Raw genomic sequence first — 57,671 nt, 5'->3', positions numbered from 1 at the left:
CGCTGCGCAATCTTGAGCCGGTCGACCGTGTGCACCCAGGCGAAGCTGGCGGCGATGGGCCGCGTCTTGTTGCTCTGGATCGGGCCGATGAAATGCCACTCGACGGCCGCATCTGGTTGCGCCTGCGCGACGCTTGCGATCTTGTCGAGCGCTTCCTGCAAATAGTTTTCGCCGAACGCCAGCTGGCCGGCGGCCATCGCATCCAATACCGTCTGCGCAGGGAAGGTCTTCGATACGGCCAGCAACTGGACGTCGCTTCTGGTGCGTTCCGATGCCTTTACAGCATCGGTGATTGTCGCTTCGACAGCTTGCAAGTTCCCGGCGATTATGGACATAATGATTTTCTATAGGAAATATTTTTGAGGCCGTTTGCGGCACTGGGATTATAAATGGACATATCGGAATTACTCGCTTTCTCGGTCAAGAACAAGGCCTCGGACCTGCACCTGTCGGCCGGCCTGCCGCCGATGATCCGGGTCCATGGCGACGTGCGCCGGATTAACCTGCCGCCGCTGGAGCACAAGGACGTGCACGGCATGATCTATGACATCATGAACGACGGCCAGCGCAAGCAGTACGAAGAAGTGCTCGAGTGCGACTTTTCGTTCGCGATTCCGGGGCTGGCGCGTTTTCGCGTCAATGCGTTCAATCAGGAACGGGGCGCCGCCGCCGTGCTGCGCACGATTCCATCCAAGATACTGTCGCTCGAGGACCTGAACGCGCCGAAGATCTTCGGCGAACTGGCGCTGAAACCGCGCGGCCTGGTGCTGGTCACGGGCCCGACCGGCTCGGGCAAGTCGACCACGCTGGCGGCGATGGTGAATCACCTCAACGAGCAGGAATATGGCCACATCCTGACGATCGAAGACCCGATCGAATTCGTGCACGACTCCAAGAAATGCCTGATCAACCAGCGCGAAGTCGGCCCGCACACGCTCTCGTTCAGCAACGCGCTGCGCTCGGCGCTGCGCGAAGATCCGGACGCGATCCTGGTCGGCGAGTTGCGCGACCTGGAAACGATCCGCCTGGCGCTGTCGGCCGCCGAGACGGGCCACCTCGTGTTCGGCACGCTGCACACGTCGTCCGCAGCCAAGACGATCGACCGTATCGTCGACGTGTTCCCGGCCGAAGAAAAAGAGATGGTGCGCGCGATGCTGTCGGAATCGCTGCAGGCCGTGATTTCGCAAACGCTGCTCAAGACCAAGGACGGCTCGGGCCGCGTGGCCGCGCACGAAATCATGATCGGCACACCGGCCATCCGTAACCTGATCCGCGAAGCGAAGATCGCCCAGATGTACTCGGCGATCCAGACCGGCAGCAACGTGGGCATGCAGACGCTCGACCAGAACCTGACCGACCTCGTACGCCGCAACATGATCTCGTCGGTGGTCGCGCGCAGCGCCGCCAAGATCCCCGAAAACTTCCTCGGTTAAGGACCATTGATGGAACGCGACCAGGCTACCAAATTCATGTTCGACCTGCTGCGCCTGATGGTGACGAAGGGCGGCTCGGACCTGTTCATCACGGCGGGCTTTCCGCCGGCGATCAAGATCGACGGGCGCATGACGCCCGTCTCGAGCCAGCCGCTCACCAGCGGCCACACGGGCGACCTGGCGCGCGCCATCATGAACGACAAGCAGGGGGCCGGCTTCGAGCTCACGCGCGAAGCCAATTTCGCGATCACGCCGGGCGACCTGGGTCGCTTCCGTGTCTCGGCCTTCATGCAGATGGGCTGCGTGGGCATGGTGCTGCGCGTGATCACCACGGCGATCCCGAAGTTCGAGGAACTGAGCCTGCCCGACACGCTCAAGGACGTCGTGATGACCAAGCGCGGGCTGGTGATCATGGTCGGCGCGACGGGGTCGGGCAAATCGACGACGCTGGCGGCGATGGTCGGCTACCGTAACGAGAACAGCTACGGCCACATCATCACGGTCGAAGATCCCGTTGAATTCGTCCACCCGCACCGGAACTGCGTGATCACGCAGCGCGAAGTGGGCGTCGACACCGACAGCTTTGAAGCGGCCCTGAAAAACTCGCTGCGCCAGGCACCGGACGTGATCCAGATCGGCGAGATCCGCGACCGCGAGACAATGGAACATGCCATCGCGTTCGCCGAAACGGGCCACCTGTGCCTGGCCACGCTGCACGCCAACAGCGCCAACCAGGCGCTGGACCGGATCATCAACTTCTTCCCCGAAGAGCGGCGCCAGCAACTGCTGATGGATTTGTCGCTGAACCTGAAAGGCCTGGTGTCGCAGCGCCTGATTCCGAAGAAGGAATCGAAGGGGCGCGTGGTGGCGATCGAGATCCTGCTGAATTCACCCTTGATTTCGGACCTGATCTTCAAGGGCGAAGTCCATGAGATCAAGGAAATCATGAAGAAGTCGCGCGAGCTGGGGATGCAGACGTTCGACCAGGCGCTGTTCGACCTGTACGAGGCCGACAAGATCACTTACGAAGATGCGCTGCGCAATGCGGACTCGGTCAATGACCTGCGGTTGAACATCAAGCTCAATAGCAAGCATGCGAAGAACCGTGATTTTTCGAGCGGGACGGAGGCGTTGGGGTTGGTGTGATGAGTTGGTGTGATGGGCCGCATCGGCCCACCGCCGGCTTTTAAAACCGCGACTCCAGCGTCACACGCGCCACCGCCTGCCCATCCGAAAACGTCGTCCTGCGCTGCACGCCGTTGTCATCCACATAGCGTGACTCGGACACCGTATCCTGTGCCAGCAAATTGGTTGCCGCCAGCCGTAGCTGGTAGGTCGGATTGAGCTTCCACAGCGCATACACGTCGAGCTCACGCCGCACGCTCTGGTAGCGTGACTGCTCCACGTTTACGCGCACGTTGCCGCCGTTCTTGAAGGCGAAGCTTGCGCCTGTCGTGAGCTTGCCGCCGGGCGTCTTGTAGTCCACACCCAGCGTGCCCGACACGGGCACCTGCTGGTCGAGCCGGTTGTCCGGCCCCGGCACCGTATCGACGCGCGACCAGTTGCGCGCCAGGCTCGCGCGCAGGTCGATGTCCGGCACGTCCTGCAGTACGGCTGACAGCGGAAACTTCGCCTCCAGCTCCAGGCTGCGCGTGAGCGCGTCGCCATCGTTGACCGGCGTCTGGATCCAGCGGCCGTCTTCAAAAAGCAGGCCCTGGCGCGTGTAGTCGCTGATGCGCCGTACCGACAGGCTGGCGCTCAGCAGCGCCTTCTCGGCCCAGTAATGTTCGTACGATGCGTCGATGCCGGTCGCCAGTTCGGGCTTCAGATCGGGATTGCCGCGATAGTCAGGGTCTGTCTGGCTGTTGTTCGGGGTCGTGAAGCGTCGCGGGATCAGGCTGCTGGCCGCCGGCGCCTTGAACGTGCGCGTCAGCGCCAGGCGCACCTGGTCGCGGCTGTCGGGCAGCTTGTAGAGCGTCTGGGCGAGCGGGCTCCAGACGCTGGCGCGATTGGTGCTGGTGTCGAACGTGTTGCCGCTGCTGCGCGTCTCCAGCCCTTCCCAGCGCAGGCCCGCGTACATCGACCATTGCTTGGTGACGTTCCACTCGTCCTGCACGAACAGCGCCAGGCGCTTGAGGGTGGCGTCGTAATCTTCATCGCGGCGCAGCGTGCTGCCCGCGAGCGGGAACAGTTCCACCTCGCCGCGTGCATCGTCGCGCAAGGTATGGCCGGCGTCCCAGCCCATCGACAGCGCGTGGTCCTTTTTCCATGGCCGCGAATACTTGCCCACCGCGGTGACGCCAACTTCGTCAGTGGCACTGAGCACGGTGGAGTCGCGCGCCAGACGATCAACACTGTCCAGCGTGCGAAAGTCGTCTTCATGCCAGTTGCCGCGGCTGCGCGACCCGTTCACGCCCAGTTTCAGCTCGAACTTGGCGCCTTCTTCCAGATTATGCATCCAGGTCAGGTCCGAACGCAGCGTCGTGTTGGTGCCCTTGCTGCGCACGTCGCGCTCGTCGTACAGGGGGCGCAGGCCAAGAATGGTCTCGGTCGAGGTGCTACCCTGGTAATTGTTGCGCTGGTGCGCGACGAGCGATTGCCAGCTGACCGTATCCCCGTTTTCCAGGCTCCAGTTCAGCCGTAGTGTGAGGTTGATGCCTTGCGGGCTGCCACGATCGGTCTGTTCGCTGCGCCGCACGAAGATGGGGCGCCCGGCCGCATCGATTTGCGACTCCTCAAATGGCGACGGGCGATCGAACCCGTAGCGCCAGGCGCTCGCGGCGAGCGAATACGACATCTTGCCGACGCGGTCCGACATGGTGAGGCTGGCCGAAGGATTGCTCACCTCCCCGCTTTTGCCATACCCGACGCGCAGTTCGCGCTGCGCCTTTTTCACCGCGCGCTTGAGGACGATGTTGATGGTGCCGGCGATCGACTGGGTCGAGAACTCGGCGCTGGCGGCGCGCAGGATTTCAATGCGCTCGATCGAATCGGGCGAGAGCTGATCGATATCGAAGCCGGCCGGTGCGCGCTCGCCATTCAGCAGGATCTGCGTGTAGCCGCTGCCCAGGCCCCGCATGCGGATCTCGCCACCGCCACGCCCGGCGCCGCCGCTGACCGTGATCCCCGGCAGGCGCTTGAACACGTCGAGCACCGAGGTGTCGCCGTAGCGCCGGATTTCTTCGGTCGACACGACGATCTTGCTGGCGGTATCGTCGCGGCGCGGATCATAGCCGTTGGCGTCGGCCTTGACTTCGACCTTCTGGACAGTGTCCGTGGAAAGTGCCGGTGCCGCGGTGTTCTGAGCGTAAACCGGCAAGGCAGACAGGGAAAGCGCGACAAGCGTGGGGCGAAGCATCTAGGGGGCAGTCATGGCAGATTCAAAGGTGCCGTATTCTGTCATGCCCCTGCTACGTAGAACAGCACATCCTCAAATTACCCTGCCCGCATGTGGACCGATCGATCAGAGTCCTGGCCCCATGCCGCCGCCCGGTGGCCCGAACCCCGGTGGACCGCCAGGCCCGCCCCGCGGTCCATCCGGCCGCCGCCCGCCCGCACCGCCAAAGCTGCCGAAGCGGTAGGACAACCCGACATACACGAGGCGCCCTTCCTGGCGGCGGATGCTGTATTCGCGCAGGCGGTCGGTCTCGGTGATCGATTCGGTCTTTTGCGAGTCGAAGATGTCGTTGACATTCACGACGAGGCTCATGGCCTGGCTCAGGTTGCGGCGATAGCTCAGGTCAGCGCTGCGCGTCGGCTGGCGATAGCCTTCGCCGAACAGCGTCTTGCCCTGCGCATTGAGCACCAGTTGCAGGCTGTTGGTCGGATTGATCTGGTAGCTCACGCGCGCGCGGCCGCTGAGCGAGGTGGCGCTGCGCTTGTCGTCCTGGCTGTTGCCGAGCACCGACTGTTCGGAGTATCCCAGGTTGCCGCTCGCGTTGAGCGTCAAGCTGGGCGTGACGCGGCCGCTGAACGTGAATTCGAGGCCGCCCGAGTTGCTGCTGCCGGCGTTCTCACGGGTGGTGAGCAACACGGTGTCGGAGATGAAGGTGCGCCGTTCCTGGATCAGGTCCGAGTCGCGCCGTGCGTACAGACGCACATTGGTCTCGACTTTGCCCAGTTTGGTCTCCAGCCCCAGTTCGATCGAGTCGGTCTTGGTGGGCATCAGGTCGGGGTTGCCCGACGAGACATTGGTTTCGTCGCGGTAGACGACGAACGGATTGAGGTCGCCCGCGCCCGGCCGGCGGATGCGGTGCGCGTAGCTCAGGCGCAGCGCCGTGTCGTCCGACAGGTCGTAGGTGAGGAATGCGCTCGGGATCGCGTCGAAGTAATGGTTGTTGGCCTTGACGTTCGTGGTGACCTGGTTCAGATCGAGGTCGGTGTACTCGGTGCGCAGACCACCCAGCAAGCCCCATTTTTCGGCCAGGCGCAGCTGGTAAGTACCATACAAAGCGACTGTCGTTTCATCGAGCTCGAAGCGGTTGGTGCGCTGGTTGCTGAGGCTTTCAGCCAGCGTCGCCTCATCGACATTGAAAAATCGCGTGTCGAACACATTACTGTTCTGCGCGACCTTGTAGCCCGCCTTGAACACACCTTTCTCGCCCGGCAGTTCATAGTCGCCCGTGAAGTCGATCACGCGCGTTTCGGTCAGGTTGTTCTGGTGCGTGCGCGGCGCGGTCGAATTGGCGGGGCGCACCGTGTAATCGCTGGCAAAGCGCGTATCGGCCTCGCCCTTGTTGCCCGACAGGCGCAGGTCGACCTTGAAGATTTCGCCGGGCCGCGCGCCCTTGTGATCCAGGCCGCCACTCAGGCTGTAGCTGCGGTTATCGTTGTCACGCACGCTCGAACGCAGGTAGTCGCCGTCGATGCTGCCGTCGGCGTTCAGGCCGCGATAGCGCTCCTGCGACTGCCCGTCGCTGCCGTTGGCCGAGAAGCTGGCCTTGGCCGACAGCACGTCCTTGTCGCCCAGGTTGTAGGTCAGCGAGCTGTTCATGCCCACGGCCTCGGTGTCGGTCTCGCTGTTAGAGCGTTGCGTGCTGCTGGCCACGGCGCCGGTAAGCGGGTCGATCCGGTCGCGGTTTGTTTCGCCGTCGGAGCCACGTGTGTCGCGCCGGACGTACACGCCGCCCTGCACGCTCATGCGCCCGGTCGTGTAGCTGCCGAAGCTCGACGCATTGGCGCGCCCTTCCGGCCCGACGTTCGCATTGACGGCACCGAAGCCGCCCGGCGTGCGCTCGCGCCGCATCACGAGATTGATGATCGGGCCGCCCCCGCCTTCGTTGCCGAACTGCGCGCCGGGGTTGTTGATCACTTCCACCGAATCCAGATCGGCTGCGGGAATCGCGCCCAGCGCTGCGGCGCGGTTCTCGCCCTGCATCATCGCCGACGGCTTGCCATCGACGAGGATCTGCACATTGCTGCGCCCGCGCAGCGTCACGTTGCCGTCCGCGTCCACGGCCACCGACGGCACCTTGTTGAGCGTGTCGGCCACCGTGTCGTTGGTCGACGCGGCGTCACTCTTGACGTCATATGCCTGGCGGTCGATCCGGTTCGACGAACGCGCGGCCGTCACGGCGACGGTGGAGGCGACGGGGACGTCGGCCGCCTGCAGCGCCGGGGCGGTCGGCGTCACGGCGCCGGTGACGGGATCCGCAGGACGTACGGCGGTTTCCTGGGCCAATGCGCAGACAGGCGCGAGCAGCGCGAACAACAGTGCGGAAGAACGGTGACGTGACATGAATACCTGGGTAACGGGACGTTTGAACGAGCGTGATTGTCGCATGCGTCGAGCCCGGAATTTGTTAAGAAATGCTAAGACGGTTCAAATGCCACAGCATCGATCGGCCAACCGATGACGCCGGGGCCAGCGCTCTGCCGTGCGCCCCCCTGCAGTAGCGTAAACTGCATCGTTTACAACAAGGAGACCTCAATGAATGCCTACGATTTCAACGCCACTGCCCTCGACGGTCAGCCGGTCGACCTGCAGCGCTACCGCGGCAAGGCGCTCCTGATCGTCAATACGGCCAGCGCCTGCGGCTTCACGCCGCAATACCAGGGGCTCGAAGCGCTGCAGCGCCGCTATGCCGACGAGGGCCTCGTGGTGCTGGGCTTTCCGTGCAACCAGTTCGGACACCAGGAACCAGGCGACGAGGCAGCGATCGGCGCCTTCTGCGAAAAGAACTATGGCGTGACGTTCCCGATGTTCGCCAAGGTCGACGTCAACGGCGACGACGCGCATCCGCTGTTTCGCTTTCTGAAGGGCGAAGCGCCCGGCGTGCTGGGCACCGAAGCGGTCAAATGGAACTTCACCAAGTTCCTCGTCAACCGCGAAGGCGCGGTCGTTACGCGCTATGCGCCCACCACCAAGCCGGAAGACCTGGGCGGCGATATCGAGAAGGTGCTGGCGAACGAGGTCTGATTGCGGCAGCGCTCAAGGCGCAATGGCAATCACTTCGTCACCCGGCTGCGGCTCGCAGCTTGCGCCCAGCGGCGTCCAGCCGCGCCGCACAACGATGCGGCGTTCGTCGTGGCAGATTTCCACGCGCTGCGTCTCGGGCGCGCGGCGCTGTACGAACGCTTCGATCGAGGCTGGCACGCTGACCTGCAGCGACAGCGCGTGCAGGTCCTCCACCGGGTGGTCATCCACGTGCACGAGCGGCACGAACTGCCCGGCGAACATCGTGAAGTGCGATGGCACCCTGACCGGACCGGGGACGTAATCGTTGGCGCGCAACCAGGCCTGCGCTTTTTTCCGCGCGTTACCCTCACCTGCCGCGCCGCCCCAGGCGCTGGCCATCAGCTCGGCCACCCACTGGTTGCAGTTCTGGTATTTGGTGCCGTACGCATAGGCGTTGGCACTGTATTGACCGGCCAGCAGCGCCAGCGCCAGTGCCTTGTCGCGGGCGGCGCGTTCGAGCGATGCGCTGTCATCATCCGGCAGGAACAACAAGGCAATATGGCCCTTGCCCGGTGCGTCGGCGCCCAGCGCAAAGCCGGCGATGCCCTGGTCGAAGATGTACGGACGCGCCTCGTCGCACTCGTAGTACAGCTGGCGCACGGCCCACGGGCTGTCCGGCGTGTCGCGCAGTGCGACGCCGGCGTGTGAATACACCAGATCGAAGCGGCTCAGGTCCGTGCCGGCGCGCGCGATCAGGGCGACCTTGCCGTTCGAGCGCGCCAGCTCCTGCTTGACCACGCCGGCAAAGCGCAGCACGCGGTCCTGCTCGGTCGCGCTGAGGTCGCGCGAGCGTTCGCAAAAGGTGGGAAAGCCGGCCCAGGCACTGCCGCTCGCACACAACAGCAGCGCCAGCGCGGCCTGGCGCACGAGCATCAGATCGTGACTTTGCGCGAGCCCAGTTCGCGGTACCACTCGTCCTGCAGCGCCAGGAAGAACGGCCGCTGGGTGTCGGCGTAGGCGAATTCATAGCCGTAAGCGCGCTCATTGACCTGGACCACGTCGCCCGCGATCACGGTGCGCGTCGCGAGGGCGCGGTTGGGGACGTCGAGCTCGAACGAACGCGCCTGGCCGGCAGCAGTCGCGCGCAGGGTCAGGCGGGTGGTGTCGGGCTTGTTCGGGGCGTGCGCGATGTTGATCACGCGGTACTGGCCGGCAGCGACCTTGTCGTTGTCGCTCGAGCTGTTGCTGGAACCGCTGACCGAATCGGAAATGCTGGCCGACGACGCCGAGCCGGCGCTGGACGCGGACGACGCGAAGCTGTCAGCCTGCGCAGGCGCATTGCAGGCCGCAGCGAACAGGGTCAGGCACAGCGTGCGGGAAAGGATAGGCAAGGTCATAAAACTCTTTCATTTGGCGAGCAGAACGCTCCTATGGTACAAGCCCTTGCCCCGAATGACCATAGGGCAATCTTATCGCGTCTGAATGCGGGCCGCGCCGTGGGTGATGCAGGCGCGGGTGACGTTATCCAGAAAGCGGATCGCCACATCCATCGACAGGCCGGGCGGCAGCAGGCTGGCAAGCCCGGGGTCGTCGTTCAGGCGATCGACGCCGTACGCCAGCCGGCGCGACACGTCGCGCGCCAACTGGCCATCGCTGTTGTAGAGCGCGTCGTAGACACCGGCGGCCTCCCATACCGGCACGAGGCCCGGGGTGCTGCTGTCTTCGAAGACGATGGCGCGCGGACTGTCTTCGTCCTCGCGCACGAGTTGAAAGGTAAAGCTCAAGATCGTTCCTGCTGGTGTTCGTTGCTGGGGTCGGGGCGATGCTACCACGGCCCCTGTCAGTCTGCTGTACAGATCCGATCCAGCAGCTCGATCCAGTGCGTCACGGGCGTCCCGGTCCCCGCCTGCAAATGCGCGATGCACCCGATATTGGCCGACACGATGTGGTCAGCCCCCGTCGCGGCCAGGCTGGCCAGCTTGCGCTCGCGCAGCGCGAGCGAGATGGCCGGCTGCAGCACCGAATAGGTGCCGGCCGAGCCGCAGCACAGGTGGTTGTCGGCGCACAGCACCACGTCCACGCCGGCCGCCTGCAGCACGCCCTCGACCTTGCCACGGATCTGCTGGCCATGCTGCAGCGTGCACGGCGGGTGGTACGCCACGGGCGGGCCGCCCTTCCCTTTTGACAGTGCGGCGATCCGGTCCTGAAATAGGGCCAGGACTTCCGACAGGTCGCGCGTCATTGCGCTGATTTGTTCGGCCTTGGCGGCATACGCCGGATCATGTGCCAGCAGGTGGCCGTATTCCTTGACGGTGACGCCGCAGCCCGAGGCGGTCATGACGATCGCCTCGACCGCGCCGTTTTCAACGCTGGGCCACCAGGCGTCGATATTGCGGCGCATGTCATCCAGCCCGCCGTCCTGGTCGTTCATGTGATAGCGCAACGCGCCGCAGCAGCCGGCCTTGGACGCCACGGTCAGCTGCACGCCCAACGCATCGAGCACGCGCGCGGCGGCGGCATTGATGTTCGGCGCCATCCCGGGCTGCACGCAGCCATCGAGCACCAGCATCTTGCGCGGATGGATGCGTGTCGGCCAGCGGCCGGCGGCGCGCACGGACGGCAACTTGGCTTGCAGCTTCTCCGGCAACAGGGGCCGCAGCAGGCGGCCTGCCCTGAATGCGGGCGTGGCCAGGCCCGCGCGCGGCAGGCAGGCCTTGAGCGTCGTGCGCGTGAGCCGCTCGCCCAGGGGCCGCGCGACGCGCTCGTCGACCAGCTTGCGGCCGATGTCGAGCAGGCGCCCGTATTTGACGCCCGACGGGCACGTGGTTTCGCAATTCAGGCACGTCAGGCAGCGGTCCAGGTGCAACTGGGTCTTGCGGGTCGGCTCGGCGCCTTCGAGCACGTTCTTGATCAGGTAGATGCGCCCGCGCGGGCCATCGAGTTCGTCGCCCAGCAACTGGTACGTCGGGCAGGTGGCGGTGCAAAAGCCGCAGTGCACGCAGGATCGCAGGATCGCCTCGGCCTCGCTGCCCTCGCGCGTGCCCTTGATGAAATCGGCCAGAGTGGTTTGCATGTCTTATGCGCCTTATGGGTACATGCGACCGGGGTTGAAGATATGCGCGGGATCGAACGCGTCTTTCATGCGCGCATGGATGCGCGCCAGCGCTGGCGCCAGTGGCTGGAACACGCCGGCCGACTTGTCGCCGCCGCGGAACAGCGTCGCATGGCCGCCACAGGCCTGCGCGGTGCGCCGGATCGTCTGCGCGGTAATCGCATCACCATCGGCGCGCAACCAGCGCTGGGCGCCGCCCCATTCGATCATCTGCGCGCCGCCCAGCACCAGCGCGCCCGTGGTGGATGGCACCGACAGGCGCCACAGCGCACCGTAGCCGTCAAAAAACGCCGTGCGTTGTTCGCGCACGGCGTGCCAGAACGCATCGGGCTCCGGCATCACCTCGCCACCGAGGCCCCGCACGGCGGCATCGACCGCTGCCTCGGCGCCCGACAAACGCAGCGCCAGCTCGCCGTCGACCCAGGCACTGGCCGAGATCGGCAAGGGCTGGCCGCCCCACGTGTTCAGGGATCGCAGCGCGTCGATCTCGTTCAGTGCAAACCGCAGCGTCGTTTCGGCAAACGGCCGTGGCAGCACCTTGACCGAGACTTCCAGCAGCACGCCCAGCGTGCCGAGCGAACCGGCCAGCATGCGCGAGACATCGTAGCCGGCCACGTTCTTCATGACGCGCCCGCCGAAGGCCAGTACGTCGCCGCGGCCATCAAGCAGCGTGGCGCCCAGCACGAAGTCACGCGCGGCGCCACTGGTCGCGCGGCGCGGGCCGCACAAGCCGCTGGCAATCACGCCGCCCAGCGTGGCGTGCGGGCCGAAGTGCGGTGGCTCGAACGCCAGCATCTGGTTGCGTTCGGCCAGCGCGGCTTCGATCTCGGCCAGCGGCGTGCCGCAGCGCGCCGTGATCACCAGTTCGGTCGGCTCGTAGTCGACGATGCCCGCATGGGCGCGCGTGTCGAGGATGGCGCCAGACGGCGCGCCGCCATACCAGTCCTTGGTGCCGCCGCCACGGATGCGCAGCGGCTGCCCGCTGGCGGCGGCCGCCCTGACCTGCTGCTGGAAGTGTTCAATGGTATTCATCAGAAGCGCGGCAGGTCGGGAAACGGCACCTGCCCGTGGTGCACGTGCAGCTTGCCGAATTCGGCGCAGCGGTGCGGCGTGGGAATGGCCTTGTCGGGATTGAGCAGCGCGCACGGATCGAACGCGTGCTTGACGGCGAAGAAGGCGTCGAGCTCCTTGCGCCCGAACTGCACGCACATCGACCCGATCTTTTCCATACCCACGCCATGCTCGCCCGTGATGGTGCCGCCCACCTCGACGCACAGCGCCAGGATCGCCGCGCCGAACGCTTCGGCGCGATCGAATTCGCCCGGCACGCTGGCGTCGAACAGGATCAGCGGATGCATATTGCCGTCGCCGGCGTGGAACACGTTCGAGCAGCGCAGGCCGTACGTGACTTCCATCGCCGCGATCCCGGCCAGCACGCGCGCGAGCTGCTTGCGCGGGATCGTGCCGTCCATGCAGTAGTAATCGGGCGAGATGCGCCCCGCCGCCGGAAACGCATTCTTGCGGCCCGACCAGAAGCGCCCGCGCTCCGCTTCGCTCTGCGAGACGGTAATGGCCGTGGCGCCGGCGCGCGCCAGCACCGCGCTCATGCGGCTGATTTCTTCGGCCACTTCGAGCGCGGTGCCATCGGCTTCGCACAGCAGGATCGCGGCGGCGTCCAGGTCGTAGCCGGCCTTGACGAACGGTTCGACCATGCGCACCGAGGTACGGTCCATCATCTCGAGGCCCGCCGGGATGATGCCGGCCGCGATGACGTCGGCCACCGCATTGCCGGCAGTGACCACGTCGGCAAACGAGGCCATGATGACCTGCGCCAGCGCCGGCTTGGGCACCAGTTTTACCGTCACTTCGACGACGATGCCGAGCATGCCTTCGGAGCCGATGAACACGGCCAGCAAATCCAGGCCCGGGGCATCGAGCGCGCCCCCACCCAGTTCGACGATGTCGCCCTCGATCGTGGCCACACGCACGCGCAGCACGTTGTGGATCGTCAGGCCGTATTTGAGGCAATGCACGCCGCCCGCGTTTTCGGCCACGTTGCCGCCGATCGTGCAGGCGATCTGCGATGACGGGTCGGGCGCGTAATACAGGCCGTGGCTGGCGGCGGCTTCGGAAATGGCCAGGTTGCGCACGCCCGGCTGCACGACGGCGGTACGCGCCAAATGATCGACCCGTTGAATGGCGTTCATGCGCGCGGTCGAGAGCACGACGCCATCGTGGATCGGCAGCGCACCGCCCGACAGACCGGTACCGGCACCGCGCGGAACCACCGGCACGTTCAGCGCGCGGCACACGGCCAGGATCGCCAGCACCTGTTCTTCGTCGGTCGGCAGCGTCACGATCATCGGCAACTGGCGATACGCGGCCAGACCATCGCATTCGTAGGGCCGCGTGTCTTCGGGTGCAAACAGGACGCACGCCGCAGGCACGCGCGCCAGCAGCGCGGCGACAACCTGTGCGCGCCGGTCATGCAGGTCTGGATTCGGGGATGGCATGGGTCGATTGTAAGCAAATCGACAGGTTTTGTCGTATCCTCGTGCCATCGTATTTTCACCCTACTGCATAAGAGAACATCATGGGCAACCGCCTCTCAAAAATAGCAACCCGCACCGGCGACGATGGCAGCACGGGCCTCGGCGACGGCAGCCGCACCGGCAAGGACAGCGCGCGCATCCACGCGCTGGGCGAAGTCGACGAACTCAATTCCTTTGTCGGCCTGCTGCTGTGCGAAGACATGCCACCGGATCTGCGCGACGAGCTCGTGGGCATCCAGCACGACCTGTTCGACCTGGGCGGCGAGTTGTGCATTCCGGGCTACCAGATGATCAAGGAAGAACATGTACTGCGCCTCGACGCCATGCTCGAAAAATACAACGCCGACCTGCCGGTGCTGAAGGAATTCATCCTGCCGGCCGGTTCACGCGCGGCGTCCACGGCGCACCTGTGCCGCACGGTGTGCCGGCGCGCCGAACGCGCGATCGTCGCGCTGTCGAAGGCAGAAGAGATTCACGCGCACCCGCGCCAGTACGTCAATCGCCTGTCCGACCTGATGTTCGTGCTGGCGCGCGTACTGAACCGCTTCGCGGGTGGCAGTGACGTGCTGTGGAATCACGAGCGCAAGGCCAGATAAGTCATGGACGACTTCATTGGCGTCTACGACGACGCGCTCACCCCGCAGCAGTGTGAAGCGCTCATCAAGCGCTTCGACGCCAGCGACAAGGTGGTGCGCGGCCAAACGGGCAACGGCGTCGATGTCGTCAAGAAGGACAGCTACGACATCACGATCAACCAGCATCCCGAGTGGGCCGACGCCACGGGCCTCCTGGTGGACACGATGGCGCGCCACCTGGCTGCCTACGCCGAGCGCTACCGGATGCTGCTGATGGGGTCACTCTCGCCCACGCTCGAACATCCGGTGACGGGCGTGCCAACCGTGCTGTCGATGGCCAACTTCGACGAACTGGGGCGGCCCAACATTGATGAGTTGCTGCGCGTGCTGTACCGGCCCGGCACGATCAACCTGCAAAAATACCTGCGCAGCAGCGGCGGCTATCATCACTGGCATTCCGAGATCTATCCGCAGAACGCAAGCTGCGAATCGCTCCATCGGGTGCTGCTGTGGATGGTCTACCTGAACGATGTGGCCGAGGGCGGCGAGACCGAGTTTTTGTATCAGGGCCGCAAGATCGCACCCAAACAAGGGCGGCTGGTCATCGCACCGGCGGGCTTCACGCACACGCACCGGGGCAATGTGCCCGTCAGCGGTGACAAGTACATCGCCACCTCGTGGATCCTGTACCAGCGCGCCGAGGCGCTGTTCGGCAGTGCTGAATGATCCTTCCAGTACCACGGTGATATTTACCATTTAGCGGTTTTTCGTTATTTCCTGTCATCTTTGCCATGGGGAGCCGGGGCAAATGAATAACATTCTGTTATTTAATGTGAGATTTATCCCACATGATATTCAGATATTTACGCCTTTTGCTGGTTTGGCGATTAAGATAATGATCAGCGGCAACATTCCGTACCGCCCATTACTTCTCTGAGATCATGAGCACGCAAACCACCTTTGCCTCCACCGTCAACTCGTTCTACCTGGCTTTCTATGGTCGCCCAGCCGATCCTGCAGGCCTGGCGTTCTGGACCAAGCAACTTGCCGATAACGATGGCAACCTGTCTTCCATCACGCAGGCATTCGCCACGTCGGAAGAAGCCCAGGTCCGCTACGGCAGCGATAGCGTCAATGAACGGATCAGCGAAATCTACCAGGCCCTGTTCAACCGCGCGCCGGATTCGGTTGGCCTGGCATACTGGTCGAATGTGGTGGGACAAGGTCATGCATCGTTGGCTGACGTGGCCGTCGCCATCATGGGCGGTGCCCAGGGCATCGACAAGGCACTGACCGCGCTGCGCCAAACGGCAGTCGACGCTTTCACCGCCCAGGTGGAAGCATCGGGCAGTCAGTACAGTGGTTACGCGTCCGTCGAAGCGGCCCGCATCCTGGTGCGCGCCGTGACCGTCGACACGGCCACCGGCGACATCGACACGCTGGTCAAGGCTGCCGTATCGTTCGCCGACACCGCTACCAAGACCCCGCAAGTGGTGAACGCGATCGCCACCGGCACCACCCTGCTCGCCCTGTTCGACACGACGCGCGGCAAGGGCGACCCGGTCGCACTGGCCCAGACGCTGGCCGACACCGCCAAGGCAGCAGCCGGCAACCCGGTCACGCTCGATTCGCTGCTGCGTGGCGGTGGCATGGACCAGGTGCTCAAGGTCATGCCGGCCAATGCATCGCTGAAGGACGTTGTCGACGCTCTGGCCAAAGGTGGCCTGCCGGCAGCGATCGAAGTCGTGTATCCGCCGACGCCAGTCGTGACTGCCCCGGTGCCGACGTTCAATCTGAAACTGGCATTCGAACACGTCACCCAGGACGAACTCGACCAGACGGACGACAACGTCACCAACCAGAGCGCCGCCGACGTTACCTTCAGCTACACGGGCCGCGACCTGCGCACCGGCCAGCACTTTGAATACTCGCTCGACGGCAAGCACTGGATCGATACCAACATCGACGTCGATGCGAACACCAACACGGTGACCCTCAAGCATGTGCAGCTGGGTTACCAGTTAGCAACCCTGACCATGCTCGGCAACGACAACGCGATGTCCATCATGGCACCGCCGCCTGAACAGGTCACCACCATTGCGCTGCGCGCCGTCGATGCCAGCGGCACGACCACCACGCCCGTCACACAGACCATCGTTTTTGACGGCTACACGCTGCGGCCCCATGTCACGCTCGCCACGGACAGCCATTACGGCAAATTCGGCTCCGATGACGATCTGGTGACGAACGATGGCAGGCTCAATCTCGAGTTCGTCGAAGCAGGCGCCACGGTCGAGTACCTGATGCAGCAGCACAGTATCGGCAATCACAACCCCGCGTCGGTGACCACCGAGGTCTGGACCGCTACCCCGATGCTGCACGAAGGCGTGAATGTCGTCGAGATGCGCGTTACCGACGTAGCCGGGAACCGCAATTACCAGCAATTCACCTTCACGCTCGATACCGAAGCACCGCAAACCCCGGCCATCGCGCTGCACAATGGGCCGAGCAATGGATCGACCACGTCCGGCGTGATCGACATCACCGGTCTCGAGCAGAATACCGGCACTGCCTGGGAATACAGCACCGACAAGGGCAAGACCTGGACCTATGGCGACACCAACGACGGCAGTGGTGCGGACACGCTCGAACTGAGCGGGGTTGGCGAGCAACTGGTGCAAGTGCGCCAGTACGATATGGCCGGTAATATTAGCAAGGCAACGGCCGCACTCAGTGTCACGCTCGACGCTGGTCCGACGCTGGAAGTGTCGTTCACCGAAACAGGCATCTCGCTTACGAGCAGCATTGATGGCGATATTTTCATGGTCACGAATGGAAGCGGCCCTGGCGTTCGGTCGACCGAATCAGACGGCAGGGCAATTGCTGGCACGGTTCAGGTCGGCGCACAATTCTATATGTCCAGCGGCACGTTCCTTGTCGACGGCATGAAAGGCCAGGCACTCGATAAAGACAACGGTGTCTATACCCTCGGCACGAATGGAAACAACCTCATTCAAGATGCCCACAGGGCGTGGGGCTTCGACGGCGAAGATAGTCTGACCGGCACCAACGGCGACGACATGCTGTATGGTGGCGCGGGCGTGGACAGCCTGGAGGGCGGCGATGGCAGCGACATGCTTTACGGCGGCGCCGACAACGACATCGTCGTTGGTGGCCTGAGCGGTGACCAGATCATTGTATCGGAAGGCACGGACCGGCTGATATACAGCAGTGCCGCCGAGTCAAACCTGTCGAAGCTCATTGCAGGCAGCCAGTCAGCGTCCTCCATCGATGTCGTCTACATCGAAACCAAGGCGGCGGTACTGTTCGACTTCGTCCAAGATGTGGAGCATGTCATTAATTCGACAGAGTACATTGGTAGTTCGGCTGACCTTGCGAGCCAGTATGACAAGCTCACCCTGGCCTACAACGCTGCTGCAATCGAGCCCACCGATGCAGTCATTTTCAACATCGATCACTTCAAGCTGCTGGTGGTAAACAACGGTGATGACGTGATCAACAGCGAAGATTTCGCCATCGCCATCATCGGCTCTGGCGAGGCTAGCCTCGACGGCCTGGGCAACGTCTACTTCGGTAACCTCGTGTAAGCTGCCTGGCGCACGCCGGCAAAGCAAGCAACCGCAAGCCCGCTCTCTTACGACAGCGGGCTTGTGTCGTCATGGCAGCCGCACGATCCGATTCTCACGACAGACCGCCAGCACCCTGGCTGCCGACATGCCGACCGGCGTGAGCGCAGCGATAACAGGCGCCGTGTATCTGTGCACATGCACCGCCAAATCCTGAAAAAGCTGCACGCTGCCCTGCGACTGTCAGTTAGCATGCAGCGTGCCCCATTCGACAATCGTGACGACGCCATGAACCTTTTCGGCGTGGCGGGGTATCTACCGTAGAAGAACGAGAGGATGTGGGTGGAACGAGGATTTGACGCCAGGCCGGCCGTGGCGCGCACGGAGCAGGATGAAGCGGGACTCGTCGAGCGTATCGCAGCCGGCGACCGGCGCGCCTTCGAAACGCTGTACCGGGCCTACCACCCGCGGCTGGTGCGCTTCCTGCAGCGCATGACGCGCAGCACGCCACTGATCGAGGAAATCGTCAACGACACGCTGCTGGTGGTCTGGCGCAAGGCGGCGACGTTCAATGGCAGCAGCAAGGTCTCGACGTGGATTTTTGCCATTGCCTACCGGCGTGCCTGCAAAAGCCTGCAGGCGCTGGACGAGCCGGTCGATGCCGGCATCGATGAACGCGAAGGCATCGAGGCCGACCGGCCCGACTGGCAACTGACGCAACTGCAGCTGACCGGTGCCGTGCATGCGGCGCTGGCCCAATTGCCGCTGGCGCAGCGTACTGCGTTCCAGCTGACTTTTTATCATGACATGAGTTACACAGAGATTGCCGAGATCATGGAGTGCCCAGTGAACACCATCAAAACCCGCCTGTTCCATGCCCGCAAGCGCCTGGCCGTGCTGCTGGAAGGCCAGATCGGGGTGCGGTCATGACCCACCTGCCTGATCGCGCGGGGGCGCACCGCGAGGCGCAGGACCTGCTGCCCTGGCTGGCCAACGGTCGCCTCGACGGTGCGGAGCTGCGGCGCGTCCAGGCGCACCTCGATACCTGCGTCACATGCCGCGCCGATTTTGATGCGCTTTACACACTGCAGGATGTCGCCGACCTGCCGCCGCCAGACCTGGACGTGGACAAGGCGTTCGCGCGCCTGCTGCCGCAGCTCGATGCGGTGGCGCCGGCGGATGCGGCGCCCGTCATCCCCGGCTGGCGCACGCGCCTTGCCGCGAATGACGGGCGCTGGCTGCGCGCCGCCGTGGGCCTGCAGTTCTGCGCCATTGTCGTGCTGGGCGCGCTGCTGCTGCGCCCGTCCGGCGACACGCAGATGGCGGCGCAGGTGGCGGTGCAGGACGACGCCTACCGCGTGCTCGGCGCCGAGGCCGGCGCCGACAGCATCGTCGCGGTGACCTTCAAACCGGACACGCCGGAACATGAACTGCGCCGCATCGTGACGGCCAGCGGCGCGCGCATCGTCGGCGGCCCGACGGTCACGGGCGCGTGGATGCTGGGCAGCGCGCAAGCACCGGCCGACGTCGCGGCGCGCCTGCGCACCGAATCGGCCGTCACGCTGGCCGAGCCGCTCGGCGTTCAGGCCGGCCCATGAACCGCCTGCTCGCATGGGCGGCGCTGCTTGCCGCCCTGCTCGGCCTGGCGGGCACGCCGGCGCACGCACAGGACCATGCGGACCCGCTGTTGCAAGCCGCGCGGCGCCAGGTGCTCGTGATGCTGCGCCTGCCGGCCCAGCACTTTCGCCCCGATGCGTCGTACGGCGGCGGTTACCTGAAGGATGGCGGCAGCGCCGCGCGCCGCCGCGTGGCGAATGACATCGCCGCTGCCCATGGTCTGCGCCTGCTCGACAGCTGGCCGATGCCGGCCATCGGCGTCGACTGCTTCGTGATGGAAGAATCCGATGACGCCCCGATCGAGCGCGTGGTGGCCGCGCTGTCGCACGATGCACGCGTGGCATGGGCCCAGCCGCTGGCCGATTTCCAGGCACAGGACGGCGGCGATCCGCTCTACCCGCTGCAGCCGGCGGGCCACGACTGGCACCTGACCGACCTGCACCGCGTCAGCACGGGGCGCAACGTGAGCGTCGCCGTGATCGACAGCGGTGTCGATGCCGACCACCCCGACCTGGCCGGACGCATCAGGGTGCGCCGCAACTTCGTCGACGACACCGGCGATGTCGCCGAGGTCCATGGCACGGCAGTCGCTGGCATCATCGGCGCACTGGCTGGCAATGGCGCGGGCATCGCCGGCGTGGCGCCGGGAGTCAAACTGATGGCCCTGCGCGCCTGCTGGGAAACCGGTGCGCGACCCGCGCGCTGCAACAGCCTCACGCTCGGCAAGGCAATCAACTATGCGCTTGAAAACGGCGCCCGGATCATCAACCTGAGCCTGGCCGGGCCAGCCGACCGCCTGCTGCAAGCGTTGCTGCAGGCGGCGCTCGCGCGCGGCGTGATCGTGGTGGCGGCGGCCGACCCGCGCCTGCCCGATGGCGGCTTCCCGGCTGCGCTGCCAGGCGTGATCGGGGTCGCGCGGCCGGGCGACCAGCACCTGGCGTCATCAACGCTGGTGTACGCACCCGGCACCGACATCCCGACCTGCGCGCCGGGCCGTCGCTGGCACATGGTGTCCGGTTCGTCGTACGCGGCGGCGCACGTGGCTGGCCTCGCGGCGCTGCTGGCCGAGCGCCAGCCGGGCACGGTCGCACAGACGCTGCGGCGCCAGGCGGACGGCGCCATGACAGCGCGGACGGGTGGTAACATTGACGCATGTGCCGCCCTGTCACGGGCAGCTGACACCTGCGTCTGCCTATGTACTTCGACCGTCGCCACGGCACCATCCTCCTTGCGCTTGCGCTGACCCTGCCGCCGTACAAGGACGCATGGGCCCAGACCAGTGGCGACCTGACGCTGGTCTCTGAGTATGCCGGCCGCGGCGTCGCGTTGTACACGCGCCCTGCGCTGCAATTGCGGCTCGAGCACGACACCGCCGCAGGCTGGTACGGCGGCGCCTTCGCGGCGCCCGTCACGCTGGACAATCGCACGCAGGGCCAGCTGACTGCCTATGCCGGCAGGGCCCGCAGGCTGACGTCGACGCTGTCATGGGATGCGGGCATCACGCGCAACACCTATCTGCGCGATGGCCGCCGCAATTACCACGAGTTCTATGCCGGCGTAGCGCTGCAGCGCGCCAGCGTGCGCCTGTTCTACTCGCCCGCCTACTATGGCGAGGGGCGCAGCGTCTACCTCGACCTGAGCGGCGCCTATCCCCTTTCCGACACAGTGCGCCTGGCCGCCCACGTCGGTGTGCTGCATCCGTTCGCCTATGACGGCGTCGCGGCCAGGGACAGCGCCGACGTGCGCATTGCGCTCGTAACCGACGTTGGCGATGTCACGCTGCAGGCCGGCTGGCAGGCACGCTGGCGGACTTACCTGCCTGACTTCCCGAAGCCACGTGCATTCACGGCCAGCGCCAGCTACCATTTCTGACACGTCCCCGCTTATCCGCATCGCCTGAAAAAAATTTGTTGATCTTCATTGAACCCTGGCCGCGCGCCAGGGTATTAACGGTTCAGAACACCAGCGCATCGGGCGCCACGTTCCGACAATGGAGAACAGCATGAAAAATTGGATGGTGGCTTGCAGCATGGGCCTGTTGATGACTGCGCACGCTGCGTACGCAGCAGATTCGGCCGGCTGCGAGAGCGGCGGCTTCACGGTACTGGGCAAACGCGGCGCGCAAACGGTGTCGGTCGCGCCGGGCGCCGTGACATCGGTGTTTCGGGTACAGGGCCGCTACGTCCAGTTCGATGTCGATGCCGCCTCGTTCGGCATCCTCAATTACACGCTGACCGGCGCTGCCAACAAGGAAGACATCACGGGTGGCAAGGCAACGCCCGTCTTCGACAGCAAGATGCCCGACCACCGGGGCCTGGTCCTGAACGGCGCCGTCAGCGTCGAATTGAGCAGTTCGGCCGATATCGTGCTGACCCGCAGCGGGCCGGGCGTCACGATGAAGATCCAGGCCAAGGATTGCGCCACCGGCGGCCTGTTCCAGATGGAAGTCGAGCGCAGCGACGAAACCAAGACGGTGTTTACGCACAAGCTGGCGCAAAGCGCCTTCTACTTCGACAACCGCAATTTCCGTAACCGCGAAGGCGATACCGTGCCCTTCAAGGACACCACGCTGACCGTCACGCCGCGCATCAATTTTGGCAACGACTATGCGGCGAAATTCGTCGGCCGCGACAGCCCGCAGTTCGCCGACCGCATCGCCGAACCGCTGTGCACGAACAATATCGTCACCCGCACGGGCGGCGTGGCCAGGGTCCAGCATTGCGGCGGCGTGTCGCAGTGGTCCGTCGCCAGCGGCGGACGCATGGGTCAGGTGATGGGCGAGGATGCCGTCGAAGTGGCGCCACCAGCCACCACCTGCACGCACAAGTGCCAGGCACGGAACCGCACCCGCGGCGGCGCCGTTGTCCTGGGCGCGCCGTTCCCGGTCGCCGAAGCCGACCGCCTCAAGCCGCGCCAGGCGCAATAACCGTCAGACAGACGGGATAAAAAAAGGGCTGGCGTCGATCGCCAGCCCTTTTTTGCGTCAAGCCGCGCAGAAACTGCGTCAGCCGTTGTTGACCACCAGGCGCGGTTCACCGGATGCCGACAGGCGCGCGCGGATCGATGCCGCGATGCCCTTGGCGTCCAGGCCCACCGACGACAGCAGCGCCACCGGATCGCCCTGGTCGATGAAGGTGTCCGGCAAGCCCAGATTGAGCACCGGCTTGGCGATGCCGGCGGCGGCCATCGCTTCCATCACGGCAGCGCCCGCGCCACCCATGATGCAGCCCTCTTCCACCGTCACGATCAGGTCGTGGTCCTGCGCCAGGCGCTTGACCAGGTCGACGTCCAGCGGTTTCACGAAACGCATGTTCGCGACCGTCGCATCGAGTTCGTCGCCGGCCAGGATGCTGTGCGAGACCATCGAACCGAACGCCAGGATCGCGATGTTCTTGCCGCTGCGGCGCACTTCGCCCTTGCCGATCTCGATCGAGTTCAAGGCCTCGACGATTGGCGTGCCGACACCGGCACCGCGCGGATAGCGCACGGCCGCCGGGCCCGGATAGTGGTAAGCCGTGGTGAGCATCTGGCGGCATTCGTTTTCGTCCGACGCGGCCATGACGACCATGTTCGGGATGCAGCGCAGGTAGGCCAGATCGTAGTTGCCGGCGTGGGTCGCGCCATCGGCGCCAACCAGGCCCGCGCGGTCCAGCGCGAAGGTCACGTCGAGGTTCTGCAGCGCCACGTCGTGGATCAGCTGATCGTAACCGCGCTGCAGGAACGTCGAGTAGATCGCCAGCACGGGCTTGACGCCTTCTGTGGCCATGCCGGCCGCGAAGGTCACCGAATGCTGCTCGGCGATGCCGACGTCGAAGTAGCGCTGCGGGTATTCCTGGTGGAAGCGGACCATGCCCGAGCCTTCGCGCATTGCCGGCGTGATGCCGACCAGGCGCTGGTCGGCCGCTGCCATGTCGCACAGCCAGTTGCCAAAGACTTCGGTGTAGGTGATCTTGCCCGGCGCGGTGGCCGGCTTGATGCCTTCGAGGTGATTGAACTTGCCGGTGCCGTGGTACAGGATCGGCTCGGCCTCGGCCAGCTTGTAGCCCTGGCCCTTCTTGGTCACCACGTGCAGGAACTGCGGGCCCTTGAGCTTCTTGATGTTTTCCAGCGTCGGGATCAGGGATTCGAGGTCATGACCGTCGATCGGGCCGATGTAATTGAAGCCGAATTCCTCGAACATCGTGGCCGGAACCACCATGCCCTTCGCATGTTCTTCGAGCTTGCGCGCCAGGTCGAGCACGGGGGCCGGCAGCACGCTCTTGCCGACGTTCTTGGCAGCGGCGTAGAACTGGCCCGACAGCAGGCGCGCCAGGTAGCGATTGAGCGCGCCGACCGGCGGCGAGATCGACATGTCGTTGTCGTTCAGGATGACCAGCAGGTTCACGTCGTCTTCGACGCCTGCATTGTTCAGCGCCTCGAACGCCATGCCGGCGGTCATGGAGCCGTCGCCAATGACGGCGATGGCGTGGCGGTCTTCACCCTTGATCTTGGCGGCTGCGGCCATGCCGAGCGCGGCCGAGATCGAGGTCGACGAGTGGGCGGTACCGAACGTGTCGTACTCGCTTTCGTCGCGCTTCGGGAAGCCCGACAGGCCGTTTAACTGGCGCAGCGACGGCATGCGGCCGCGACGACCCGTGAGGATCTTGTGGGAATAGGTCTGGTGGCCGACGTCCCAGACGATGCGGTCGCGCGGCGTGTCGTACACGTAGTGCAGCGCGATGGTCAGTTCGACCGTGCCCAGGTTGGACGACAGGTGGCCGCCTGTTTTCGAAACCGACTCGAGCAGGAACTGGCGCAGCTCCTTGGCCAGTGGCGTGAGCTGGGTGCGCGGCAGCTTGCGCAGGTCGGACGGGTCGTTGATATTGTCTAGCAGGTTCATTTAGGCCTTCCGCTGCACGATCAGGTCTGCCAGTTCACGCAGCCGCTGTGCTTGTTCTCCGAATGGCGCCAGCGCGTCATGCGCGTCACGCCGCAATTGCTCTGCCAGGTCGCGCGAAGGCGCCAGGCCGAGGATCGACACATAGGTCGGCTTGTTGTCGGCCGCATCCTTGCCGGCGGTCTTGCCCAGCGTGGCCGAATCGGCGGTCGCATCAAGTACATCGTCGACCACCTGGAACGCCAGGCCAACTGCGGCCGAATAGGCGTTCAGGGCCTCGACTTCGAGTGGCGTCAGGTCGCGGCCCGCGAGCGCGCCAAGCAGCACCGACACGCGCAGCATGGCGCCCGTTTTCAACTGGTGCATGCGTTCGAGTTCGTCGCGCGTCAGGGCCAGGCCCACGCTGTCGAGATCGATTGCCTGGCCGCCGCACATGCCGTTCGAGCCGGCAGCCTGGGCCAGCAGGCGCACCATCGTCAACAGGCGCGCCGGCGGCACGGTGGCGCATTCGGCCAGCACCGTGAAGGCCTGCGCCTGCAGCGTGTCGCCCACCAGCAGCGCGGTCGCTTCGTCGTAGGCCACGTGCACCGTCGGCTTGCCACGGCGCAGCGCGTCGTCGTCCATGCACGGCATGTCGTCGTGCACGAGCGAATACACGTGGATCATTTCGACGGCGCTGGCCACCCGCGCGAGCGCGGCCGGGTCGGCGTCGAACAGCGCGCCGGCGGCGTACGCCAGCAGCGGGCGTACGCGCTTGCCGCCGCCCAGCGTCGTGTAGCGCATTGCTTCGTGCAGCTTGTGCGGCACCTGGGTGGCCGCTGGCAGGAACGCGTCGAGCGCACCCTCGACGTCGTGCTGGACCTGGCGGGTCCAGTCGGCGAACGCCAGCGCGCTCATTGCACGCCCTCGTCGTCGCCCGAGAACGGCTTGAGCATGTCGCCTTCAAGTACCTTGACCTGCGACTCGACTTTCTCGAGCTGCCCTGCGCAGTACTTGACGAGTTCGGAGCCGCGCGCATACGCCGCGACCGAGGCGTCCAGCGGCAAGGCGCCGGACTCCATCTGTGTCACGAGCTGGGCCAGTTCGGCCATCGCCCCTTCGAAGGATTCGGGTGGCGCCGCCCCTGCTGCTGCGCTGCCCGCTGTCATATTCTTTGCCATAGGTCGGTATCGTAAGGGCGTCCAGTTGTGCGCCGTGGGTCAATCCAATCGCGTATTTTAGATCAATCCCACACCACGGGGGGCGCACATTGCACCATTCGCAACATGCAGCCCCGTCCATCGATTGGGCCACGCCCTCCCTCATCATGAAAATCATGCCACGAAGGCAATTTCCCCACCAGCGCGCACAACAGCCGCGCGCCGGACCGAGACGGTAGAGCTCGTTCCGAAGTATAATCGCCGGTTCTGTCCGAAATACCGTATTCCTTTACTTAAATACTGGTCTTTGGATTCTTTCTCTTCTTTGGATGCTTATTTAAGGGGGGTTGGGATGTCCGATCTGGCTACCCACGCCAAGCTGGCGCGATCCAACGCGCAGCTTCCGGTAACTGTGTATTTTGACGAGGCGCTGCTCAAACAAGAGATGCAGCAGCTGTTCGTGAATGGCCCGCGCTACGTCGGCCATGAATTGATGGTGCCCGAAACGGGCGACTTCGCCACGCTCGCTGCCGAGCACGAAGGCCGTATGCTGGTGCGTAACGCCAATGGCATCGAGGTGTTGTCCAACGTCTGCCGTCATCGCCAGGCGCTCATGTTCAATGGGCGCGGCAATGCGACGAACATCGTCTGCCCGCTGCACCGCTGGACCTATGACCTGAAGGGTGAACTGATCGGCGCGCCGCATTTTGCCGATACCCCGTGCCTGAACCTGTCGAAGACGCCGCTCCAGAACTGGAACGGGCTGCTGTTCGAGCAGAACGGCTACAACGTGATGGACAAGCTCGGCCAGCTGTCGGTGACCAAAGACCTCGATTTTTCGGGCTACATGCTCGACCACGTCGAAGTGCACCAGTGCGACTACAACTGGAAGACCTTCATCGAGGTCTACCTCGAGGATTACCACGTCGAACCGTTCCACCCGGGCCTGGGCAACTTCGTCTCGTGCGATGACCTGAAATGGGAGTTCGGCCAGGATTACAGCGTGCAGACCGTGGGCGTGAACCGCGCACTGCAAAAGGCCGGTTCGCCTGCCTATAAACGCTGGCAGGAGCAGATCCTCAAGTTCAACAACGGCGCGCCGCCGAAATACGGCGCGATCTGGCTCACGCTCTACCCGAACATCATGGTCGAGTGGTATCCGCACGTGCTGGTGGTGTCGACGCTGTGGCCCGATGGCCCGGACAAGACGCGCAACGTGGTCGAGTTCTACTACCCCGAAGAGATCGTGCTGTTCGAGCGCGAGTTCGTCGAGGCAGAACGCGCCGCGTACATGGAAACGGCGGTCGAGGACGATGAAATCGGCCTGCGCATGGACGCCGGCCGCAAGATCCTGGTGGCGCGCGGCGTCAACGAGGTCGGTCCCTACCAGTCGCCCATGGAAGACGGCATGCAGCACTTCCATGAGTGGTATCGCAGCAAGATGGCGCTCTAGCCGTGTCGTGACACGCAGCGCTGCGGAGGGTGTGGCCAGTCGGCTGCCCCTCCTTTTTTTATTGGGAATACCATGGCTTCACTCTGGATGCTGTTCGCCAGCTTCGCGTTCGCCGCGATGGGCGCGGGCGTCAAGCTCGCCTCCGAGTTCTACTCCACGTCCGAACTGCTGATGTACCGGGGCCTGATCGGCACCGTCATCCTGCTGGCGATGGTGCGCCACCGTGGCGGCACGTTCAGGACGCCGTTCGCCAAATCGCACCTGATCCGCAGCTTCGTCGGCGTGACCGCCCTGTGGATGTGGTTCTTCGCCATCGGCCGCCTGCCGCTGGCCACGGCCATGACGCTGAACTACATGGCCCCGATCTGGATCGCGGCCTGGATGTTCGCGCTGGGCTGGTGGACCCGCACCAAGCACGCCGAATGGCCGCTGGTCATCGCCATCGGCATGAGCTTCTTTGGCGTGACGATGGTGCTGCAGCCGGCGATCGAAAGCCGGCAGTGGCTCGGCGCACTGGCTGGCGTATGTTCATCGGTGGTGTCGGCGGCAGCGTATATGCAGGTGCGCAAACTGGGTCTGCTGGGCGAACCCGAATACCGCGTCGTGTTCTTCTTTTCGCTCACCACCGCGGTCGTGGGCCTGCTGGCCACGCTGGCCGGCGACGGACCACAGGGCGCCGTGTTCCACGCGCATACGCCATACAGCCTGCTGCTGCTGGCCGGGATCGGCGGCGCAGCGCTGATGGCGCAGATGGCGATGACCCGCGCCTACCGCGTCGGTAAGGTGCTGGTGGTGGCCAACCTGCAGTACACCGGCATCGTGTTCTCGTGCCTGTGGGGTCTGCTGCTGTGGGGCGACACGTTCGACTGGCATGTCTGGCTGGGCGTGGGCGTGATCCTGGTGTCGGGCGTGGCCGCAACGTTCTACAATACCCGCAAGACGGCGCGCGGCGCCGTCGTCAAGGACACCGATCCGATCGCCAGCGAAACGTAAAGGAACCGTCATGCACCAGACCCTGATTTCTGCCGCCGACCTGGCCGCGCACATCGACGACCCGGCCTGGGTCGTCGTCGATTGCCGCCACGACCTGATGAACCTGGCCGCCGGCCGTGGCGCTTACGCGAGCGGCCACCTGCCAGGCGCGGTGTTTGCCGATATCGAGACGGTGCTGTCGGGTGCAAAGAACGGCGCCGACGGCGTGTTCCTGGGCCGGCATCCGCTGCCCGACCGGGAAGTGCTGGCCGAAGCCCTGCGCGACTTCGGCATCGACGACACCACGCAGGTGGTGGCGTATGACGCACACGGCGGCATGTTCGCGGCGCGCCTGTGGTGGCTGCTGCGCTGGCTGGGGCACGAGGCGGTGGCGGTACTCGATGGCGGGCTGGCCGCGTGGGAGGCTGCCGGGCAGCCGTTGACGACCGAGGTGCGCACCAGGCCGCGCGGTTCGTTCAGCGTGAGGACGCCGTTCGTGCCGACCGTGACGGTGCGTGAGGTGCTGGACAATCTGGAAAGCGGCAAACGGATCGTGATCGATGCACGCGCGGCCGACCGCTATCGGGGCGAAAACGAGACCATCGATCCGGTGGGCGGCCATATTCCGGGCGCGAAGAACCGCTTCTTCAAGGACAACCTGGGGCCTGACGGGCGTTTCAAGGATGCCGCGCAGCTGCGCGAGGAATTCAGTGTGCTGATTGACGACCCTGCCGCAGCCATCATGCAGTGCGGCTCCGGCGTAACCGCCTGCCACAATCTGCTGGCACTGGAAGTGGCAGGCTTGCCGGGCGCGGCGTTGTATCCGGGGTCGTGGAGCGAGTGGGTCGGCGATCCCGCGCGGCCGGTGGCCAAAGGCGCGGCATAATTCTCAACCGTCGACGCGTGGACGGCAGAGCCGTCCACCCTACGCCATGCGCATCATGCTGACATCAGAACGCGTGCAACGCGAAGACGATCGCCACGCCCAGCCCGATCAGCACCACCTGCGGGATCGACTCGCGCAACGTCGAGCGCCGCTGCATCTGCGGCATCAGGTCGCTGACCGCAATATAGATGAACCCTGACGACGCAAACACCAGCACGTACGGAATCAGGCCGCTGGCCCGGTCCAGCGTGTAATACCCCAGCAAGCCCCCCGCCACCGCCATCAGACTGCACAGCAGGTTGAACACATAGGCGCGCAGTCGCGAGAAACCGGCATTGAGCAGCACGATGAAGTCGCCGATCTCCTGCGGGATTTCATGGGCGACGATCGCCAGCGCGGTGACGATTCCCAGCTCCGGATTGGCCAGGAAGGCTGCCGCGATCAGGATGCCGTCGGTGAAATTGTGCATGCCGTCGCCGAGCAGGATCATCCAGCCGGCCTTGCCCGCTTCACGCGCATCGTGCCCGTGCGCGTGGTGGTGGCCGTCGCCTTCGTGGTGGTGCGAGTGGCGCAGCAGGGCCACCTTCTCCAGCAGGAAGAACGCCAGCAGGCCGCCCAGCAGCGTGGCGAACAGGCTGCGGGTATCGGCGCCCGAATCGAATGCTTCAGGCAGCGCGTGCAGCAGCGATGTGGCCAGCATGATGCCGACCGACAGGCTGACCATCTTTTCCACCACTTTCGACAGCAGGGCAAACGAGAAAATGGCAGCCCCGGAGATGCTGACGACGCCGGCGACGAGCGTCGCGAGCAGGATCGAGCGCAGGGTCGGGTCGATGAATGGGGCTGAAAACGGGTCGATTTGAAGGCCTCTTGTTCTGTACGTGCGACGAGCCGCAAACCGGGCATTGTACCGCTCCCGGCCTGCCCTCGTCCAAGGCGGCGCTTGCTACATCAGGCGACGCCGTATTTGGCAAACCACGCCAGCGCGCGGTTCCAGCCATCCTGCGCGTCCGCCGCGTTGTACATCGGGCGGTAGTCGGCATGGAAGGCGTGGCCCGACTCCGGATAGACGTGGATCGTCGAGCGGCTGTTGCCCTTGTCGAGCGCAGCCTGCATGCGCTGGACCGATTCGACCGGGATACCGGTGTCCTTCGCGCCATACAGGCCCAGTACCGGCACTTTCAGGTTCTGAGCAAAATCGATCGGGTGCTTGGGCGACGTGGCGGTCGCTTCGCCCACCAGGCGGCCGTACCAGGCGACGCCCGCCTTGACCTTGAGGTTATGCGCTGCGTACAGCCACGTGATGCGCCCGCCCCAGCAAAAACCGGTGATGCCCAGTTTCTCGGTATCGCCGCCGCGCTGCTTGGCCCATGCGACCACGCGGTCGAGGTCCGACATCACCTGAGCATCGGGAGTTTTTGAGACGATGTTCTTCATCAGCTCGGCCGTGCTCGGGGCCTTGGTCGCGTCGCCCTGGCGCACGAACAGGTCGGGCGCGATCGCCATATAGCCCTGCTTGGCGAAGCGGCGCACCACGTCCTTGATGTATTCGTGCACACCGAAGATCTCGGAGATCACCAGGATCACCGGCACGCCCGTCTTGCCCTTGGGCTGGGCGCGATAGACCGGCACGTCCTGGCCGTCGATGACGAGGATGGTGTCGCCGGCGTCAAGGCCGTCGGTATCGGTCTGGATCTGGGTCTGCGCCATGACTGGCAGCGCGCTGGCGGCAAAACCGGTGCCGATGGCGGCCCGGATGAAGTCGCGGCGGCCGACGCCATCGGTGTATGCGCTCGCGCCGAGCAGACTGCCGGCGTCGTTGACGAGGTCTTTCATGGTCATCCCTTCGATCAGTGGTGGACAGGCTTGCGAGTTTAGCATCGCCTGCACCGGGCGCGCACGGTGCTACGTGTGCGCAGGCACCACTTCATCGAGGATTGCGTACAGCTTATGCATGTCGACCGGCTTGACCAGATGGTGGTTGAAGCCGGCGGCCGCAGTGCGCGCGCGATCCTGCTCCTGGCCGTAGCCGGTGATCGCCACCAGCACCGCGCGCTGCGCATTGGCGCGGGCGCGCAGGCGCCGTGCCAGTTCGATGCCATCGAGGTCGGGCAGGCCGATATCGAGCAGGTACACATGCGGCGCCGCGTGCTCGGCCGCGGCCAGCGCCGGCAACGCGGCATGCTCGACGCGCACCTCGTGCCCGTTCGATTCGAGCAGCAGCGCAAGCATCGTCGCCGCGTCCACGTTGTCGTCCACCACCATGATGCGAAGATGGTCCGACGGTGCCGGCGCGCTCACCGGGCCGGCGGCCGGAGTGCCTGCGGCCGCGACCTCACTGTCCAGGCGCGGCAGGCACACCGTAAAGGTGCTGCCCTTGCCCTGCCCCGCGCTCTCACAGGCGACGCTGCCATGATGCAGGCCGACCAGGCTTTTCACCAGCGCCAGGCCCAGCCCCAGCCCGCCCAGCGACCGGTCGGACGAGCGCTCGGCCTGCGAAAACAGCTCGAACGCCCGCGCGACCAGTTCGGGCGCCATGCCGATGCCGTCGTCGGCTACCCGCAGCAGCACGTGCGTGGCGCGCACTTCGGTGCTCAAGGTGATGTGGCCACCTTCGGGCGTGTACTTTGCCGCATTGCTGAGCAGGTTGGCCAGCACCTGCACCAGGCGTTTGTGATCGCCTTCGACCAGCGGCGCTTGCGGCGGCAATTCGAGCGCCAGGTGATGGCGGCGGGCGTGGATCAGGGGCGTGACCTGCTCGATCGCGTCGTTCACGATATGCCGGATGTCCAGGCGCTCGGTGTGCAGCGCCACCAGGCCGCGCGTGACGCGCGAGACGTCGAGCAGATCGTCGACGAGGCTCGTCATGTGGCGCACCTGGCGCCCGATGACCTGGCTGGTCTTGCGCACCTGCGCTTCATCGAGCCGCGCCCGTTGCAGCAGGTCGGCGGCCGCGCCGATGGGTGCGAGCGGATTGCGCAGCTCGTGCGCCAGCATCGCCAGGAATTCATCCTTGCGCCGGTCGGCGGCAGTGAGCTGCTCTTGCGCTTCACGGCGCTCGGTGACATCGCGGAAGAAGAACGCGATGCCGCCATCGAGCGATCGGTGGGTGCGGGTTTCGATCCATGCCTGGCGCCCGTCCGGCATGCGGTGGGCCAGCTCGAGAATCCCCGGGGCGCCGGTGCTCATCACGCGCTGGAACACCGCGTCGGCCGGGGTAGCGCGCAGTTCGGGCCAGACTTCCCAGTGGTTATGGCCGATGACATCTTCGGCGCGGCGCTGGGTCAGGCGCAGGCCTTCGGCGTTCATGCGCAGGATGTTCCAGTTTTTGTCCAGCACCGCGAAGCCCTCGCCCATGCTGTCGAAGATGCTCTGGCTCTGGTCGCGTTCACGGCGCAGCGCGGCGTGCGCGCGCGCCGCTTCGACCGCCGACCAGGTGCGCTCGGCGGTCTCCTGCGCCATCCGTATCTCTGCCTCGCGCCAGCGGCGCGCCGTGGCATTCTGCACCGTCAGCACGACCCGCATCTTGCCGGCCTTGATGTACGGGACCAGCAGGTCGGCGCCGACGCCGATCTGCGCATAGATGCCGGTATTGCCCGCAGTGCGGCTGTCCTGCGCGACATCATGGTTGACGACGATCTGGCCGGCGCGCAGCGCGGCGATCATCGGCGGGCCGAAATCGTCCATGACCATGACCTTGCCGGCCAGGCTCGCCACGCCCTGGGCGGTCCAGTCGCGCACGATCGCAACGGTGCCGGCGGCGTTGTCGATCTGCGCATACAGCACGCGCGACGCCTGCAGGGCGCGGCCCAGCAGCTCGCAGGCTGCCTCGGTCACATCATCGGGGTCGGCGAGCTGACGGATGCGGTCGGCCAGGGCAAGCTGGAAGGTCTGGTTCTCACGGACCTCTTCGAGCTGCTGGACTTTTTCGAACAGCGCCTGCGCCGCATGATAGGCCTCGGTGACATCGCTGCCCTGGGCAAAGATGCCCGTCACGTGCCCGTCGTGGCCGAAGATCGGCTGGCACAGCAGATCGACGTAGCGGTGTTCCAGCCGGCTGTCGGGCCGGCGCTGCAGCGAGATCAATGAATCGCGCAGCACGACCGGCTTGCCGCTGGCGAAGACGCCATCGAATACGCGGCGCACGCCCTGCGCCGCCAGCTCGGGCAGCGCGTCGAGCAAGGGTTTGCCGATCAGCTCCCGGCGCCCCACCAGCTGGTAATACGCTTCGTTGGCCATCTCGAAGACATGATCTGGGCCGGTAAGCACCGCGATGAAGCTCGGCGCCTGGTTGAATATCGTCTGCAACTGGCTGCGCTCCAGGTTCAGGATGCGCGTCATCGCCTCGTGCATCTGCGGCCGGTTCATCTGCGGCATGTCGGGCACCGCATGCGCGCCCTGCCTGAGATTGTACGCACCGGTGGCGGCATCGAAGCGGTACAGATCCGTGACATCGATGGCGTTTTGCGCCACGAACGCGACTTCGCCGGCGGCATCGAACACCGGCGTGTGAATCGCGCTCCAGCAACGCTCGCCGAACACGTGCCCGCCGGGCGTCTCGCGCGGTACCGCATACCGCAGCAGCGCGCTGGTGTGCGGCTGCTTCGTCGCAAAAGCTTGTTCGATCGATCGGCGTACCTCGTCGACATTGGTCGATGCGGGGTCGTTCGGATCGGCCGGAAACGCCTCGAAGATATGCTGGCCGACGATCTGCTGCGCCGTGCGACCGGTCGATTCCAGATACGCGGGATTTGCACCGATGATGGTGAAATCCCGGTTGATGAGCAGGTAAGGATACGGCGAGGCCGCGAACAGTGCCGCGTAGTCAGGTTGCGTAAACATCACTTATTCTCACATATAAATTGCGAGAAAAATACGCGTTCTGTAACGGATTTTGTGGGTCAACGCGTGGACAGCGTAGCCGTCCACCCCACGGTTCAGTGTGCCTTTTCCCAGTTTTCGCCGACGCCCGTTTCGGCCACCAGCGGCACCTTCAGCGTTGCCACGCCGGCCATCAGTTCGGGCAGCTTCACGCGCACCAGTTCCAGTTCAGCCTGCGGCACCTCGAGCACCAGTTCATCGTGCACCTGCATGATCATGCGCGTGGCCAGCTGTTCGGTTTCGAGCCAGCCCTGCACGGCGATCATCGCCAGCTTGATCAGGTCGGCTGCCGTGCCCTGCATCGGCGCATTGATCGCCGCACGTTCGGCGCCGGCGCGGCGCGGGCCGTTCGGCGAATTAATCTCGGGCAGCCACAGGCGGCGGCCAAACACCGTTTCGACATAGCCGCGTGCCTTGGCCTGCAGGCGCGTCTCGTCCATGTACTGCTTTACGCCCGAGAAGCGCGCGAAATAGCGTTCAATATAATTGGCGGCAGCGCCCCGTTCGATATTCAGGTTGGCCGCCAGGCCAAAGGCGCTCATGCCGTAGATCAGGCCAAAGTTGATGACCTTGGCATAGCGGCGCTGCTCGCTCTGCACGTCCGCGGGCGGAATGCCGAAGATCTCGGCGGCCGTCGCGCGGTGGATGTCTTCGCCATCGGCAAAGGCCTTGAGCATTGCCGCGTCGCCCGAGATATGCGCCATGATGCGCAGTTCGATCTGCGAATAGTCGGCCGAGACGATCACGCTGCCCGGCGGCGCGATGAAGGCTTCGCGGATACGGCGCCCTTCGGCGTTGCGCACCGGGATGTTCTGCAGGTTCGGCTCATTGGACGACAGGCGCCCCGTAATTGCCACCGCCTGCGAGTAATTGGTGTGCACACGCCCCGTGCTGGCGTTGACCATCTTCGGCAGCTTGTCGGTATAGGTCGACTTCAGCTTGGACATGCCGCGGTGCTCGAGCAGGATCTTCGGCAGCGGATAATCCTCGGCCAGCTTTTGCAGCACTTCTTCGTCGGTCGACGCCGCCCCGGTGGCGGTCTTCTTGATCACCGGCAGGCCGAGTTTGACGAAGAAGATCTCGCCAATTTGCTTTGGCGAACCCAGGTTGAACGGGCCGCCGGCCAGCTCGTACGCCTGCTGCTCGAGTTCGAGCATGCGCTTGCCCAGTTCGTTCGATTGCACGCCCAGCAGGTCGCTGTCGATCAGCACGCCGTTGCGCTCGATCTTGTGCAGCACTTCCATCGTCGGCATCTCGATGTCGCGGTAGATGTACGTCAGGCCCTTGTCGGCTTCGACGTGCGGCAGCATCGACCCGTGCAGGCGCAGCGTGATGTCGGAATCCTCGGCCGCGTACTCGGTGGCGCGGCCCAGTTCGACCTGGTCGAAGCAGATCTGGTTGACGCCCTTGCCGCACACATCCACGAACGGAATCGTCGTGTAGCCCAGGTGGCGCATGGCCATCGTGTCCATGTCGTGCGGCTTGTGCGACTCGAACACATACGACTGCAGCAGCGTGTCGTGCACGATGCCCTTCAGGTCGATGCCATGGTTGGCGAAGATGTGCATGTCGTACTTGAGGTTCTGGCCGAGCTTGGGCTTGGCCGGATTTTCCAGCCAGGCGCGCATCTTTTCCAGCACGTGTTCGCGCTCGAGCTGGTCAGGCGCGCCGGCGTAGCGGTGCGCCAGCGGGATGTAGGCGCCCTTGCCCGGTTCGACCGACAGCGAAATGCCGACCATCTGCGCCGTCATCGGATCGAGCGATGTGGTTTCGGTGTCGACCGACGTCAAGGTGGCCGCGTCGATCAGCGCCAGCCACGTGTCGAGCTGCGCGTCAGTCAGAATCGTTTCGTACTCGCCCTTGATGACCGGCATGCCATCGAGCGTCGCCTGCGCGCCTTCCGGCGAATTGAGCGGACCGCCGCCCGGCGCGCTGCCAGCGGCAGGGCGCACACTGCCGTCGCCGGCTTTGGCACCGCCCAGGTCGCGCAGCATCGTCTTGAAGCCGTAGCGGCTGAAGAATTCGCGCAGCGCGTCGGCATTTTCGGGCCGGCCCACCAGCGTTTCTTCGAACGACACCACGTGCTTGACCAGGTCGCAGTCGGTTTTCACGGTGATGAGTTCGCGGCCTTTCGGCAGCCAGTCGAGCGCCGCGCGCAGGTTATCGCCCACGGCGCCGCCGATACTGCCGGCGTTTTCCATCACGCCATCGAGCGAGCCGTGCAGCGTGAGCCACTTGACCGCTGTTTTCGGACCGCACTTGGGCACGCCTGGCACGTTGTCGACGGTGTCGCCGACGAGCGTCAGGTAATCGATGATGCGGTTCGGTGGCACGCCGAACTTGGCCAGCACGCCGGCGTCGTCCAGGCGCTCGTTGCTCATCGTGTTGATCAGCATGACCTTGTCGTTGACGAGCTGGGCCAGATCCTTGTCACCGGTGGAGACGACCGTCTTCATGCCGCGCGCGGTGGCCTGCACGGCCAGCGTGCCGATCACGTCATCGGCCTCGACACCCTCGACCATCAGGATCGGCCAGCCCATGAGCCGCACCACTTCGTGGATCGGCTCGATCTGCTTGCCCAGGTCTTCCGGCATCGACGCGCGCGTGGCCTTGTACTCGGGATACAGGTCGTCGCGGAAGGTCTTGCCCTTGGCATCGAACACGCAGGCAATGTAGGCGGCCGGGAAATCGGCACGCAGGCGGCGCAGCATATTGACCATGCCGTGCATGGCGCCGGTCGGGAAGCCGTCCGGGCTCCTCAGGTCGGGCAATGCATGGAAGGCGCGGTAGAGATAGCTGGAACCGTCGACGAGCAGAAGGGTATTGTCCATAGGGGGCGAAAATCAGGTAAGCATGCGGCGTCAGGGTGGCGCCAGGGTCGCTGCCATTATCGCAGAATCCGCATGATGAGCAGCGCCCGCTCCAGCGCCTCAATTCCTCGCAGCAATCATGGGATGTGGCACACGTTTCACAGGGAGGCGGTACTGTTTGCTACAATGGACTAAACGACATTAGGTGACCATCATGCTGCGCTCGACACCCCGCTTTGCCCTCCTGACGCTGTGCCTGTTCGCCCACGCGGGCCTGGCATCGGCGCAGCCGACCACACCACCGCAAACGCAGACCCAGCCGGCGCCACGCGCCACGACGCCAGCCCAGCCAGCGCAGCAGCAGCGTCCAAGCGACGCGCCGCCGCAGCTCGAGCGCATCGAGCCGGGCAGCGACGTACCGGCCACGACGATCCCGCCGCGCAAAGGCACGGTCATTACCGAGAAACGCGGCAATGACGGCAAGATCAACGAAGTCGAAGTGCAGGCCGGCCCAAGCCGCTACACCATGAAGCCCAACGTTGCACCGGGAAATGCCCAACCAGGCGATATCTCGGGCAGCAGCATCCGCGCCCCACAATGGCAAGTGATGGAATTTGATTTTGGCAATCCCAAGAAGCAGAACACCGACGAGCAGCCAGCTGCCGCAGCGCCAGCCCGTGCTGGTGCCGCCGGGACCGTCCCGGCGCGCGCCGATGTGCCGCCGCCACCTGCGCTCGAGCCGACCACCAAACAATGATCCCGCCTGCCGCGTTCGCGCGGCAGTCTCCGGCCATCGTCCACTTCTCTTTCTTGCTAGCTCATGGCAGTTTTCACCGCGGTCTCACTGGATGACCTTCACCAGTGGATCAAGCAGTTCCCCCTCGGCCAGGCCGTCGGGCTTGAAGGCATTTCCTCCGGCATCGACAACAGCAATTTCTTCTTGAATACTCAGCACGGTACGCAGTCCGGTCCGCAGTCCGGTCACTACGTGCTGACGATTTTCGAGAACCTGCGCTTCGATCAGCTCCCCTTCTATGTCAACCTGATGCGCCACCTGGCCGGGCGCGGCATTCCCGTGCCGGCGCCGGTGCCCAACAACGATGGCGAGCTGATCGTGAGCCTGCACGGCAAGCCGGCGATCATTGTCAGCCGCCTGAATGGCAGCTCGCAGCTTGCTCCCCAGCCCGTGCACTGCGCCGAAGTGGGCCGCATGCTGGCGCGGATGCATCTGGCGGCGCAGGACTTTGCTCTGCAGCAGCCTAACCTGCGCGGTATTGACTGGTGGACGGCGACCGCACCCGAGGTGGCGCCGCTCCTGAGCGAGACCGAAGCCACGCTGCTGCGGGACGAGGTCGCGTACCAGGCCACATTCGCCGCAAGCGCCACCTATGCCAACCTGACCCGCGGCCCGGTGCACGCCGACCTGTTTCGCAATAACGTGATGTTCGAGGGCGAGCGCCTGAGCGGCTGCTTCGACTTTTACTTTGCCGGCATCGACACCTGGCTGTACGACGTGGCCGTCACCGTCAACGACTGGTGCGTCGACCTGGCCACGGGCGAGCTGGACGAAGCACGCGTGCGCGCCCTGCTCGACGCTTACCACGCGGTGCGCCCGTTCACCGACGACGAGCGCGATGCCTGGCAACCGCTGTTGCGCGCGGGCGCACTACGCTTCTGGCTGTCACGCCTGTATGATCTGCACCTTCCCCGCGCGGCCGAACTGTTGACGCCGCACGACCCTACCCATTTCGAACGTATTCTGCGCGAGCGCATTGCGCACCCCGCGCCGGGCTTGCCCACCACTGTCATTACATGAACAAACTACCTGCATCTACCGGCTGGACCTGGCTCAAAAATGGCGCCCTGCTGTTTCGTCAACAACCGGCCGCGCTGACCACGCTGCTGTTCGCCAATATCCTGGTCAGTATTCTGATCAGCGCCGTGCCGGTGCTGGGCGCGATGGTGGCGGTGGTGCTGATTCCCTCGTTCTCGATGGCGTTCATGATGGCGTGCTCGATGATCGAAAACGGCCAGCGCGTCACGCCGGCCGTGGCGCTGACAGGTTTTCGCAAGCCGGTGCTGCGTGAGCTGTGCAAGGTCGGCATCGTCTATCTGGGCGTGTCGCTGATCCTGACGCTGATCACGCGCTTTGCCGTGCAGCCGGATTTCTGGGAACAGGTGCAGGCCCAGAGCACGGAAGGCACCCCGGCCGTGCTGGCAGGCCAGGACGTGCTGGCGATGTTCCTGATTTTTGCGCTCGACGCGGTGGCGCTGATTTCGCTGTGCTTTGCTGCGCCGCTGACCTATTGGCAGAAAATGCCGCCGTTCAAGGCCGTGTTCTACAGCTTTTTTGCCGTCAAGCGCAGCGCCGGCATTTTCATCGTGATGCTGCTGGCGTGGTTCGGCATCTTCTTTACCGTGTGCATGGTGATCGCCGTCATCCTGGGCGGCAGCAGCATCGCGCGCGTGGTGATCATGTGGGTGATCTTCCTGTTCATCCTGCTGCTGCAGTGCGCGCTGTATGTGGGCTATCGCGAGATCTTCGGCAAGCCACCGGCAGAGCCCGGCAACAAGGTCAGCCTCGACAAGCAGCAGTAATCAACGTTCTACCGACGTTGGCGGCAGCGCCGCCAACGTGCCCCACTTAGCGGCCCACCCGCTCCAGCTTCGCGATCGACAGATCCAGCACCTTCACCCCCGCCGAACCGAAGTTGATCTGGGCCCGCGCCGCACCGGCGCCGCCCTCGATGTTGACGATCACGCCTTCGCCGAACTTGGCGTGAACCACGCTCTCGCCCACCCGCCAGCCAGTACCATTGCCGGCCTTTTGCGTGATCTGCTGCGCGATCTTGTTGTCGCTGCCGCCTTCGCGGAACTTGGCGTCGTCCCATGCCGTCGTCGACTTGCGCCCGCCAAACCAGTTGCCCTGGACGCGCGGCGACAGCCACTTGATCGATTCATCGGGCAGTTCGTCGAAGAAGCGCGATTTCATGTTGAAGCGCGTTTGACCATGCAGCATGCGCTGCTGCGTAAAGCTCATGTACAGACGGCGGCGCGCGCGCGTGATCGCCACGTACATCAGGCGCCGTTCTTCGTCGACACCGTCGGCCTCGCGCGCGCTGCTCTCGTGCGGGAACAGGCCTTCTTCGAGGCCCGTGATGAACACGGCGTCGAATTCAAGGCCCTTGGCCGAGTGCACCGTCATCAGTTGCAGCGCCTCTTGCCCGGCCTGCGCCTGAGCGTCGCCCGCTTCGAGCGACGCGTGCGACAGGAAGGCCGACAGCGGCGACATCACGGTGGGCAGCGGCGCACCGCCATCGAGGATCTCGATGCCATCCTGATACACGACCGATTCACCGGCCTGCGCCTGCGCCGGTGGGCCGAGGTGGGCCGGCGCCTGGGTGCCGAAGCCCTCTTCTTGCACGAACTGGGTCGCGGCGCTGACCATCTGCTCCAGGTTTTCGATGCGGTCGGCGCCTTCTTTTTCATTGCCGTAGTGCGTCAGCAGCGTACTGCGCTCGAGCACCACGCGCACCAGCTCGGGCAGCGGCAATTGCTGCGTCTCGAAGCGCGCGCCTTCGATCAGCTTGACGAAGTTGCCCAGCACGGTGCCTGCCTTGCCCGTCATGTACGGCACGGCCGCGTACAGCGAAATGCCGTAGCTGTCGGCTGCCATCTGCAACTGCTCGATCGAGCGCGCGCCGATGCCGCGCGTGGGGAAGTTCACCACGCGCATGAAGGCCGAATCGTTGTGCGGATTGTCCATCAGCTGCAGATAGGCGATCGCGTGCTTGACCTCGGCGCGCTGGAAGTAGCGCAGGCCGCCATACACGGTGTACGGAATACCGGCCGCAAACAGCGCATGCTCGATCACGCGGCTCTGCGCGTTGCTGCGGTACAGGATCGCGATTTCATTGCGGCCCATGCCCTCGTTCATGAGGCTCTTGGATTCTTCGATGATCCACTGCGCTTCTTCGAGATCCGACGAGGCCTCATACACGCGCACCTGTTCGCCCTGGCCCGCATCCGTACGCAGGTTCTTGCCCAGGCGCTTGGCGTTGTTGGCGATCAGAAAGTTGGCGCTGTCGAGGATGTGGCCATGCGAGCGGTAATTTTGCTCGAGCTTGATCAGGTTCTTGACCTGGTAGTCGCGTTCGAACGCCGACATGTTGCCGACGTTGGCGCCGCGGAAGGCATAGATGCTCTGGTCATCGTCGCCGACGGCAAAGATGGCGCCGCCGCCCGACTCGCCCTGCCCCGCCAGCAGCTTGAGCAGATTGTATTGGAGGTCGTTGGTATCCTGGAACTCGTCGACCAGGATGTGACGGAAGCGCATCTGGTAGTGGTGGCGCAGCGGCGTGTTGCGCGACAACAGCTCATACGAGCGCAGCAGCAGTTCGGCGAAATCGACGACGCCTTCGCGCTGGCACTGCTGGTCGTACAGTTCATACAGCTCGACCATGCGGCGCTCGATCGGGTCGTAGGCCTCGACCTGAGATGCGCGCAAGCCCTGGTCCTTGGCGTTGTTGATGAAGTACATCAGCGCCTTGGCCGGGTACTTTTCATCGTCAACGTTGTGCGCCTTGAGCATGCGCTTGATCAGCGAAAGCTGGTCTTGCGAATCGAGAATCTGGAACGTCTGCGGCAGCGCGGCGTCGCGGTAGTGCGTGCGCAGCAGCCGGTTGCACAGGCCGTGGAAGGTGCCGATCCACATGCCGCGCGTATTGATCGGCAGCATCGACGACAGGCGCGTGAGCATTTCTTTCGCGGCCTTGTTCGTGAACGTCACCGCCATGATCCCAGCGGGCGAGACCTGGTTGGTCTGGATGAGCCAGGCAATCCGCGTAGTCAGAACGCGCGTCTTGCCCGAGCCGGCGCCGGCCAGGATCAGGGCGCTTTGCGCCGGCAAGGTGACGGCGGCAAATTGTTCAGGATTCAGGGTGTCGAGTTTCAGCATCCGGCCATTATACCGCCGCGATATACTGTATGCCCATCCAGTTTCGTGGCGTACGCGTGACGAATGCTGACCAATACGCTGTTGAACGGTGCGCCATTGGTATCAATCCGGACTGCACGGCAGAAGCGCCCACCGACTAACGTTGCCACCCTTCCCGCCGTTATCTTCGGACATTTCACCGAAGAAATAGGATTAACTTCGCGCAATTTTCACAATTCAAGCTTCGCAAGCGCGCGCCGTGGGACGAGTGTTTCGCTTATGTTAACACCAGCTTTGCGACAAGCTCGTGAAAATCTTAACAAGGAGAATGATCATGCTAGGACGCGTAGTGACCATGGCCGCACTGGCCGTTGGCGGTGTCATGCTGTCAAAAAAACTCAAGGGAAACAATGGCTTTGGCGCCAGCTCGGGGATTGTCGAAACCATCGAGATCAATGTACCCGTAAGCACTGCCTATAACCAGTTCACGCAATTCGAAGACTTCCCGCAATTCATGAAAAGCGTGAAGGAAATCCGCCAGCTCGACGACAAGCACCTGCACTGGCGCGCCAACGTCGCCGGTGAAGAAAAAGAGTGGGATGCCGAGATCACCGAGCAGATCCCGGATGACCGCATTGCATGGCGCAGCGTCACCGGCGTGAAAAATGGCGGTGTCGTCACTTTCCACAAGATCTCGGATACCGTCACGCGCATCGCGCTGCAGATGGATTACGAGCCCGAAGGCGCGCTGGAAACGCTGGGCGATGCCCTGGGCGCCGTGCGCATGGAAGCGCGCGCCAACCTGGCCAACCTGAAGGAACTGCTCGAGCAGCGTGGCAGTGAAACCGGCGCATGGCGCGGCAAGGTCGACCAGCATTGATCGACACGCGGGCCGGCACAGGCACGCCGGCTACGGCCGGCGGCTGTTGACCGGCTTGATCGACGCCGGCAGCGCCACGCGCTCGACCGGCGTCGTCTGTGCGGCAATAAAACCTTCGAGCGCCAGCGACAGATCGGCCACGACCTGCGCGCCGTAGGCCGCTTCGATCAGTTTGTACTGGCGCTCGATGAGCGGCGCGATATCGTCGATCAGGCGGTCGCCCTTCGGGGCGAGGCGCACCCAGATGCGGCGCTGGTCGGCCGCCACGCGCTGGCGCTCGATCAGCCCCAGCTCTTCCATCCGCGACAGCACGCCCGTCATGCTCGGGCTCAGGATCTGGCACAGTTCGCACATCTCCCGTGGCTCGAGTTGCTCATGCTCGTCCAGCACGCGCAGGATGCGCCATTGCTGTTCGGTCACGCCGAAATGGTTGAGGATGGGACGGAAGTGCAGCAACAACGATTCTCGCGCCTTCAGAAAAAGCTGGGGAAGATTGCGGTGGGTGATCCGGCGGGCCAAGGAATGCTCCGTAATAGGTAATTCTGTCTCTGGTTCTGCATCGGCCGCTGCGCAGGAAGCGCGGCAGTCGTGCCTGGCTGACTAATATACTTGCCAGCCCGGTGGATTTCGCTTCACGCAGGCGATTCCATGCGAATTTTTTGTGAACAGATATTACCGTAACCATTCAGAAGCACAAAAGGGCGGCTCGATGGCCGCCCTCTTCACATCAACGGGCGCGCATCAACCCGCAACCGGCGCCGGCCGCGCCAGACCCTTCGCCCGTGCATCGCGGATCAATGCGCGCACCGTCTTGTCGGCGACTTTGCTTTCGCGCTCCATCTCCTTGCCCAGCATGCCCATTTGCTCGCCCAGCACATGCATCGGTTTGCCGGCCTCTTCCATTTGGCGGCCGATCGCCTCCATCGCCGCGTGCGACTTGCGTATCTGCGGCGAGTCGTAGGCCTGGCCGATCTGCCGCCCCGCGGCATTCATGCGCGCGCCGGTTGCGGCCATCTCGCGGCTCAGGCGCTCGCGCTCGGCCTGGTCACGCGCTGTTTCCATCTGGCTGCTCAGACGCTCCATGTGCTGGCCCAGCGCCTGCATGCCACCATCGATTTCACGCATGTCGCGCTCACTGGGCAGGTTGTCCTTGCCGACGGCAACCCGGTCCATCTGGCGCCCCAGCGCATCCATTTTCTTGCTGTGCACATCCATCTCCTTGCTGTGCACGTCCATGCGGGCACTCAGCCGATCCAGCGGCGCCCAGGCCGTGCGCACCTTGGCCATCACCGCGGCATCCTGGATCACGTAGTCGCGTCCATCTTCACGGAACCAGATGAACTCGCCGGGAATGACGCGCTGGGCCGCTTTCACCGCCGGCCAGTCATCGCTGCTGCCACTGATATTGAAGCTGCCTTCCTTGCCGCGCACCAGCGCGTACGGCTCGCCCTGCGTCACGCGCACCGCCCGCTTGGCTTCCTGCGCGCCAGCCTGCAGGGGCACGGTCAATGCCAGCGACGCAGCGCACAGCGCCAGACCGATGAAGGGAAGCGCCAGTCGGCGCGTGAGCGGTGCAGGATGCGGCATGATGTTCTCCTTGGGCCAGGGACAATGACAACGGGCCGGACGCAGCCGGCGATGACATCACTCTAGCCGCCGCTCCCGTCACGAACCAGCGCGCTGCGACAGGCTGTCGAAATCGCGGCGCAGACCGTCAATCGGGGCCCAGAACGACAACGCGGCCCGAAGGCCGCGTTGAATTCAGACAGAGAGCGCAGACTGCGAGGCCTGCCCTGACTTAATACACGACCACCGAGCGGATCGACTCGCCCGACTTCATCAGGTCGAAACCTTCGTTGATACGGTCGAGCGGCAGGTGGTGGGTGATCAGGTCGTCGATATTGATCTTGTTTTCCATGTACCAGTCGACGATCTTCGGCACGTCGGTGCGCCCACGGGCACCGCCGAAGGCCGAGCCCTTCCATTCGCGGCCCGTCACCAGCTGGAACGGACGGGTGGCAATTTCCTGGCCGGCAGCGGCCACGCCGATGATGATCGACTTGCCCCAGCCCTTGTGGCAGCACTCGAGCGCCTGGCGCATCGTGTTCACGTTGCCGATGCACTCGAAGCTGTAGTCGGCGCCGCCATCGGTCAATTGAACAATGGCGTCGACCACGTTCTCGACCTGGGTCGGATTGATGAAATGGGTCATGCCGAACTTGCGCGCCATCGCTTCGCGTTCCGGGTTCAGGTCGACACCGATGATCTTGTCGGCGCCCACCATGCGGGCTGCCTGGATCACGTTCAGGCCGATGCCACCCAGGCCGAACACGACCACATTCGCGCCCGCCTCGACCTTGGCGGTGAAAATCACGGCGCCGATGCCGGTGGTCACGCCGCAACCGATATAGCAGATCTTGTCGAACGGCGCGTCGTTGCGCACCTTCGCCAGGGCGATCTCGGGCACCACGATGTAATTCGAGAAGGTCGACGTGCCCATGTAGTGATAGATCGGCTGGCCGTCGATCGAGAAGCGCGACGTCGCATCCGGCATCAGACCGCGGCCCTGCGTCGAGCGGATCGCCTGGCACAGATTGGTCTTTTGCGACAGGCAGAATTTGCACTGGCGGCATTCCGGCGTGTACAGCGGAATCACGTGGTCGTCCTTGCGCAGGCTGGTCACGCCCGGGCCGACATCCACCACCACGCCGGCACCTTCATGGCCCAGGATCGACGGGAAGATACCTTCCGGATCGGCGCCCGACAGCGTGTAGTAGTCGGTGTGGCAAATGCCGGTGGCCTTGATCTCGACCAGCACTTCACCGGCCTTCGGGCCTTCGAGTTCCACTTCTTCGATCGTCAGCGGCTGACCCGCCTTCCACGCGATTGCTGCCTTGGTTTTCATGTCGTTTTCCCGTTGCTTGAATGGACCCGCGCGCGCAGGCGCGCTGCAAAACATCATGATAACAAGCTTGCGGCAACATGGCCGCGCGCTGCGGATGCGCCTGCCGATCCAGGCGTCATGACGCCGTCACATGCTGTCATTACAGTCCGCATTCGTCGGGGACGCGCATTACCTGCCCCCGGGCCATCCAACGGCGCCTCGAGGAACACGTGATGAATACGGCTAACTACAAGATCACGCACCGGCACGCGCTGCCCGACGAATCCGACGCAGACCTGCACGCCACGCGCCGGCCGGGCACGATGAGCGCACGACGGCGCCAGGATTTCCTGTTTCATCGAACCACCGGCCTGTTCGCTGCATCGGTTTTGGTCATACTGGCCGGCATCATCGCTTCGCTGACGATCGGCGCGTGGCCGGCCCTGCGCGAGTTCGGTCCCGGATTCGTCACGCGGGTCGAATGGGACCCGGTCAACGAGCAGTTCGGCGCGATGATCGCCATCGGCGGCACGCTGGCAACCTCGTTCATTGCACTGGCCGTCGCGGTTCCGATCAGCTTTGGCGTCGCGCTGTTTCTGACCGAAATCTGTCCCGCTTGGCTGCGCCGCCCGCTGGGTACTGCAGTCGAGTTGCTGGCCGGTGTGCCATCGATCATCTACGGCATGTGGGGCTTTTTCGTCTTCGCGCCCCTGTTCGCGGATTACGTCCAGCCCTTGCTGGCCAGCACGCTCGGCCAGATTCCGGTGATCGGCAAACTGTTTGCAGGCTCACAAACCGGCCTGGGTATCCTGACCGCCGGCCTGATCCTGTCGATCATGATCATTCCGTTCATTGCATCCGTCATGCGCGACGTCTTCACGATTGTGCCGGCAGTGCTCAAGGAATCGGCCTATGGTCTTGGTTGCACGAAGTGGGAAGTGGCATGCAGGGTCGTGCTGCCCTACACCCGCAACGGTGTGGTCGGCGGCGTGATGCTCGGCCTGGGGCGGGCGCTGGGCGAAACGATGGCTGTCACCTTTGTGATCGGCAATGCGCATCGCCTCTCATGGTCGCTGTTTGCTGCCGGCAGTTCGATCTCTTCGACGCTGGCGAACGAATTCGGCGAAGCGGAAAAAGCGCTGCATGTCGCGTCGCTGTATGCACTGGGACTGATCCTGTTTGCCATCACCTTCATCGTGCTATGCGCCGCAAAGCTCATGCTGGTGCGGATGCAGCGGCGCGAAGGCACGGCCTAGCCGGCGTGCGCCGGGTCGCCGATCACGGACGTTGCGATGACGGCGCGTCCACCAGCAGGCCTGGCTGCAGCGCGCGAATGCGCCACTCGGTAAAGTAGCCGCCAGCCTCGTTGTAGCGAAGATAAACCCGGCCACACGTCGTGCAGCGCGCCACCGTGCAGCGGTTATACGGATAGAAGCGCGGTGCAATGGGCGCGTCCGCACTTTCGTAGCGCGTGCCCGCCGGATGGTATTCCTTGAACGTCGGCTCGTCGTACGGATCGTCGAGCAAGGTGCCGATGTCTTCAAAACGGTCCAGTTCCAGCGTCAGCGGCTGCGCCATCCAGGCGGTCAAGGGCACCTCGGTACAGCTGCATGGCGTCGTGACTGCCGCCGACGCCTGGGCCAGGCGCATCAACATGGCGAACTCTATTTTCTGCATGGCCATCCAATCATGATCGGGTCCGTGCCAGCCGCCGTGCCGGCACTGGCGTCTCATCGAAGACTATACCGCGCCCCGTCCATGCTGACGAGGCCGCCTGTGCCCGCGGCCAATCTAGGCTATGCTTGCCGGTTAGTTTATTCAGGCAGACCGCACGATGCATATTTACTCAACTCATTCCGTGGGCGTCACGACGCGCCCACGCACCACCCCTCCCGTCACTGCAGGCCGCTTCCCGGCACGAATGGAGCGCAGCTGATGTTTCATCTGATGTTCAGCCTTCCCTGCCTGCTGGTCCTGGTGCGCTGGCTCTGGCCGCTGCCGTTGTCCACGAAATCGAAAGTAGCCAGCGCCGTCGTGCTGGTGCTGGTCTCGCAATACCACCTGTGGTCGCGCCTGTCGTCGGGCAGCGTGTTCTCGCCTGAATTCCCGAAAGGGCTGGTGATCCTGTTCAACTGGGGCTTTGGCGCGATCCTGCTGCTGGCCGTGTTCCAGTTGCTGGTCGATGCCGGCGCCCTGATCGTGATGGCGATCCGGCGCCGGCGCGTGGCGATTGCGCCACGCCTGCGCTATGGCATCGCCGTCGCCGCCGCGCTGCTGGCAGCCCTGGGCGTGAACCAGGCGATCAAGTCGCCGTCGCTCGAAGACGTGCTGATCGAGGTGAAGAACCTGCCACACGAATTCGACGGCTACCAGGTCGTGCACCTGACCGACCTGCACATCAGCCGCCTGTTCGACGCACCGTGGACGCGCAAGGTCGTCGCCGACACCAATGCGCTGGACGCCGACCTGATCGTCATTACCGGCGACCTCATCGACGGCAATATTGCACACCGCGAACGCGACGTGGCACCGCTGCGCGACCTGCGCGCACCCGACGGCGTCTGGGTCATTCCCGGCAACCATGAGTACTTCTTCGGCCACAAGGCGTGGATGGCGTATTTCGCGGGGCTCAACATGACGCCGCTGGACAACAGCCATACCGTTCTCAAGCGCGGCGCCGGACAGCTGGTGCTGGCCGGTGTCAACGACGTGACCGCCCCGCAGACGGGCGCGGCGGCGCCCGATGTCGACGCGGCCTTGCGCGGCGCGCCGGCCGGCGCACCGGTGATCCTGCTCGATCACCAGCCGCGCAATGCGCGTCATGCCGCCAGCCGCGGTGTGGCGCTGCAATTGTCTGGCCACACCCACGGCGGCATGATCGTCGGGCTCGATCGGGTGGTGGCGCGCGCCAACAACGGCTTCGTGTCGGGCCGCTACGACGTCGATGGCATGACCATGTACCTGAACAATGGCACCGCATTGTGGCCTGGCTTCGCGCTGCGCCTGGGCGTGCCGTCCGAGCTGACCCGGATCACGCTGCGGCGCCAGGCCGTACCCTCATGAAACAACAAGCCGTCCCGGCTGCTGGCAGCGGGGACGGCTTGTCGATGCAGCGATGGAAGGTCGACTGACCCTCCCTGCTGACCCTTAACGCGTGGTGCGCGTACCGACCACTTCGATCACGACGCGGCGGTTGCGGGCGCGGCCTTCGGCCGTGGCATTGTCCGCGATCGGCTGCGTTTCGCCTTTGCCTTCGGTGTACAGGCGCGCCTGATCGAGGCCCTTCGAGACCAGGTAGGCCTTGACGGCATCGGCGCGGCGCAGCGACAGCTTCTGGTTGTACGCGTCCGAGCCGACCGAGTCGGTGTGACCGACGGCGATCATGACTTCGGTGTCCATGCCTTGCAGCTTGCGCATCAGGTCGTCCAGCGCGGCCTTGCCTTCCGGCTTGACGAGCGCGCGGTCGAAATCGAACAGTGCCTCGGCCGCGAACGACACTTTCTCCGACACCGGCTGCGGCGCCGCTTCGACAACCGGCGCGACCGGTTGCACTTCCTGCGGCGCAGCCACTGGCGCCGGCGCCGGCGCAGGGATCGTGCGCGCAGCAGGACGGCCGAACGCGCGGATCAGGCTGATCGAAGCCAGGTCCATCTCGCCACGGTTGCCCAGCGGATCACGCAGACGGTAGCGCTCCACTTCGCCGCGCACTGCCCAGGCATCGTTGATCTGGTATTGCAGGCCCAGGCCGACCTTGGCCTGGAACTTCTCTTCCTTTTCGGGATTCGGCGCGGTGACGGCATTGAGCCGGTTGCCCGAGAACGTCGCCGTCGAGCGGCCGTACTGGCCACCGATGCGGGCCAGCGCCGACAGGCGTTCGGTCAGCGGCAGATGGCCGATCAGGTCGAGATTGACGCCGCGAAATTTCGTCTCGCCGCGCAGGACACCACTGCCGTTTCCGGACGTGTTTGCCTGGAAGCCGAACTTGCCGAGGTCGAAGTAACCGCCCTCGATGGCAAAGTAACGGTTGAATTTCTTGCCGATGAAGACCTTGTAGCCAAGGTCGCGCTGGTCGGTCGTGAATGCATCGAGGCTGGCGCCATTGGCAGTCAGGCTGCGGGCGATGCGCTCGTCGTCGATCGTGGCGCGGCCCTGGCCCAGGCCGGCGCCAGCGTACCAGGCGCTGTCAGCCCAGTTCGGGTCGATGACGTCGCGCCCGGCGGCGGTCTGGTCCTGGCCCGCGGCCGAGGCGTTGCTGATGCCGGCACCAGCCATGGCGATGCATGCGAGAAGTGTGAGTGTGGTTTTCATGATGGTGTAAGGCGCTTATTTGGTGATCTGGTTGTTGCTCAGGGTGACGGCAGCGGTCGACAGCACGCGGCCGTTGAGCAGGGTCGTGTTGTCGCCCACGGTGATCGCAGCAGCGCGGCCCAGGATCGATCCCTTGAAGATGCTGTTTGCACCGAGCGTGGTGGCGCCGACGGGAACCCAGGTCACGTTGTCCGCGGTGGCCCCATTGATCAATTCCACTTCCGAATTGGCGACGGTATTGAGCGTCTGGGTGCTCGTGAAGATGTACACGCCAGGACCGTCGAGCGTCAGCTTGCCCGTGATGTTCATCGTGCCGGTGGCGCAGTACACGCCGGGCGTGAGAGGCAGGCCGCCCAGATCGATATTGCCTGGGAACGTCACGGTGCAGGGACGCAGATTGGCGTCCGTGATGGCCAGCTCGAGGTCGGCAAACGCGGTATCGAGGAAGGCGCCCGTGTAGTACGTTTGGAACGCGCCGGCAATGACAGGCGTCGTCGTTTGTGACGGCGACCCGACGTTACCGGTAACGACGGTGGTCCCACCGGCGTTGTTGGTCAGCGAGGTCTGGGCCAGCACACCGAACGAGGCCGCGCTACCCAGGTCGACAGGGTCGAGGACCACGACCGGAGGCACTGGTACTGGGACGGGGACTGGCACTGGGACTGGCACTGGGACTGGCACTGGCACTGGCACAGGGATCGGGGCCGGATCCGGTTCCGGTTCCGGGACCGGCGCAGGCGCAGGTACTGGCACCGGCCGTGGTGCAAGGACGGTCAGATTCGCGCTGCCCGATTTGCCGCCCGAGGTCGCGGTCACGACAATCGTACCAGGTGTGACGCCGGTGGCCCAGCCGGTTGGCAGGACAGTGGCGGTGGCGGTCGAGGACGAGGTCCAGGTGGCAGTGGTGGTAATGACCGCTGTCGTGTTGTTCGAGTAGGTTGCCGTTGCGACGTAGCGGCGCAGGCCATTGACCGCGACAACGGCGCTTGCCGGCGTGACGGCAATGCTCGTCACGACCGCAGCACTGGTCGTCGCGTTGGCGATGGCCGATTTACCGCCGAAGCCGGCAGTGATGACCGAGGTACCACCCGCGATGCCGGTGATCATGCCGGTCGTGCCGACACTGACTGCACCCGGCGTGGCCGAGGCGTAGGTGCTGGCGGCCGTGACATCGACCACCGTGCCATCCGAATAGGTGGCGTTCACGGCCAACTGTCCGGTGGCGCCGATGTCGAAGGTGGTGGCGCCAGGCGTGAGCGCCAGCGACACGAGCGTTGGCGGCAATACCGTCAGCGTCGCGCTGCCGGTGAGCCCACCGGAGGCGGCGGCGATGACCGAGGTGCCGGCCGTCTTGCCGAGCGCCAGGCCGGTGCTGGCCGAGATCGACGCCACCCCGGTGGAGGCCGACGTGAAGGTCGACACGGCGCTGATGTCGCGTGTCGTCTTGTCGTCGAAGGTGCCCAGCGCCACGAACTGCTGCGCATTGCCGATATTGATCGACGGATTCACTGGTGCAACTGCGATCGACACCAGCCTGGCCGGCAGGACGGTCAGGGTCGCTGCGCCGCTCTTGCCTTCGAAGGCCGCGGTGATGACGGAGGTGCCGGCAGCAACGCCGATAGCAAGGCCGCGGGCGCCATCGACGGTGCCGGCAGCCGGCGTGGCCGAGGTCCAGGCCGACAGGCGGGTGATGTCACGCGCGGTACCGTCGGAGTAGGCGGCCGTTGCCGTGAATTGCTGGCTCGCGCCAATGGCAACCGACGCGGTCGTTGGCGCGACGGCCACGCTGACCAGGCTCGCTGCCGGCAGCCCCAGCACCGGGCCACGGCCCTGGTCACCGCTGCCGCAACCTGCGGCCAGCACGGCGCTTGCAAGGCCGAGGCCGCAAACGAGGCGTTTGATGGTGCGTCTCACGGTTTGTATCATGTCGTTCCCTGTTCAAGACAATTTCCGGAGCTGCTTGGCATGAGACTCATGCCAAGGACGGAAATCGGGTCGGCGCCTGCCAGGCAAGCGCGAACCGGAACGGACTATTGCTTTTCGGCACTCGCACTACTGTGCGGTAGCGCGCTTATGCACACTAATAGTTTATTAAGGAAATATTTCTACTTTGAATCAAAAACGTGGTAACAAGCGGTGTTCAGCGCGCCGCGCGCCCCGCACCAGCCTGATGTTCACACTGGTGCGATGACCAGACGCATGCGCTGCTCGACCTGATCCGATCCTGGCCGCATCGGCTCTTGCCACCCCGTCGCGACAAAGCCGGCGCGCCTATATAGACGCACTGCTCCATCGTTGGCGCAATTGACCCCAAGCTGCATAGCAGTTGCGCCGCGCGCCTGCGCCCAGCGCACCGCTTCGGCCAGCAAGCCAGCGGCCACGCCCTGCCCGCGTGCTTCAGGCGCCACCCACATCTGGAACAGGTTCACGAGGGCCGGGTCGTCCGCGTCGACCTTCGCCCAGGCCAGTCCGGCAAGATTGCCAGCGACGTCGGCTACCAATGGATGGTCGATGCCGGACGTCGCCGCACGCGCCAGACGCGCCGCCCATTCTTCGGACGGCCGCGTGGATTCGTCGGCCAGCGTGCTGCCAAAGGCGTCGGGGGCATCTTCGAGCGCGCGCAGGCGGAGCGCGCGATAGGCCGGCCATGCATCCGGCGTGAAATTGCGGATCGTGAAAGCAGCCAGTTGGTGCGCCATGCACGTGCTCCTGTTGGTTATCGGACAACGATTCTAGCAAGCAATCTCTGCCGTGTGGCTTAATCCTGTTCCCACTCTTCCAGCTTGCGCTTGCGTGCGCGGCCGACCTCAATCCGGTTGCGGGTCGTGAAGGCAATCAGCCGCGCCACGACCACCGCCAGGTACATCAAACCGACCAGCATCTCGACGCTGGCCAGCGCCCGCGCCGGTGGGGTCAGCGGAATCACGTCGCCGATGCCCGTGCTCGAGAGCAGCGCAAAGCTCAGGTAATTGAGTTCGGTCCAGGTGCGCGGCGCGCCCGCATTGACGGCGGCGGCAAAGGTGCCGGGCTGGACTTCCTGCAGCAGGATGTACATGTGCGTGAACGCCCAGGCCAGCAGCGTGAACGTGGCGCCGGCCGCGAACAGCTCGTCGGTCGTGGCCCGTTCGTCTTCCATCATGTAGGCGATCAGGCTGCCGGCCGCATAAAAGTAGAACAGCGCCTCCAGCCCCGACGACCAGGCCAGCAGGTGGTTATAGCCGAGCAGGATCTGCGCCAGCAGCAGGAAGATGATGGGCACCGCCAGCGCCCAGCTCACGCGCACCTCGCCGGGCGTGCGCCGCACCATGCGGATGGCAAACGCCAGCACCACGATGCCGAAGCAGTTGAACGCCACCTGGCCGGCACGCGTGCCCTCGATGAACGGATAGGACAGCATGCCGAGCAGCTGCACCAGCAGCAGAATGGCGGAAGGATGGCGGCGGGTATGGATGAACAGGCGCGGAGCGATCATGGCGGCAGGACAAAGTCGTAAGTACTGCCATTGTAGGTTCAGCCGGCCGAAAACAGGCTCCCGAATGCGTGCGCGGCTGCCTGCGGTTCGGCCGCGCCGTACACGCTCGTGATCGCCGCGACCATGTCGGCGCCCCGCGCGACCAGCGGCGCGGCGTTGGCCGGCGTCATGCCGCCGATGACGACGAGAGGCAGCGTGAACTCGGCGCGCGCCTGGTCGAGCAGTGCCGGTGGCGTCACGAACGTGTATTTTTTGACCGGGGACGGATAAAAGCCACCAAAGGCAAGGTAACTGGCACCGGCGTCGCGCGCGGCACGCGCCAGCGCCAGGTCACCGTAGCACGAGGCACCGACGATCTTGTCCCGGCCCAGCAGCGCGCGGGCATCCGCGATCCCCCCATCCGTGTGGCCCAGGTGCACGCCATCGGCGTCGAGCGCCTGGCACAGGTCGAGATGGTCGTTGATGACGAACGGGCAGCCGTGGCGGCGGCACAACGCCAGCAGCGCCGTGGCCTGCTCGAGACGCAGGCGCGCGTCGGCCTCCTTGTGCCGGTATTGCACGAGCGCTGCGCCGGCGCTCAGCGCAGCGTCGGTGGCGGCCAGCAGCCGGTCGGTGTCGTTCCAGTTCGGTGTGACGAGATACAAGCCCTTCATAGTGGCTCCTTCAATGTGGTTGGCACAGGCGGCGCGGGATGCGCTGGCCCGGTGCGATCGCAAACGATTGCGCCAGCGTCGCGTGTGTATAGGCCTGGGCGTGCTCGAGGGCGATGGCCATCGACTCGCCCAGCGCCAGGCGCGCCGCCAGTGCGGCAGCCAGCGTGCAGCCGCTGCCATGGTAGGTATCGGGCAGGCGCGGCCAGCGCCACTCGCGCAACACTTGACCGTCCTGCAGCCAGCGGTTGATCACCGTGTCGCCCGGCGCGTGGCCACCCGTGACGAGCATCTGCATGGTGCCTGGCATGTCCAGCGCATCGCGTTCGGGCAGATTGGGCAGCACGATCGTCGCCAGCGTCAGCAAATCGGACAAGGAGGCGCTGGCGCTGCCCTGCCCCAGCGCATCGCCATGACCGCTGGCCAGCACCGGATCCAGTACTACCGGCAGCGCCGGCTGCCGCGTGCGCAGGCTGCGGATGACGTCCGCGATTGCCGCCGCATTGGCCGCGTTGCCGGGGATGCCCAGCTTGACGGCGCGGATGTCGAAGGCAGCAACCAGCGGCGCGGCCTGGCGCGCGACCAGGCCGGCGTCGACCGGGTGCGCCTCGAACACGTGGTTGTTGTCCTGGCAGGTCAGCGCCGTGGCCACCGGCAGCGCGTGGGCGCCCTGCGCGGCAATGGCCAGGATGTCGGCCGCCAGGCCCGCGCCGCCGCCGGGATCGAGCCCGGCGAAGACCAGCACGCACGGTGTCATGGGGTGACCTTGCCCTCGACCGGCGACGATGGCGAGGCCGCGAAACGCTTCGGCATGCGCCCCGCCAGATACGCATCGCGCCCGGCCAGCACCGCATGCTTCATCGCGCGCGCCATGCGCACCGGGTCGCGCGCGCCGGCAATCGCAGTGTTCATCAGCACACCGTCGCAGCCGAGTTCCATGGCGATCGCCGCATCCGATGCCGTGCCCACACCGGCGTCGACCAGCACCGGCACCGTGGCCTGCTCGATGATCAGCGACAGGTTCCACGGGTTGAGGATGCCCATCCCCGAGCCGATCAGCGACGCCAGCGGCATCACGGCCACGCAGCCGATCTCCTGCAGGATGCGGGCCTGGATCGGATCGTCGCTGCAGTAGACCATCACGTCGAAACCGTCACGCACCAGCGTTTCGGCGGCCTTGAGTGTTTCGGGCATGTGCGGGAACAGCGTGGTGGTGTCGCCCAGCACCTCGAGCTTGACGAGGTTGCGCCCGCCCAGCAGCTCGCGCGCCATCTGCAACGTGTAGACCGCGTCCTTCGCATTGAAGCAGCCGGCCGTGTTGGGCAGGATGGTGAAGTCGGACGGCGGCAGCACGTCGAGCAGGCTGGGCGCGTTCGGGTCCTGGCCGATGTTCACGCGGCGAATCGCCACCGTGATGATCTCGGCGCCGGCTGCCAGCGTGGCCTCGCGCGTTTGCGCCAGGTCGCGGTATTTGCCGCTGCCGACCAGCAGGCGCGAGTGGTAGGCGCGCCCGGCGATGGTGAGTACATCCGGTTGCCCGTCTCGTTTCATGTTTTCGTTCATGATATTCATCCTGTTCTCCTTTAGCCGCCACCGATGGCGCGCACGATATCGACCCGGTCCTGCGCCTGCAGGCGGCGCGTGGGCCACTGCTGGCGTGGTACCACCTCGCGGTTCACGGCCAGCGCCATCCCCTGCCCGCTCAGGTCCAGCTGCTCGAGCAGCCCGGCGAGCGTCTGGCCCGGTGGCACGCCGCACGGCGCGCCATTGACTTCGATGGACGTCATTCAGACCTCCCGGTACAGCCGGGCGCCGTCGCGCACGAACTCGATCGCTTTTTCCTGCATCCCCTGCTGCAGGGCCTTCTCGCCCTGCACGCCATTGGCGGCGGCGTAGGCGCGCACTTCCTGCGTGATCTTCATCGAGCAGAAATGCGGGCCGCACATCGAGCAGAAATGGGCCACCTTGGCCGAATCCTTGGGCAGGGTCTCGTCGTGGAATTCGCGTGCCTTGTCGGGATCCAGGCCCAGGTTGAACTGGTCGTCCCAGCGGAATTCGAAGCGTGCTTTTGAGAGCGCGTTGTCGCGCAGCTGCGCGCCCGGATGGCCCTTGGCCAGGTCGGCCGCGTGGGCGGCGATCTTGTACGTGATGATGCCGTCCTTGACGTCCTGCTTGTCGGGCAGGCCCAGGTGCTCCTTGGGCGTCACGTAGCACAGCATCGCCGTGCCGTACCAGCCAATCGTGGCCGCGCCGATGCCGGACGTGATGTGATCGTACCCGGGCGCGATATCGGTCGTAAGCGGCCCGAGCGTGTAGAACGGCGCTTCATGGCACTGCTCGAGCTGCAGGTCCATGTTCTCCTTGATCAGGTGCAGCGGCACGTGGCCGGGGCCTTCGATGATCGTCTGCACATCGTGCTTCCACGCGATCTGCGTGAGTTCACCCAGCGTTTTCAGTTCGGCCAGTTGCGCCTCGTCGTTGGCGTCGTAGATCGAGCCGGGGCGCAGGCCGTCGCCCAGGCTGAACGTCACGTCGTACGCCTTCATGATGGCGCAGATGTCTTCGAAGTGCGTGTACAGGAACGATTCGCGGTGGTGCGCCAGGCACCACTTGGCCATGATCGAGCCGCCGCGCGAGACGATGCCCGTCAGGCGGTTCGCCGTCATCGGCACGTAGCGCAGCAGCACGCCGGCGTGGATCGTGAAGTAGTCGACGCCCTGCTCGGCCTGTTCGATCAGCGTGTCGCGGAAAATCTCCCAGGTCAGGTCCTCGGCCTTGCCATTGACCTTTTCCAGCGCCTGGTAGATCGGCACCGTGCCGATCGGGACCGGGCTGTTACGCAGGATCCATTCGCGCGTTTCGTGGATGTGCTTGCCGGTCGACAGATCCATGACCGTGTCGGCGCCCCAGCGGATCGCCCAGGTCATCTTTTCGACTTCTTCGCCGATCGACGAGGTCACGGCCGAATTGCCGATATTGGCGTTGACCTTGACCAGGAAGTTGCGGCCGATGATCATCGGCTCGATTTCGGGGTGGTTGATATTGAGGGGAATGACGGCGCGCCCGCGTGCGACTTCCGAGCGCACGAATTCCGGCGTGATTTCAGCGGGGATGCTGGCGCCGAACGACTGGCCCGGATGCTGGCGGCCCATCAGGTCGGCAACCCGCTTGCCCATCGGGCCGGACGCATGCAGCGACGCGATGTATTCCTTGCGCTGCATGTTTTCGCGCAGCGCGATGAATTCCATCTCGGGCGTGATGATGCCCTGGCGCGCGTAGTGCATCTGCGTGACGTTCGCGCCGCTCCTGGCGCGTCGGGGCGCGCGCTGCAGGTTAAAGCGCAGCGCGCTCAAGGCCGGATCGTTCAGCCGCTGCTGGCCGAACTGCGACGATGGTCCGGCCAGTTGCTCGGTGTCGCCGCGCCCGTCGATCCAGGGTTGGCGCATCGGCGCCAGGCCACTGCGGATATCGATTGCGGTGGCCGGTTCGGTGTACGGCCCGGACGTGTCGTAGACGAACAGCGGCGGATTGGGTTCGCCGCCAAAGCTGTCGGACGTGGCCGACTGGCTGATCGCGCGCATCGGCACGCGGATATCGGGCCGGCTGCCTTCGATGTAGACCTTGCGGGAATTGGGTAGCGATGCGATGGCTGCCTGGTCCACCGTGGCGGTGGCGGCATCGAACAGTTGTGAAGACTTCGGCGGTGCGTTCATGTGGCTCCCTTGCGTGCTTGAGAGCCAGCAAAGGAGTTGCCGGGTGCGACAAGGTCGGGCGCAAGACTGCGCACGGCCGCACGAATCGGCTGCTTCCCTTCGCTGGCATTATCCAGATCAGGTTCGGAGGGTATTTCTCACCCGCGTGTCGTTGGAACGACAGGCAGGACCCCTAGCGTGTGCCGGACGAGCAATCCCCGTCCAGCGCGGTAAATTATACGCGCTTGTAATTTATAATGGTCTTTTTCGCACATCACACGCCACCACATCATGGAATTAGCCAAGTCTTTCGAGCCAGCCGATATTGAACAGTTCTGGCGCGCAGAGTGGGAACAGCGCGGCTACTTTGCCGCGACCATGGACGAGGGCAAGCCCTCTTTCAGTACCCAGCTGCCGCCGCCGAACGTCACCGGTACCCTGCACATGGGCCACGCGTTCAACCAGACGATCATGGATGGCCTGACGCGCTACTACCGCATGCGCGGCTACAACACCGCATGGGTCCCGGGCACCGACCACGCCGGCATCGCCACCCAGA

51 protein-coding genes and 1 riboswitch (2 of these 52 cut by a window edge) are annotated in these 57,671 nt (G+C 64.8%); of the genes, 21 read left to right on the top strand and 30 right to left on the bottom strand.

Annotation, left to right across the window (positions count from 1 at the left end; all coding sequences use genetic code 11):
* Positions 1-335, bottom strand: partial view of a YggS family pyridoxal phosphate-dependent enzyme gene (locus tag IFU00_13185; GenBank protein ID MBD8543232.1) — the beginning only. Its footprint begins 367 nt before the window's first position; 335 of the gene's 702 nt are visible here — the first part of the coding sequence; its start codon is at positions 333-335; its stop codon lies off the left edge, out of view.
* Positions 336-389: 54 nt separating this feature from the next.
* Between IFU00_13185 and IFU00_13180 the strand changes: the two genes are divergently transcribed.
* Positions 390-1,433 carry a type IV pilus twitching motility protein PilT gene (locus IFU00_13180; protein ID MBD8543231.1) on the top strand — a complete coding sequence of 348 codons (1,044 nt, stop codon included), beginning with the start codon at positions 390-392 and terminating at the stop codon, positions 1,431-1,433.
* Positions 1,434-1,442: 9 nt separating this feature from the next.
* Positions 1,443-2,579: a PilT/PilU family type 4a pilus ATPase gene (locus IFU00_13175; GenBank protein MBD8543230.1), complete on the top strand. Its 1,137-nt coding sequence runs from the start codon at positions 1,443-1,445 to the stop codon at positions 2,577-2,579.
* Between the two features lie 40 nt (positions 2,580-2,619).
* On the opposite strand, the gene IFU00_13170 is transcribed toward IFU00_13175, so the two are convergent.
* Together IFU00_13170 and IFU00_13165 are read right to left on the bottom strand one after the other, a co-directional pair.
* Entirely contained in the window at positions 2,620-4,791 is a 2,172-nt protein-coding gene (locus tag IFU00_13170) for a TonB-dependent receptor (protein ID MBD8543229.1), read from the bottom strand.
* Positions 4,792-4,896: 105 nt separating this feature from the next.
* Entirely contained in the window at positions 4,897-7,170 is a 2,274-nt protein-coding gene (locus tag IFU00_13165; GenBank protein ID MBD8543228.1) for a TonB-dependent receptor, read from the bottom strand.
* A gap of 192 nt (positions 7,171-7,362) precedes the next feature.
* On the opposite strand from IFU00_13165, the gene IFU00_13160 reads away from it, so the two are divergent.
* Positions 7,363-7,851 (top strand): glutathione peroxidase, encoded by a 489-nt coding sequence (locus IFU00_13160; protein MBD8543227.1) that lies wholly within the window; start codon positions 7,363-7,365, stop codon positions 7,849-7,851.
* Between the two features lie 12 nt (positions 7,852-7,863).
* On the opposite strand, the gene IFU00_13155 is transcribed toward IFU00_13160, so the two are convergent.
* The 6 genes from IFU00_13155 to IFU00_13130 form a co-directional block, all read right to left on the bottom strand.
* Positions 7,864-8,763, bottom strand: coding sequence for a DUF2145 domain-containing protein (locus tag IFU00_13155; protein ID MBD8543226.1), 900 nt, complete (start codon positions 8,761-8,763; stop codon positions 7,864-7,866).
* A complete protein-coding gene (locus IFU00_13150; GenBank protein ID MBD8543225.1) occupies positions 8,763-9,227 on the bottom strand; it encodes a hypothetical protein in 465 nt (154 codons plus the stop codon). Before IFU00_13150 ends, IFU00_13155 begins: the two co-directional genes overlap by 1 nt.
* A 72-nt stretch (positions 9,228-9,299) precedes the next feature.
* Positions 9,300-9,614 carry a hypothetical protein gene (locus tag IFU00_13145; GenBank protein MBD8543224.1) on the bottom strand — a complete coding sequence of 105 codons (315 nt, stop codon included), beginning with the start codon at positions 9,612-9,614 and terminating at the stop codon, positions 9,300-9,302.
* 56 nt (positions 9,615-9,670) lie between these two features.
* A complete protein-coding gene (glcF, locus tag IFU00_13140) occupies positions 9,671-10,903 on the bottom strand; it encodes a glycolate oxidase subunit GlcF (protein ID MBD8543223.1) in 1,233 nt (410 codons plus the stop codon).
* Positions 10,904-10,915: 12 nt separating this feature from the next.
* The gene (gene glcE, locus IFU00_13135) at positions 10,916-11,974 is read right to left on the bottom strand and encodes a glycolate oxidase subunit GlcE (protein MBD8543222.1); all 1,059 of its coding nucleotides are present in this window, start codon (positions 11,972-11,974) and stop codon (positions 10,916-10,918) included.
* The gene (locus IFU00_13130; GenBank protein ID MBD8543221.1) at positions 11,974-13,455 is read right to left on the bottom strand and encodes an FAD-binding protein; all 1,482 of its coding nucleotides are present in this window, start codon (positions 13,453-13,455) and stop codon (positions 11,974-11,976) included. The genes glcE and IFU00_13130 overlap by 1 nt, the downstream gene beginning before the upstream one ends.
* Before the next feature lie 80 nt (positions 13,456-13,535).
* Here IFU00_13130 and IFU00_13125 point away from each other — a divergent pair, with 80 nt between their 5' ends.
* From IFU00_13125 to IFU00_13090, 8 genes are all read left to right on the top strand, one after another.
* Positions 13,536-14,090: a cob(I)yrinic acid a,c-diamide adenosyltransferase gene (locus IFU00_13125; protein MBD8543220.1), complete on the top strand. Its 555-nt coding sequence runs from the start codon at positions 13,536-13,538 to the stop codon at positions 14,088-14,090.
* A gap of 3 nt (positions 14,091-14,093) precedes the next feature.
* A complete protein-coding gene (locus IFU00_13120; GenBank protein ID MBD8543219.1) occupies positions 14,094-14,795 on the top strand; it encodes a 2OG-Fe(II) oxygenase in 702 nt (233 codons plus the stop codon).
* A gap of 215 nt (positions 14,796-15,010) precedes the next feature.
* Positions 15,011-17,677, top strand: a complete 2,667-nt coding sequence (locus IFU00_13115) for a DUF4214 domain-containing protein (protein MBD8543218.1) — start codon at positions 15,011-15,013, stop codon at positions 17,675-17,677.
* Positions 17,678-17,992: 315 nt separating this feature from the next.
* Positions 17,993-18,586, top strand: a complete 594-nt coding sequence (locus tag IFU00_13110; GenBank protein MBD8543217.1) for a sigma-70 family RNA polymerase sigma factor — start codon at positions 17,993-17,995, stop codon at positions 18,584-18,586.
* Positions 18,583-19,254 carry a zf-HC2 domain-containing protein gene (locus tag IFU00_13105; protein ID MBD8543216.1) on the top strand — a complete coding sequence of 224 codons (672 nt, stop codon included), beginning with the start codon at positions 18,583-18,585 and terminating at the stop codon, positions 19,252-19,254. Before IFU00_13110 ends, IFU00_13105 begins: the two co-directional genes overlap by 4 nt.
* Complete coding sequence (locus tag IFU00_13100; protein MBD8543215.1) at positions 19,251-20,516, top strand: S8 family serine peptidase; 1,266 nt, start codon at positions 19,251-19,253, stop codon at positions 20,514-20,516. Before IFU00_13105 ends, IFU00_13100 begins: the two co-directional genes overlap by 4 nt.
* Positions 20,468-21,145 (top strand): hypothetical protein, encoded by a 678-nt coding sequence (locus tag IFU00_13095; GenBank protein ID MBD8543214.1) that lies wholly within the window; start codon positions 20,468-20,470, stop codon positions 21,143-21,145. The genes IFU00_13100 and IFU00_13095 overlap by 49 nt, the downstream gene beginning before the upstream one ends.
* Positions 21,146-21,401: 256 nt before the next feature.
* Complete coding sequence (locus IFU00_13090; protein MBD8543213.1) at positions 21,402-22,199, top strand: hypothetical protein; 798 nt, start codon at positions 21,402-21,404, stop codon at positions 22,197-22,199.
* A gap of 78 nt (positions 22,200-22,277) precedes the next feature.
* On the opposite strand, the gene dxs is transcribed toward IFU00_13090, so the two are convergent.
* From dxs to IFU00_13075, 3 genes are read right to left on the bottom strand one after another with little or no spacing between them, the layout of a single operon-like run.
* Complete coding sequence (gene dxs / locus IFU00_13085; protein ID MBD8543212.1) at positions 22,278-24,152, bottom strand: 1-deoxy-D-xylulose-5-phosphate synthase; 1,875 nt, start codon at positions 24,150-24,152, stop codon at positions 22,278-22,280.
* Positions 24,153-25,046, bottom strand: a complete 894-nt coding sequence (locus tag IFU00_13080) for a polyprenyl synthetase family protein (protein ID MBD8543211.1) — start codon at positions 25,044-25,046, stop codon at positions 24,153-24,155.
* The gene (locus tag IFU00_13075) at positions 25,043-25,297 is read right to left on the bottom strand and encodes an exodeoxyribonuclease VII small subunit (protein ID MBD8543210.1); all 255 of its coding nucleotides are present in this window, start codon (positions 25,295-25,297) and stop codon (positions 25,043-25,045) included. The genes IFU00_13080 and IFU00_13075 overlap by 4 nt, the downstream gene beginning before the upstream one ends.
* A 343-nt stretch (positions 25,298-25,640) precedes the next feature.
* Here IFU00_13075 and IFU00_13070 point away from each other — a divergent pair, with 343 nt between their 5' ends.
* The 3 genes from IFU00_13070 (at position 25,641) to IFU00_13060 (ending at position 28,599) form a co-directional block, all read left to right on the top strand.
* The gene (locus tag IFU00_13070; GenBank protein ID MBD8543209.1) at positions 25,641-26,741 is read left to right on the top strand and encodes an aromatic ring-hydroxylating dioxygenase subunit alpha; all 1,101 of its coding nucleotides are present in this window, start codon (positions 25,641-25,643) and stop codon (positions 26,739-26,741) included.
* Positions 26,742-26,813: 72 nt separating this feature from the next.
* Positions 26,814-27,734, top strand: a complete 921-nt coding sequence (locus tag IFU00_13065; GenBank protein ID MBD8543208.1) for a DMT family transporter — start codon at positions 26,814-26,816, stop codon at positions 27,732-27,734.
* 10 nt (positions 27,735-27,744) lie between these two features.
* Positions 27,745-28,599, top strand: coding sequence for a sulfurtransferase (locus IFU00_13060; protein ID MBD8543207.1), 855 nt, complete (start codon positions 27,745-27,747; stop codon positions 28,597-28,599).
* A gap of 64 nt (positions 28,600-28,663) precedes the next feature.
* Here the strand turns inward: IFU00_13060 and IFU00_13055 are convergent, their stop codons facing one another.
* The 4 genes from IFU00_13055 to polA form a co-directional block, all read right to left on the bottom strand.
* The gene (locus tag IFU00_13055; protein ID MBD8543206.1) at positions 28,664-29,434 is read right to left on the bottom strand and encodes a ZIP family metal transporter; all 771 of its coding nucleotides are present in this window, start codon (positions 29,432-29,434) and stop codon (positions 28,664-28,666) included.
* Between the two features lie 116 nt (positions 29,435-29,550).
* Positions 29,551-30,435, bottom strand: a complete 885-nt coding sequence (locus IFU00_13050) for a dienelactone hydrolase family protein (GenBank protein MBD8543205.1) — start codon at positions 30,433-30,435, stop codon at positions 29,551-29,553.
* Between the two features lie 69 nt (positions 30,436-30,504).
* Positions 30,505-33,441, bottom strand: coding sequence for a PAS domain-containing protein (locus tag IFU00_13045; GenBank protein MBD8543204.1), 2,937 nt, complete (start codon positions 33,439-33,441; stop codon positions 30,505-30,507).
* 95 nt (positions 33,442-33,536) lie between these two features.
* The gene (polA, locus tag IFU00_13040; protein ID MBD8543203.1) at positions 33,537-36,311 is read right to left on the bottom strand and encodes a DNA polymerase I; all 2,775 of its coding nucleotides are present in this window, start codon (positions 36,309-36,311) and stop codon (positions 33,537-33,539) included.
* 193 nt (positions 36,312-36,504) lie between these two features.
* Between polA and IFU00_13035 the strand changes: the two genes are divergently transcribed.
* The 3 genes from IFU00_13035 to IFU00_13025 all read left to right on the top strand — a co-directional run bounded on the left by IFU00_13035 (position 36,505) and on the right by IFU00_13025 (position 38,888).
* Positions 36,505-37,047 (top strand): hypothetical protein, encoded by a 543-nt coding sequence (locus IFU00_13035; protein ID MBD8543202.1) that lies wholly within the window; start codon positions 36,505-36,507, stop codon positions 37,045-37,047.
* A 63-nt stretch (positions 37,048-37,110) separates the two neighbouring features.
* Positions 37,111-38,106, top strand: coding sequence for a homoserine kinase (locus tag IFU00_13030; protein ID MBD8543201.1), 996 nt, complete (start codon positions 37,111-37,113; stop codon positions 38,104-38,106).
* Positions 38,103-38,888 (top strand): hypothetical protein, encoded by a 786-nt coding sequence (locus tag IFU00_13025; GenBank protein MBD8543200.1) that lies wholly within the window; start codon positions 38,103-38,105, stop codon positions 38,886-38,888. The genes IFU00_13030 and IFU00_13025 overlap by 4 nt, the downstream gene beginning before the upstream one ends.
* A gap of 46 nt (positions 38,889-38,934) precedes the next feature.
* Here IFU00_13025 and IFU00_13020 read toward each other — a convergent pair whose 3' ends face one another.
* A complete protein-coding gene (locus IFU00_13020) occupies positions 38,935-41,247 on the bottom strand; it encodes a UvrD-helicase domain-containing protein (protein MBD8543199.1) in 2,313 nt (770 codons plus the stop codon).
* A gap of 361 nt (positions 41,248-41,608) precedes the next feature.
* Between IFU00_13020 and IFU00_13015 the strand changes: the two genes are divergently transcribed.
* Positions 41,609-42,106 carry an SRPBCC family protein gene (locus tag IFU00_13015; protein MBD8543198.1) on the top strand — a complete coding sequence of 166 codons (498 nt, stop codon included), beginning with the start codon at positions 41,609-41,611 and terminating at the stop codon, positions 42,104-42,106.
* 30 nt (positions 42,107-42,136) lie between these two features.
* Here IFU00_13015 and hpaR read toward each other — a convergent pair whose 3' ends face one another.
* The 3 genes from hpaR to IFU00_13000 form a co-directional block, all read right to left on the bottom strand.
* The gene (hpaR, locus tag IFU00_13010; GenBank protein ID MBD8543197.1) at positions 42,137-42,625 is read right to left on the bottom strand and encodes a homoprotocatechuate degradation operon regulator HpaR; all 489 of its coding nucleotides are present in this window, start codon (positions 42,623-42,625) and stop codon (positions 42,137-42,139) included.
* A 222-nt stretch (positions 42,626-42,847) separates the two neighbouring features.
* On the bottom strand, positions 42,848-43,693 hold the full coding sequence (locus IFU00_13005; GenBank protein MBD8543196.1) for a hypothetical protein: 846 nt from the start codon (positions 43,691-43,693) through the stop codon (positions 42,848-42,850).
* A 211-nt stretch (positions 43,694-43,904) separates the two neighbouring features.
* Complete coding sequence (locus tag IFU00_13000) at positions 43,905-45,011, bottom strand: S-(hydroxymethyl)glutathione dehydrogenase/class III alcohol dehydrogenase (GenBank protein ID MBD8543195.1); 1,107 nt, start codon at positions 45,009-45,011, stop codon at positions 43,905-43,907.
* Positions 45,012-45,223: 212 nt separating this feature from the next.
* On the opposite strand from IFU00_13000, the gene pstC reads away from it, so the two are divergent.
* The gene (gene pstC, locus IFU00_12995; protein ID MBD8543194.1) at positions 45,224-46,246 is read left to right on the top strand and encodes a phosphate ABC transporter permease subunit PstC; all 1,023 of its coding nucleotides are present in this window, start codon (positions 45,224-45,226) and stop codon (positions 46,244-46,246) included.
* A 22-nt stretch (positions 46,247-46,268) separates the two neighbouring features.
* On the opposite strand, the gene IFU00_12990 is transcribed toward pstC, so the two are convergent.
* Positions 46,269-46,667, bottom strand: a complete 399-nt coding sequence (locus IFU00_12990; protein ID MBD8543193.1) for a hypothetical protein — start codon at positions 46,665-46,667, stop codon at positions 46,269-46,271.
* A 258-nt stretch (positions 46,668-46,925) separates the two neighbouring features.
* Here IFU00_12990 and IFU00_12985 point away from each other — a divergent pair, with 258 nt between their 5' ends.
* The gene (locus IFU00_12985; protein ID MBD8543192.1) at positions 46,926-48,053 is read left to right on the top strand and encodes a metallophosphoesterase; all 1,128 of its coding nucleotides are present in this window, start codon (positions 46,926-46,928) and stop codon (positions 48,051-48,053) included.
* Positions 48,054-48,137: 84 nt separating this feature from the next.
* Here the strand turns inward: IFU00_12985 and IFU00_12980 are convergent, their stop codons facing one another.
* From IFU00_12980 to thiC, 9 genes are all read right to left on the bottom strand, one after another.
* Positions 48,138-49,262: an OmpA family protein gene (locus IFU00_12980; protein ID MBD8543191.1), complete on the bottom strand. Its 1,125-nt coding sequence runs from the start codon at positions 49,260-49,262 to the stop codon at positions 48,138-48,140.
* Positions 49,263-49,313: 51 nt separating this feature from the next.
* Positions 49,314-51,224, bottom strand: a complete 1,911-nt coding sequence (locus IFU00_12975; protein MBD8543190.1) for a DUF3494 domain-containing protein — start codon at positions 51,222-51,224, stop codon at positions 49,314-49,316.
* Positions 51,225-51,472: 248 nt separating this feature from the next.
* Positions 51,473-51,997, bottom strand: a complete 525-nt coding sequence (locus tag IFU00_12970; GenBank protein MBD8543189.1) for a GNAT family N-acetyltransferase — start codon at positions 51,995-51,997, stop codon at positions 51,473-51,475.
* 59 nt (positions 51,998-52,056) lie between these two features.
* Complete coding sequence (locus IFU00_12965; GenBank protein MBD8543188.1) at positions 52,057-52,770, bottom strand: two pore domain potassium channel family protein; 714 nt, start codon at positions 52,768-52,770, stop codon at positions 52,057-52,059.
* A gap of 38 nt (positions 52,771-52,808) precedes the next feature.
* Complete coding sequence (locus IFU00_12960) at positions 52,809-53,423, bottom strand: thiamine phosphate synthase (protein ID MBD8543187.1); 615 nt, start codon at positions 53,421-53,423, stop codon at positions 52,809-52,811.
* Between the two features lie 10 nt (positions 53,424-53,433).
* Positions 53,434-54,177: a bifunctional hydroxymethylpyrimidine kinase/phosphomethylpyrimidine kinase gene (locus IFU00_12955; GenBank protein ID MBD8543186.1), complete on the bottom strand. Its 744-nt coding sequence runs from the start codon at positions 54,175-54,177 to the stop codon at positions 53,434-53,436.
* Positions 54,174-54,971, bottom strand: a complete 798-nt coding sequence (locus tag IFU00_12950) for a thiazole synthase (GenBank protein MBD8543185.1) — start codon at positions 54,969-54,971, stop codon at positions 54,174-54,176. Before IFU00_12950 ends, IFU00_12955 begins: the two co-directional genes overlap by 4 nt.
* 32 nt (positions 54,972-55,003) lie before the next feature.
* Positions 55,004-55,207: a sulfur carrier protein ThiS gene (gene thiS / locus IFU00_12945; GenBank protein ID MBD8543184.1), complete on the bottom strand. Its 204-nt coding sequence runs from the start codon at positions 55,205-55,207 to the stop codon at positions 55,004-55,006.
* On the bottom strand, positions 55,208-57,067 hold the full coding sequence (thiC, locus tag IFU00_12940; protein ID MBD8543183.1) for a phosphomethylpyrimidine synthase ThiC: 1,860 nt from the start codon (positions 57,065-57,067) through the stop codon (positions 55,208-55,210).
* A 143-nt stretch (positions 57,068-57,210) separates the two neighbouring features.
* Positions 57,211-57,317: riboswitch (TPP riboswitch) on the bottom strand.
* 86 nt (positions 57,318-57,403) lie between these two features.
* Here thiC and IFU00_12935 point away from each other — a divergent pair.
* Positions 57,404-57,671, top strand: partial view of a valine--tRNA ligase gene (locus IFU00_12935; GenBank protein MBD8543182.1) — the start only. The gene runs 2,531 nt beyond the window's last position; only the first 268 of its 2,799 coding nucleotides appear in the window; it begins with the start codon at positions 57,404-57,406; the stop codon falls past the right edge of the window.

The sequence above is a fragment of the Oxalobacteraceae sp. CFBP 8761 genome, from assembly GCA_014841595.1.
GTDB lineage: Bacteria > Pseudomonadota > Gammaproteobacteria > Burkholderiales > Burkholderiaceae_D > Telluria.
The sequence above is the reverse complement of the archived record's forward strand: the minus strand, read 5'-3'. Positions and strand labels throughout refer to the sequence as shown.

Bases quoted from the DNA above. Each gene is read 5' to 3' on its own strand.
- IFU00_13180 (MBD8543231.1), top strand. From the start codon at position 390: ATGGACATATCGGAATTACTCGCTTTCTCGGTCAAGAACAAGGCCTCG.
- IFU00_13175 (MBD8543230.1), top strand. From the start codon at position 1,443: ATGGAACGCGACCAGGCTACCAAATTCATGTTCGACCTGCTGCGCCTG.
- IFU00_13170 (MBD8543229.1), bottom strand. From the start codon at position 4,791: ATGCTTCGCCCCACGCTTGTCGCGCTTTCCCTGTCTGCCTTGCCGGTT.
- IFU00_13165 (MBD8543228.1), bottom strand. From the start codon at position 7,170: ATGTCACGTCACCGTTCTTCCGCACTGTTGTTCGCGCTGCTCGCGCCT.
- IFU00_13160 (MBD8543227.1), top strand. From the start codon at position 7,363: ATGAATGCCTACGATTTCAACGCCACTGCCCTCGACGGTCAGCCGGTC.
- IFU00_13155 (MBD8543226.1), bottom strand. From the start codon at position 8,763: ATGCTCGTGCGCCAGGCCGCGCTGGCGCTGCTGTTGTGTGCGAGCGGC.
- IFU00_13150 (MBD8543225.1), bottom strand. From the start codon at position 9,227: ATGACCTTGCCTATCCTTTCCCGCACGCTGTGCCTGACCCTGTTCGCT.
- glcF (MBD8543223.1), bottom strand. From the start codon at position 10,903: ATGCAAACCACTCTGGCCGATTTCATCAAGGGCACGCGCGAGGGCAGC.
- glcE (MBD8543222.1), bottom strand. From the start codon at position 11,974: ATGAATACCATTGAACACTTCCAGCAGCAGGTCAGGGCGGCCGCCGCC.
- IFU00_13130 (MBD8543221.1), bottom strand. From the start codon at position 13,455: ATGCCATCCCCGAATCCAGACCTGCATGACCGGCGCGCACAGGTTGTC.
- IFU00_13125 (MBD8543220.1), top strand. From the start codon at position 13,536: ATGGGCAACCGCCTCTCAAAAATAGCAACCCGCACCGGCGACGATGGC.
- IFU00_13120 (MBD8543219.1), top strand. From the start codon at position 14,094: ATGGACGACTTCATTGGCGTCTACGACGACGCGCTCACCCCGCAGCAG.
- IFU00_13115 (MBD8543218.1), top strand. From the start codon at position 15,011: ATGAGCACGCAAACCACCTTTGCCTCCACCGTCAACTCGTTCTACCTG.
- IFU00_13110 (MBD8543217.1), top strand. From the start codon at position 17,993: ATGTGGGTGGAACGAGGATTTGACGCCAGGCCGGCCGTGGCGCGCACG.
- IFU00_13105 (MBD8543216.1), top strand. From the start codon at position 18,583: ATGACCCACCTGCCTGATCGCGCGGGGGCGCACCGCGAGGCGCAGGAC.
- IFU00_13100 (MBD8543215.1), top strand. From the start codon at position 19,251: ATGAACCGCCTGCTCGCATGGGCGGCGCTGCTTGCCGCCCTGCTCGGC.
- IFU00_13095 (MBD8543214.1), top strand. From the start codon at position 20,468: ATGTACTTCGACCGTCGCCACGGCACCATCCTCCTTGCGCTTGCGCTG.
- dxs (MBD8543212.1), bottom strand. From the start codon at position 24,152: ATGAACCTGCTAGACAATATCAACGACCCGTCCGACCTGCGCAAGCTG.
- IFU00_13080 (MBD8543211.1), bottom strand. From the start codon at position 25,046: ATGAGCGCGCTGGCGTTCGCCGACTGGACCCGCCAGGTCCAGCACGAC.
- IFU00_13075 (MBD8543210.1), bottom strand. From the start codon at position 25,297: ATGACAGCGGGCAGCGCAGCAGCAGGGGCGGCGCCACCCGAATCCTTC.
- IFU00_13070 (MBD8543209.1), top strand. From the start codon at position 25,641: ATGTCCGATCTGGCTACCCACGCCAAGCTGGCGCGATCCAACGCGCAG.
- IFU00_13065 (MBD8543208.1), top strand. From the start codon at position 26,814: ATGGCTTCACTCTGGATGCTGTTCGCCAGCTTCGCGTTCGCCGCGATG.
- IFU00_13060 (MBD8543207.1), top strand. From the start codon at position 27,745: ATGCACCAGACCCTGATTTCTGCCGCCGACCTGGCCGCGCACATCGAC.
- IFU00_13050 (MBD8543205.1), bottom strand. From the start codon at position 30,435: ATGAAAGACCTCGTCAACGACGCCGGCAGTCTGCTCGGCGCGAGCGCA.
- IFU00_13045 (MBD8543204.1), bottom strand. From the start codon at position 33,441: ATGTTTACGCAACCTGACTACGCGGCACTGTTCGCGGCCTCGCCGTAT.
- polA (MBD8543203.1), bottom strand. From the start codon at position 36,311: ATGGACAATACCCTTCTGCTCGTCGACGGTTCCAGCTATCTCTACCGC.
- IFU00_13035 (MBD8543202.1), top strand. From the start codon at position 36,505: ATGCTGCGCTCGACACCCCGCTTTGCCCTCCTGACGCTGTGCCTGTTC.
- IFU00_13030 (MBD8543201.1), top strand. From the start codon at position 37,111: ATGGCAGTTTTCACCGCGGTCTCACTGGATGACCTTCACCAGTGGATC.
- IFU00_13025 (MBD8543200.1), top strand. From the start codon at position 38,103: ATGAACAAACTACCTGCATCTACCGGCTGGACCTGGCTCAAAAATGGC.
- IFU00_13020 (MBD8543199.1), bottom strand. From the start codon at position 41,247: ATGCTGAAACTCGACACCCTGAATCCTGAACAATTTGCCGCCGTCACC.
- IFU00_13015 (MBD8543198.1), top strand. From the start codon at position 41,609: ATGCTGTCAAAAAAACTCAAGGGAAACAATGGCTTTGGCGCCAGCTCG.
- IFU00_13005 (MBD8543196.1), bottom strand. From the start codon at position 43,693: ATGCCGCATCCTGCACCGCTCACGCGCCGACTGGCGCTTCCCTTCATC.
- IFU00_13000 (MBD8543195.1), bottom strand. From the start codon at position 45,011: ATGAAAACCAAGGCAGCAATCGCGTGGAAGGCGGGTCAGCCGCTGACG.
- pstC (MBD8543194.1), top strand. From the start codon at position 45,224: ATGAATACGGCTAACTACAAGATCACGCACCGGCACGCGCTGCCCGAC.
- IFU00_12990 (MBD8543193.1), bottom strand. From the start codon at position 46,667: ATGCAGAAAATAGAGTTCGCCATGTTGATGCGCCTGGCCCAGGCGTCG.
- IFU00_12985 (MBD8543192.1), top strand. From the start codon at position 46,926: ATGTTTCATCTGATGTTCAGCCTTCCCTGCCTGCTGGTCCTGGTGCGC.
- IFU00_12980 (MBD8543191.1), bottom strand. From the start codon at position 49,262: ATGGCTGGTGCCGGCATCAGCAACGCCTCGGCCGCGGGCCAGGACCAG.
- IFU00_12975 (MBD8543190.1), bottom strand. From the start codon at position 51,224: ATGATACAAACCGTGAGACGCACCATCAAACGCCTCGTTTGCGGCCTC.
- IFU00_12970 (MBD8543189.1), bottom strand. From the start codon at position 51,997: ATGGCGCACCAACTGGCTGCTTTCACGATCCGCAATTTCACGCCGGAT.
- IFU00_12965 (MBD8543188.1), bottom strand. From the start codon at position 52,770: ATGATCGCTCCGCGCCTGTTCATCCATACCCGCCGCCATCCTTCCGCC.
- IFU00_12960 (MBD8543187.1), bottom strand. From the start codon at position 53,423: ATGAAGGGCTTGTATCTCGTCACACCGAACTGGAACGACACCGACCGG.
- IFU00_12955 (MBD8543186.1), bottom strand. From the start codon at position 54,177: ATGACACCGTGCGTGCTGGTCTTCGCCGGGCTCGATCCCGGCGGCGGC.
- IFU00_12950 (MBD8543185.1), bottom strand. From the start codon at position 54,971: ATGAAACGAGACGGGCAACCGGATGTACTCACCATCGCCGGGCGCGCC.
- thiS (MBD8543184.1), bottom strand. From the start codon at position 55,207: ATGACGTCCATCGAAGTCAATGGCGCGCCGTGCGGCGTGCCACCGGGC.